Below are 57,671 nucleotides of genomic sequence, written 5' to 3' on the forward strand. Positions count from 1 at the left end.
TGTCGGGGCCTCAGCCCTTCGAGGCATCGTCAATGCCAGAAGTGGGTATAAACCATTTCCACTTCCAGCTTAGCCGTCTCCGATTGCTGGAGGAAAGTAAAAAGATGCCGGTCCTCCTCCGAGGCCCGCTGGTAGTCGGCATTATGACGCGAGAGTAGCACCTGGTCTAGTCCTGCTGGGGCCGGTTCCAGGGTGATGGGCGTTGCAGAGGACACTTCGTTTCCGGATAGTATGCCTTCCGTTAATTCGATGCCCGTGACGGTCAACAATATCGGCGGCACGGGCTGGTGCCGAGAAACCACTTCGAAGATATCCGGCACGAGCGGATAAAAGGCCCAAATTACCCGCCACTCATTTTGCACCCAATGGGTCTGTAACGGCACGGCTTCGGTCAGGACAATGCTTTGCCCCTTTCGCGTTAACCCCAGCAATTTCGTACCCAGCGCTGCACGCTGCTGCCGGAGCTGGGCCAGATAGGCTGCCGAGCGCATCACGACGGCTTCGTCTAAAAAAAGCAGGTTCAGCAGATTTATCAGCGGCTGCACATGATGGCGCAGCATGACTCCGCCGTGGCTGTAATGGGCCGGATGGGCGGCCAGATTACGTAATTCACGTGCATGGTTTAGCGGGTATTCGAACTGCCGGGCTTTGCAAGGCTCCAGCTGGGCCAACTCGTCAATCAGCTTCTGCAGGTGCTTGGCGCGCTGCCGGCCCGCAGAGGTAGTGGTAGTAAGGGCGATACCTACCTGGCCACACCGCAGCTTGACCGCCATTTCTATCAGAAATAGTAGCTTGGTAATGGCCTCATCGTAGAGCGGATAATGGTGCCAGGCTTGGGCCATTAGCTGGCTTGCGGTGGCGTAGGCTCGCACGATATCCTCCGGCACACCGGCGTGAAAGCGCGCTTCGAACACATGCCGCTGTACATAGTCCTCCCGGGTTTTAATGCCGAAAACTTCCCAAATCTCATCCGGCTGATACCAGTCTTTCATCGCGTTAAGCGGGCATTGGGGCGGGCGTTCAGGCGGCTGCCCCAACGCCCGCCCCGGCCTGTTTTAGTGCACGAACTGCTTCCAGTGCTCCTCCGAAACGATGCTGATACCGGTGCCTTTCTCCCGGAGCTGCACGGCCTTCTCAATCTTGCGGCCGTGGCTGGTGTTAATCCAGTCCCGGCTGGCGAATACCCCGATGACGACGTAGTTGGTGGTCTTGGTGGGCGCTGAATCCGTGGGCAGGCCACCCAGGGCGGTAATGGCTTCGAAAACGGCCGTCCGGGCCCCGTAGGCAAACTTGCCGGTCACCACAAACTGCTGGTTCGCGAACAGCAGCGGGTGCGGCTGGGGCATGCACAACGGCAGCGAGGTCGACAGGTTCTCGGCCATTGGCAGTGGCGGCTCCTGGCTAAAGCCGCAGAGCGCCTCCATCACGTCTTTGAGCTCCGCGCGCTCTTCCGCATCGCAGACCCCGTCGGCGAAAATGCGCTCAATGCGCTGCAGCACATCGGTGAAGGGCCACACCGGTTCGGCGGGCGCGTGCTTGCGCACCCATTCGGCGAAGAAAACGGCTTCGTTTTCGTTCACTTCGCCGTCGGCCAGAATGCCGGTGCAGATGCCGACGAGCTGGTCCACGGCCTTGGCCGTGTTGTTGGCCCGATGGAACAGCCGCACGGGCTGGCCGTGGGCATCACTAGGGGTAGGTTGAGGCGCCATACAGAGAAAAAAGGTGGAATAGTGGAGGTGAAAGATAAGCGGTTACGGGCGTTTAAGAAGGCAGTTAGCGCGCACTTTCTTGGGGAATATCTGCTTCCTGCACGGACAGGACCGGTCGCAGCGTTTGCAGAAAGGTGGCCGCGCCCGCGAAGTCAAAGTAGCGCTCCTGCAACACGGCGGCCTGGTGGCGGACCGGCAACGATGCAGCCCACTTGGCAAAGTCCAGCAAGCCGGGGTTTTCGCCAATAGCCGTCAGCAGATGGCCCTCCACGTCCAGCGCATAGAGCTGCAGCTGCGCCAGTAAATCCGGCAACAGGACAGCCGACAGGGTCAGGGTGAAGCTGCTGGTGGGGTCGTCATACTCGTAGGGCACGGTTACATCCAAGCAGTTGAGCAGGAAGGCCAGGCTGCGGTTAATCTTCGTGCTGGTGAAGGTGTAGAGCACGAGTTTCGCTTCTTTGACAAGCACGGGCCGTTCGTGCCGGGCCTCGACCAAGCCAAAGCGGGCAAACTCCTGGCGCAGCTCCCGCAGCTCCTGCTGGCTCGCCGCGTCCAGCTCGGAATGCGGGGAATTGCTGATGAGCAGCTGCAACATTTTCTCCCGCACTTTGACGTCGACCGCGCCGCCGCCGCCCAGGAAGATGGGCCGCTTGCCGTCGTGGGCCGGCACGACTTCGATTTTCTTCGCGGGCTCGTCGACGTACTTGATTTTCCAGATGCGGGCGGCCAGCAGCAGGTTCTCGTTTTCCCGCACCTGGGGCGTGAGCGGAATCTCCCCGATGGTTTTGCCCGCGTGCTGCACCTTGAAGGCGGGCTCGGTTTTGAAGACGCTGTAGAAGTCGCGGGAATTGACCGTGTACTCGCCCTCCACTCCGATAATCAGTTCCGGGCCGATGCGCTCCAGCCAGTTGATGCGCTGCAGCTCGGCCAGAATCTCGGCGATGTCTTCGGCCGGAATGGTAGTGAACGCTGCGTTAGCCCGCAGCCGGGCCACCAGCTCGTTCTCGGGGCAGCCCGACAGCTGCTTGACAATCGAGAGGGCCTGGTGCAGCAGCAAATCGTAGGGCTGGGTGGCCGTGCGCAGGGGCTCCACGAAACCTTCACCGTAGAGTAGCCAGCAGGCCAGCGACTGCAGCAAACTCCAGGGCTTAGTAGCGTAAAGTAGCAGGTGGCTTTGCTCGCCCTCGCGGCGGCCGCTGCGGCCCACGCGCTGGATGAGCGAAGCAATGGAGTGCGCCGCGTCCACTTGTACGACTTTGTCCACCGAGCCGATGTCGATGCCCAGCTCCAGCGTGGAGGTGCACGCAATGCAGAAGGGCTGGCGCTGGTTGTGCTTGGCGAAGTGCTCGACGTATTCGCGCACTTCCTTGTCCACCGAGGAGTGGTGCGAGAAGTATTTGTCGTGGCCGCCCACCCGGTCGGCAATCTGCCGCAGCTTGACGGCGATGACCTCGGCCAAGCCCCGGCTGTTGGGGAAAATGAGCACCTTGCTGGTGCTCGTCTGCTTGTACAGGTCTTTTAACAAAGCCAACGGCAGGTCGCTGCCGTCGTCCTCCGCGCTGAAGTACCGGAACGAAGTCAGCATGTCCTTGCTGGCCCGGTCGAGCAGCACCTTGGTGCGCTCCTCGTGACCAGTAAAGCGCTTGGCTTCCGCGTAGTCACCGATAGTGGCCGACAGGCCGACGATGGCGAAGGACCGGGCTGCCGTGACGGCTTCAAGCCGGGAGAGCAGGGACTTTAAGTGAATGCCCCGGTCGGTGCCCAGAAAGGAGTGGATTTCGTCAATCACCACGTACTGCAGCTGGGCAAACAGGGCGGGCACGCTGTAGGGCGCGTTGACGAACATGGCCTCCAGCGACTCGGGTGTGATGAGCACGATGCCCTCGGGCTGCTGCACGAGCTTCTTCTTCTCGGTCCGGCTCGCCTCGCCGTGCCACTTGGTCACCTTCACGTCCAGGTACTTGCAGAGCTGTTCGACGCGGTGGAACTGGTCGTTGATGAGGGCAATCAGCGGGGATAAATAGAGCACCCGCACGCCGGGCTGCCGGAAGTCTACCTTCGAGAGAATCGGCAGAAACGCGGCCTCCGTCTTGCCGGAGGCCGTGCGCGAGGCCAGGATGTAGTTGTCGTCGGTGGCCAGGATGTGCTGAATAGCGGCGGCCTGGATGGGGCGCAGCGATTCCCAGCGCTGGTCACGCACGTAGCGGCGGATGGGCTCGGCGAGCAGGTCGAAGGACATTAGAGCACCTCGATGCTATCGACCAGGCTATCGACCGCCGACTCATTGGGCCGCTCGTCGCGGATTTCAATGTCACCGAACAGACGCTGCTTGTCCAGGCCCGGGTTCTGGCGCAAAAGGCTCAGGATGTTGAGAAAGTCGCGGATGACCTCGCGCGGGGTGAGAAACTCGCTGGCCCCGGGCTTGTTGAACATCTCCTCCATAAAGGACTGGATGTCAGCGGCCGTCACATCGAGCTGGGTTTTGTAGTTGAAGTCGAAGATTTCCTTGAGTTTCTGCAGCAGCACGAACACCTCGTTGTGCGTCAGCGGCAGCAGGCGTATAACGGGCTGGGCAAAGTCGCGCACACCGGCCGTTTCAAACTTGTTGGTTTCGAGGCGGGACTTCAGCGCCTGGTAGCTGAACAGGCCCCGGCGGTCATTTTCGAGCACTTCGCGGGTGCCGGCAAAGTTGAGGAAGAAATTGCTGACCTTACCTTGGAAGCAGTCGTTGTAGATGGTGAGAATCTTCTCGTAGTTCTTCTCCCGCATCACGGCGGTGGAGATTTTATACAGGTTGATGGCTTCATCCAGGTTAATCATGAACCCGCTGTAGCCCATGCTCACGAACAACCGGCAGAAGTTCTTGAGCATGTCGTAGTAGTTCAGGTCGTTGATGATTTCGCGCACGCCCAGGTCCTGTCGGGCCTCGGTTTTGGTGCGGTACTCGCCTTTGAGCCACTTGAGCGCGTTGCGCCGCAACAGGTCGTTGTCGGTCACGTAGCCCTCGTAATATTTGAGCACGACCATGCCGAAATCGAAGCCCCCCACGTCGGTCAGTTCCTGGATGGTTTGCATGATGGCGGCCTGAATCCGGGGCAGGTGCTGCGGCTCGCGGATGTCGCCCAGCGCCAGGCCCTGCTCCTGCGCCGTTTTGGTGATGACCTGCTCAATCCACTTCTCCAGCAGCGTGGCCAGCGCCCCGCCCTCGGGCTTGGTCTGGATGGCGATGTTGTCCATAATGGACGAGTAGAGGGCTACGCCCTTGCCGTCGTTGGCGTACAGGCGGTTATCGGGCGTGAAGTCGGCGTTGGCCACCACGAACTTCTGCTTCAGGGCCACGGTGTTGAGCAGGTGCAGCATGAACGACTTGCCCGAGCCGAAATCGCCAATCCAGAACTTGACCATGCTGTGGCCATTCTTCACATCGTCGAGGGCCTTCACGAACGCTTCAATCTCGGGCGAGCGGCCCACCGTGATGTGCTGCACGCCTACCTTGGGCACGACACCGCCGAGCAGGGAGTTAATGATGGCCGTGGCCTCTTTGGGCTTGATGTTGTCTAGCATGGGGTCGCCAGTTGCTGGTAGTAGGATGCGTAAATGGTATAGGTGTCGCCGTCTTCTTCAATCAGCACGTCGTCCAGCTGCTCGTAGCATTGCTCGTTAATGCTGTCGATGAGCTGGTTGCGCAGGGCCCCGTGCTGCCGGGCAAACGCTTCCACTTCGGCCTGCGGCAGCATCAGCGCCTGCTCGCCAAAGCGGGCCAGCAGGGCCTGTTGGGTAGCACTCAGCCCCCAGGCAGCGGCAAACGCGCCGCTGGTAGTCGTAGTGGGCACGGCGGGTGCCGGGGCCGGAGCTGCCACGGTTAACTGAATCTCCTCATCCGGCTGGGTTTCCGATACTGCCGGAACTGCCACGGGGTTGGGTACGGGGGCCACAGCCGGCTCCGGCTCGTCCTGGAGGTACTCGTTGAGCAGTTCCACCGTGCCGGCGTGCTGGTGCTGCACTGCGCGGATGGCACCCAGGTCGAGCTCGATTTTGCGCCGCTGCCGCGCGTACACCGCCGGCACCTGGGCCAGGGCCTGCGCCAGGTCCTTGTCCTGCACTAGCTGACTGACCAATGCCTCAAACCGCTGCAGCTGGTCGGGCTGCGGAAACAGGCTTTTCTGGATGGTTTTGGCCAGGGGCTTGCTGTTGATGGTGACCGAGTTCAGGTCGTGGTACACGTACTGCACGTAGAACCGCAGGGCGTGTTCGCGGTCGTACTTGGCCACGAGCTTGGAGGCTTCGAAAAAGATGTTTTCCAGGGCCGGGTTGCGGGCGTTGCGCTGTCCCAATTGGTTTACGCCCGCCACGAAGGCGGCACTTGTGCTGGGACTGAGCGCTTCGGCGAGCTGGTCCAGCTGCTGCTTCCAGCGGGTCACGTTTTGCAGGTTTAGCGCCAGCTCCGTGGCTTCGTCGGGGGCGTGGATGCTGGTAACCAGACCGGGCAACAGGGCATCCAGGGGCGGGCCCAGCTGTTTTTCCAGTTCGGCTGCCAGGGCCGCGTCCATCCCGGAGAATTCTGCCGCCAGCTTGCGCTTGTTGCCGTAGGCCTCGCGCACTACGTTTTCGCAGCGCCGGAAAATAGTCGAATATATCGTGGCCTCGATTTGCTCCTGCAGGTAGCGCTCGTCGTAGTCGTTCCAGCTATGGCCGTAGGGGTTTGGTGCGGCGCGGCGCCCACGCAGCGCCTCCTGCTGGGCCGCGCTCACGACCTGCGCCAGCGAAGCGCCCGTGGATTGCAGGGCCGTTTCCAAAGCAGGCAACACCTGCAGGTAGAGACGCATGGTGGCCAGGCAGCAGCCTTTGATGGCGATGAAGACGTTTTGCGGCGGCCAGAATTTATCCAGCCACTCCACTTGCTGCGCCGTTAAGCCGAGCTTTTTACGGTACTTTGTGCCCAGCCGCGGCATATAGTAGTCGTAGTCGGGCGGCGTGTCGCCGGCGGCGGGCGCTGTGGCCACGGGACGAGCGGGTTCCGGAGTCGTTACCTGAAAGTGCAGGGGCACGTCCGGCCCGGTTATGTCAATAATCATGGCATCCGGCTTAGGCGCAACGACGGTAGGAGGAGCAGCAGTCCGAGCAATCGGGACGTGAACCGGCCGGGCAGCCGCCGGGGCAGAAGCTGGGGTGGACGGCCGAGCCGCTGCTATTGTTGGTTGAGGTGCCGCAGGGGCAGGTGACGGCTTGACTGGCGTTGCCGCCCCGTGCTTTTTGGGGCCGACGAACCAGGTGGTCAGCAGCGCGACCGGCCAGAGGAAGAGCGCAAAAAGCCCCCAGCCAATCATTGAACGCCCCCGCTGGTGAGCGCGAATCAGGCAGATAACGATTGTGCTGAGGAAGAATACGGTAATCGTATTGGAAGACATGGGAAAGGAAACAGTGGGTAGCCTGCTGCAAAAGGAATCCCAAGCTACGCCAGCCTAAGTAATTCTTTCCTATAATCAAGTAGTTTAATAAATGCCGGCCATAGGCAGGCATCACGCAATGGCTGTTGACCATAGCGAGGTGGGCCAGGCCGTAAATGAATGTTGTGGAATTGAATAGCCCTTGTGCACTAACAAGTTTGGGTTGGGGCATACTGCGCGTACCGCGTCGAGCTTATCGGTGTGATTATAGGCCAGTAAGAAGCACTGCAGGGACCTGGTGAAAGAGCTTCAAGGAAGCACAATATGGACCTACTCTCCTACTTCATGCTCGCGCGAACGACTGCTTTTCAATTCATCCTTTAAGTGTCGGGCAGAGAGCGTTAATCTAATTAAATGAACGTATTTTGTGTATTAATCAAATAAAATAAACATTTCAGCCTAGGCAGGGCATCTTAATGGAAAAAAATGTGCGTTGGCCCCTTCTAGTATTTGGTACCTCTGACCCGGCGTTGAACCGGCAGATTCGGGTCGCTCGCCAGCGTGGCGGGTTGCGCGAAATAGCCCCTCGTATCTATTCCTCGGATTTGACTAACGCGCCCGAAGTACTGATTCGTAAGAACTGGCTGCCGGTGGTGCAGCACCTGTTTCCGGGGGCGCTTATCAGCCACCGCTCGCACCTGGAGGGCCAGCCCACGGCCGATGGGCACTTGTTTCTGACCTATAAGTATACCCGCAACGTGGAGTTGCCAGGGCTTGTGGTGCATCTGCTGGAAGGGCCCGACCCGTTGCCCAGCGACGCGCCCTTCGGCGATGGCACGTTGCTGTTTGCTTCGGAAGCCCGGGGCCTGTTGGAAAACCTGCAGCCGGCCCGCGTCCGCAAAGGCGGGGTGAGCAAGGCGCTGCCGTTGGAGCGGGTGGAGGAGCGACTGGAAATGGTGCTGCGCATCCGGGGCGAGGACGGCCTTAATGCCCTGCGCGACCAGGCCCGCGAAGTGGCCGCGGCCCTGGAGTGGCCCACGGAACTGGCGTCGCTGCAACGCATTGCCGGCGCGCTGCTGAGCACGCAGTCCAGCAAAATCCTCACTTCCCCCGTGGCGCGCGCCCGCGCGCTGGGGCTGCCCTTCGATGCCGGTCGGCTAGCCTTGTTCACCACCCTGCTCAGTGCGCTGCACACCGCAGTGCTGCCGCGGCGGCCCGACCCCGCGCCCGTGGCTCCCCCCTTTTATACCATTGCTTTCTTTGAGGCTTACTTCTCCAATTTCATCGAAGGCACCGAATTTCAGGTCGATGAGGCTCACCGCATCGTGGAAACCGGTCAGTTGGTGGGGGGACGCCACGCCGATTCGCACGATGTGCTGAGCACCTACCAGCTCTGCAGCAACGTGGCCGAAATGCGCGTGGTCCCGCAATCGGCCGAAGACTTGCTGGCCATTCTGCAGCGGCGGCATGCCCAGCTCATGCATGCCCGCCCCGACAAGCGACCCGGCCAGTGGAAAGAGTACGCCAACCAGGCCGGCCTGACCAGCTTCGTGGACCCCGGCCTGGTGCGCGGCACCCTGCACGAGGGCTTCAAGCTCTACCGCAGCCTAAGTGAGCCGCTCGCCCGGGCCCTTTTCATGATGTTAATGATTGGCGAGGTTCACCCCTTCGATGACGGCAACGGCCGCCTGGCCCGCCTCATGATGAATGCCGAACTGTTCAGCGCCAGCCAGTGCCGCATCATCGTCACCACCCACGCCCGCGAGGACTATTTGGATGCCCTGCGCCGGCTGAGTCGGCAAAGCGACCCGAGTCTGTACATCCGCATGCTAAGTGGGGCGCAGCAGTTCGTGGCCGACCTGCAGCCAGATTCCTATGAGGCAGTGAAGGTGCAGTTGGAGGCGCAGGATGCTTTTACCGACGTTTCCTCGAAGTTGCGCTGGTAACAATTACGTTCGTTACCGGCGATGGTGTTGTCTGACCGTAACCTCTTGTACTATCACCGCATCCCTAGCCCAAGCCTGGTTCCAGTGTCTGCATCCGAGTTCGAGAGTTCATACATGCAGACTTGGCGCAGATAGCAAATCACCCGGTTAATTCATCATCAGCCGCAATATGCTCGATGGGGAATGCCGCCATTTAGTGGTTGCCCCTCTCCTTCTGTGGCCGCCTAGGTTGGCCTTATTAGCCATTGCTTAATGGGCTACTATCAAGTATCCAAATGTTTAAAGTTAGTGTCTGGATATGCCGAGAATGCTCAGCATTCTAAAAATATCCGATACATAAAGAATGTTGATTGCAGCAAAGTTTTAAGTAACATACTCAACATTTTGAACATTTTGATTGTTGGCTGGGCGCGCAAGTTTTGATATAAATGATTGTCTGAAAGACTACTATATGATGAACCAGAAATAATATTCTCAACATTTTCAAAATGTTGAGAATATACAAATAGCCAGGCAATCTTGGTATTTCCAGTATGTGCAGTATGCCGTTAGCATTATGCTTTGTAATATTGTCGCATCACTGACATTGCTACTTCATGAAAGTCATCACCTTTGCAAACCACAAGGGAGGGGTTGGTAAAACCACTTCCACGCTGACGGTCGGTCAGGAACTGGCCCGTCGCGGGCAGCGGGTACTTTTCCTGGACTGCGACCCGCAGCATAACCTGACCATGAGTTTTGCCGCTAGTGTGGTGGCTCATCTGGGCACCGTCATCCGGGGCGAGCGCACGCTCAAGCAAATTATCGTCGGGGTAGGGGAGGGGATGGGTCTGGCTGGTTCGGCCCGGGAGCTGACGCAGCTCGAGAAGATACTGGGCCAGCAGCCCACCTACCAGTTCTTCCTGCGCGACCAATTGGAGGAAGTAGCGGCCGACTACGACTACGTGCTGATTGATACGCCTCCTGCGCTCACCAGCCTCACCTACGCGGCCCTGGTGGCCAGTGACGCGGTGTTTATCCCTGTGCAGCCCGAGTTCTACGGCTATGAGGGCCTGACCACGCTGCTGGACGCCTGCGCCATCATGGGCAAGAACTTCAACCCCCGCCTGAAGGTAGGAGGGCTGTTCCTGACGAAGTACTCGGCCAGCTACCGCCTCTCGCTGCACCACGACGTGGTGGCCATCATGCGGGACAACGCCGTGACGGGGCCGCTGCTCATGACTACCAGCATCCGGCAAAACGGCAAGCTCTCGGAAGCACAGATTGAAAAGCAGAACCTGTTCACCTACGCGCCCGCCAGCAACGGCGCCGAAGATTACCGCAACCTCACCACTGAAATCCTCGCCCGTCTATGAGCACCGGTCCAAAAAAACGCTTCGGCAGCACGCTAACCCAGCCTGTTGCTCCCACCCCTGACGAGTTGATGTTCGGGACCGTCAGCCCACTGCCAGTACCTGCTGCTGTAGGCTCGATTCCAAGCCCTTCGGCGGTCGTACCCGCCCCGGCCGGTCCTACCGGGCGCTGGGTGCCCTTTGGGTCCTATGTGCGCGACCAAACTTACTTGCTGCTCAAGCAGGCGGAGTACTGGGAGCCCGGGTTTGAAATTCGACAGTTTCTGGAAGACACGCTGCAGGCTGCCCTGGCGCAACTGCCCGCTGCCCAGCGGCCATTGCCAGAACCCGTGCTGGAAAAGTTGCTCAAAACAAACCGCAAGCTGCGGCCAGAGTAGCTTGGTTGCTCGTCTGCCTTACTAGTGCTGCCGCAGTGGGTTAGCTGAAGCTACTATTTGCTGCTCCAGCCTCCTAAGCTGCTCTAGATATTGCATATTTCTCTTATCAGAGAGGTGTAAGTAGAAAGGAAAAGATGAGTTGCAATCTGGTATAAACATTCTAACCCATTGATTGACAGAATATAGTATAAAAAAGTACAACCGCCTATAAATTTTACGGATTTTGTACTTTTTTTTGCTTTTATGAGGGCGGGGTTGCTACAAAAAAGACGCTTAAAAAAAACTCTCTAGCTAGTTATCTTTAAACTCAAATTATAGTATTAGTATTACGCTATCCAGAACCTGCTGATTAACAGTATTTTATGCGCGAAGGTTGCTACAAAAAGGACGCTAGGTTGCTACAAAAAAGACGCTAGGTTGCTACAAAAAAGACGCTGAATGATTTGAGGTTGCTACAAAAAGGACGCTACACACTCAGGTTGCTACAAAAAGGACGCTAGGTTGCTACAAAAAGGACGCTGCCAGACAAAAGGTTGCTACAAAAAGGACGCTGACAAGCCCAGGTTGCTACAAAAAAGACGCTAGGTTGCTACAAAAAGGACGCTGACTGCCCTACGGTACCCCGACTTATCCACCATGAAAACACCTCCCAAACAGAACGCCGACAAGATAGTGGCCCAGCATAACGCACTCGTTAATGCGCGTTTCAGCTTTGTGCCTCTGCAGATGCGCTTGTTTCTGGCGCTGCTTTCTCGCATCAGTCTGGACGATACCGAATTTAAGGAACACATCATTCCGGTCAGCGAACTGCTGTTCGAGCGACACGGCGGCTCGGCTTACCAGCAGATTGACGAGATGTGTGACGACATCACCTCCTTCAAGCTATACATTGAAATACTGGAGGACGGTACCCGCAAACGCCGGCGGCGGCCCAAGTACGATTACATCCCGCTGATGGCCAAAGCGGGCTACGACGGGGACCTGGGCGGGATAGTGGCGGCCTTCAACCCCCTCATCATGCCGTACCTGCTGCAGCTACGCGAGAGCGGCAACTTCACGCTGGCCGACCTGGACGAGTTACGCAAGCTGAAAAGCCCCAGCTCGGTTCGCATTTACTGGCTGCTTAAAGAGTATTCGGACTTTGGGCAGCGGACCGTCACGCCGGAGCAGCTGCGCTTCATGCTCGATATTGCTGAAAACGAATACCCACGCTTCAGCAACTTCAAAGCGCGGGTGCTGGACCGGGCTCAGCTGGAACTAGCGCGCACCGATATGCCATTCACCTACGAATTAGAGCGGCAAAATCAATTGGTGCAACGCATCAAGTTCCTGTTTGGCTATGAGACGGCTAATACGGACACCAATGGAGCCGATGAAGGGCAGGAGACGAAACTTATTGAGAATACTGAACTTTCTCAACATTCTGAAAGTGCTGAGAAAGTTAGTAGTGATGAGCCCACTTGGATTCAGGCCTTACGGCTGATAGGGGTAAGCTTGCGTAGTATTAAGCAGATTACCAAACAGCTGGAGGAGAAGGAGTACCCCCTCGAATACGTTGACTTTGTATTATCCCGCATAGGCAAACAGCATCAACTGGGCAAAGTAAAAAAACCGGCAGGAGCAGTATACAAAGCCTTGGTGGAAAAATACTTACTGGAAGAATACCTAGCCGAGCAAAAAGCGGCAAAGGCCATTCCAGTCAAAAAGCTTGTTGCCACAGCCAAGTTGAAAGCGCCTTTGCACGAAGAAGTGGCATTTCCCCTACGGGAGGTACGGGAAATGTATGAAAATCCTGGACCGTTCCTGAAGCGTCAGCTGCAGGAACCCACTTTTGAACTGCACTTGGAGGCCATTTATCTAAGTCAGGGGTTCGTTCTCGTGCATCGCAATGGCGAAGATTGGCTAATCAAATCGGGTTCGCCTTTAATCTCATAACAGCCCAATCAAAAAGTGCGGCTGCTATATGAGGTTCGTTCGTCGACTCATTGAACCGGCGTTTCATTCTTGCTGCTGAAGAAGCCTAGCTGCCGGTCCTTTCGTATCTGTAGTGCATCGGCCTTCTGCTGCTCTAAAATTTGCTTGGCAGCGCGTACAAAGGCCGCGTTGCAATACTTTTCCCGGCTATCTATGCGGTGGTCTGAGATTTCTTTCAATTGCCATTCCCGAATGAGTTTATTGATTCCGCTGACCTGAAGGATTGTTGCATAAAGGGCAATGTGCTGGTCAGCCACCTTCCAACGGCGTAATTTCTCAACCAGTGCGCCCTTGACTGGGTCAGTAAGCCAGGTTATTGGGATAGTAGTGAGGCGCGGTTGTAATAAATCAAAGCGCAAGCCCACTATTTTCCGGCGGCCCCGCCCCACGCGTGCTGTTTCGTACCGAGGCTCAACCTCAAAGGCGACTTCTGTTTCCGCCAACTCTTGTAGGGCTTCCGCGGTTGTATTGCGGATAAGGTCGTTGACATTAGTGTACTTGAGCCGAGGATGACCGTCCTTATTTTTCTGCACGCGACCCCGCTTATCAGTTAGATACCAGCAATCCAGTAATTGCCGGTACTCCTGCAGGCCAACCTCCCAGAAACCAGTGTCGCGAAATGCGGATAAAATTTCGTGGAGGCGCATTGAATACCAACTTCTAAGCTTAAGATAATTGTCGAGCCGGTAAGTGGTATAGTGCGCAAGCTGAATAAAATAGGGGCTTAACTGCGGATTAAGAAGCACAGTGATGACGCCCCCATGGTAGCCCACAGGGCGCTCCTTGGTCGTGTCAAGCAGGTTGCGGACATGCCATTGCTCATTATCAAGGTTTTTAAATTCCCAGGTGGCGGCTGCCAACTCGCGTAAGGCGCCTTCCATCTCGCGGTAGGCAGTTTCCCGCGTGGTGTTGACGAACTCCGTGATGTCGGCTATGGCCAACTGGTAAAAATCTCGTAGTTGGAAGTCGTCGTCTCGGATTTGGTCGAATACCCGCGCCAGAATGCGCTTCGCCGTGACGCTCAGCTTGCCTTGCCGGGCAAACGTAACGTTCCAGTGCTGCTTAACGAATTCCTTGTGCTCTGGCTCATAAACCAAACCAAGCGGGTATATAGGAGGATGATGTGAACCGAACGACATAGCAAATGAGATACAGATTGACCGCAATCTAACAAAAAAACTAGATGTGTATAACTAACTCGTTTTTTACGGGGGTAAAACTCGTTTTATTCAATTGAGGACTGGGGGTAAAGCTCGTTTTATTCGATTGATGAGTGGGGGTAAAACTCGTTTTATTCAGGTGGGAAAGTGGGGGTAAAGCTCGTTTTTTACGTTTTACTCCTTATAGTATACTATTCTGTTTTTTTACAGAGACTATTTTTAAAAAAATCTACTAGATAGTTTGTCGCAATAAAAAAGCTTTTAGGAAGTGCTTTCGAACTCCTTTTCAGATTAGGGCAATCCAACTGCGCCACCATCCTTGTGCGCATATACGAACACGATGTGCGCCGATACGAACAACAAAACCAATCAGGTAGTGAAAGAATGGATATTAAGTGATTGCACTTTTTGATTAAAAATTTAAACTATAATCGCTCGGTGTGAAGTAGCCATACACACTTTTATCTCGAAATGGCTTCGGTCTGAATTAATAAAACGAGTTTTACCCCCACTGCAAATCTTCATGTCTGCAGGGGTTGTCCACTGTGTAAACGCTTTTGATACCCTCTTGCAACGCTAAACCGCTTTCGGCTTAGTAACAGGGAGCCGGACTGATGGGGGGAACAACTAATCAGGCGAGAGCAACCAACCTCACGGGGACCACAACCAAATTACCGCGCCAGTAGCAAATAGCCTTTGGTGCTACGGGGAAGCATATTGGTCTGGCAAACTTCCACTGCCTGCTTGTCAATCGGAACCATGCTGCTGCGCCCGTGCCGCGCCAAACAGCTTCGTAGCTACCGGCTCGACCACTGCCTAGACAATGTCGGTTTGGGTGATGGACTGGCGGTGGAGCAGCAGGACTTCGCCCCGGGTCAGGGTCGGCACGGCTAACAGCGACAGGGCGGCCACCGGTAACCCGACTTCCAGCCGGGTGGTCAGCTCGTCCAACGCCTCGTCTTCCAGCAGCAGCGCGGGGTGCAGGGCCTGGACAATGGGCACGACCGAGCGCAGGTGAAAGCGGGTCGCATCCACAATGCGGCGAACGTCACCATAGCTCACGGGCACAAAGGGCGAGTTAGTATAGGTTTGCTCCAGGTCTTCCATGGGGACTCCCTCCAGCCACGCGGCCACTATCAGGGCCGCGTGGCCCGGCACAGGTAGGCCGTGGCATCGGGCAGCGAGCCTTGGTAGAGCTGCACAAAGTCCGCCCCCAGCTTCAGGGCCGCGTGGTGGGGCCAGGCCTTTTCCTTGGTGACGTTTTTAAACAGCGGCGTGTAGGTGTCGTCCAACTCCAGTTCCGGCAGGGCCTGCGTAAGGGCCAGCAAGCGGGGCAATGTCGCGGTCGCGGGGTTCAGCCGCCGCCGCAGGTGTAGCAGGGGGGGCACTAGAGCAGGAACATTGCCCCGCTAAGGAATTTCGACCAGTTGCTCTTCCCAGCTACTGGGGTTACGCAGCGGCCGCAACTCGCCGGCGGCAATGCGGTCAGGCAGAGTAAAATCGTAGCGGCCCAGCATGTTGACGTGCTCGTGCAGCAGGGGAGCGAGGCGCGCCACGTCGTCCGCCGGCGGCTCCCCTTTCGTTTGTTGCCACTGTTCCAGCGCCTGTTGCAACGTCCTCAGCATGAAGCTTTTGCCCGAAAGTGCTATTCGACCACTCAAAATCGGTCGCTGACCGTTATTCTTTTCTCGTCGCTGAGTTGCTGCTTGGGGCTGATGCCTGTGCTAATTCCTGCTGATAGGCCCAGTCCTCGGGGGTGAGGATGGCTTTTAGGAACGCATCGTAGCCCAAGTCGCGGCGCTCCAGCGCGTGCCGCCGCAGGGGCAGACTGTTCTTGCTCGCCTCAAATCCCTCGCGCACCATGGCTGCCCGCATCTTCACCGGTAAGCCTTCGAGCCAGTGGTGGAAGTCGTCTTCCGTTACCTCGCCGTCGGCCTGCTGCTGGTACCGGTAGCTGGCATTGCCGAGCCGAAACAGCCGGGCGTGGTAGGCGCGCTGCGCTTCCGGCAGCGCCGCTAGAAATTCCAGCTGCGACTGGTGGTACTTATCCAGGGGATGGCGGGGGCGGAGGAGCTCTTCCATGGGGAAGTCAGTAAATCACTTAAGCTATTCGCCCCTGCCGAGCGTAGGCACTCAACACCTCGGGGGCATCGTATAGGAGGCCGCCGGCGTCTTCGACTTCTTCCATGTCTATTTGGGGACTATCGCTGCGCAGCACTTGCCAGACCTGGGCAAAGGCCACGCGTACGATTGACCACGCGCGCTGTCCATACGGGTCGAACCGCACGGAGCACGTGAAACCCTCCTCTTCGATAACTAAGTTTTGAATAGTATGGGTCTGTAGATGGAGCATACCCAGTAGCACGGGGCCGTCCAGGCTCTCGAAAGAGGTGGTATTCACCAGATAGTGATTGTTGGGGTCTGCCAGGCCCGCCTCCACCGCCGTCAGCACGGCCACCAGCGGGTGTTCTCCAGAGGGGGGAGCCGCCGCATAGGCCTGGTTGATATCGGCCGGGGTGGGGTAGCGCTGATAGACTTGCGCGTTATAATAAATAATGGTGTCGGGGCCGTAGCGAATATCGTCCGCCGTTTGCCCGGCAGACGTAAGTTGTTTGCGGCAGAGCTGATAAAGCTGGTCGAAGGGAACGGTGGCCCGGAAGCGGTCGGCCCATGGGCCCGGGTAATGCCGTTCGCCCCGTTCGGGATAGCGGACCAATTCCGTGTCGAAGGCCACGAAATCTAGTCCCACCTCCACGTTGGCTACCTCGCCCTGCCGCAGGGCAAACACGGCGGGGAAGTGCCGGTAGCGTGGATGATTCGTGCGGTCATAGTAGTGTCCCCCCAGCAGATAGGTAATGCCGGGGTCGGCCAGGTCCGCCACTAATTGCTGCAGCAGTGCGGGCAATTGAGCCGGGTCGGTGGCAGGAGCGGGCGGGTGGGCAATCGGGTTCATAACAGGGGAGCTAGCGTTGGCAAGATAAGGCACTTGTTTTCCCTAACTATCTATCGGCAACCAGCACCCGCTGTCTAGCTCAATTTGCTGGTAGTAAGTAATGCTGACCAAAATTCCTTAGCAGGGTTTTCGGTTCCTGCCCTCGTGAGCCTCCACTAGCTGCGTCTGCATGATGGCAGTTCTGCAGGGGGGCAACCAATCGTGCTGGCCAAGCGGTAGCATCGCGAGTGAAGTGTTGGCCTCGGGCAATAGGCAAACCTTTGCTTTGCAAAGCCTCACGTTCCCCTTAGAATGCCTGCGCCGTGTGTCCGAGGTCAGCAGGCCATGCGCCGCCGCCAGCTCTCCGGTATATCGCCGCCGATTAGCTAGCAGCGTGCCCTGGCATCGATTGGATGGCTTTCGGCGGCCGCCGGAAAAGAACGGGGGAGGGACTAGCCCAGGTACGGTTTCAGGGCCTTCGAGCGCGTGGTGTGCTTGAGGCGGCGAATGGCCTTTTCCTTAATCTGCCGCACCCGCTCGCGGGTCAAACTGAACTGCTCGCCGATTTCCTCCAATGTCCGCGCCGCGTGGCCATTCAGTCCGAAGTGAAGCGTCACGACATCGGCCTCGCGCAGGGTCAGGGTCGAGAGGGCCCGCTGCACCTCCCGACGCAGGGAGTCGTCCAGCAGGCCCGCATCGGGGCTTTCGGCATCCTCGTTGGCCATCACGTCGAGCAGGCGGTTTTCCTCACCCTGCACGAAGGGCGCATCCATCGAGACGTGACGGCCCGATATTTTCATCGTGTCCACCACTTCTGAGGTGCTCAGCTCCAGCAGCTCGGCAATCTCGTCGGCCGAGGGCTCGCGCTCGAACTTCTGCTCCAGCTCCGAGAACGAGCGGCTGATTTTATTCAGCGAGCCCACCCGGTTCAGGGGCAGGCGCACGATGCGGCTCTGCTCGGCCAGCGCTTGCAGGATGCTCTGGCGAATCCACCACACGGCGTAACTGATAAACTTGAAGCCCTTCGTCTCGTCGAAACGCTTGGCCGCTTTAATCAGCCCCAGGTTGCCCTCGTTGATGAGGTCGCCCAGGGTCAGGCCCTGGTTCTGATACTGCTTGGATACCGAGACCACGAAGCGCAGGTTGGCCTTGGTCAGCTTTTCGAGGGCCATCTGGTCGCCCTCGCGGATGCGCTGGGCCAGCTCGACTTCCTCGTCAATGGTTACCAGGCTCACTTTGCCAATCTCCTGCAGGTATTTGTCCAGCGACTGGCTTTCGCGGTTGGTAATCTGTTTGCTGATTTTAAGCTGTCTCATGCGGGAACGCTACTACTTACTGGGTGGGGTGGAGGGGGGGAAACAAGCCCCGGTGCTTTGCTATCCGGGCTGGGCCAACGGGTATCAAGAGGCGGCGCGCCAGAAAGGTTCACGACGAGGCCAATGTGGAGGTGGTCCTGCTAAGCCGGACAGCACTGGACGGGGGTGGGTTTTGAGTTTCGAAGCGGTCAGGCGACTGGTCGCCAAGCACCGAGTAGGCTTTGGGGTGTGGTTGGTCCAGTGCTACTGGTCGCGCTCGCATCGCACAAGCCGGGGCCCGGTCCAGATTCTGCCAACCCGGTAATCCGACGACCACGCGCCGACCCACGTCCGTTGAAACGCACTCAAAACCAAACGCTGCTTGGTGGCATTGCTTTCGTCTGGCAGGAAGAGACCTGGCCCGGGGTGGGCTATTCCCTGAAACATATCTCGGCGGCGGTGTACTGGGAGGCCGTGGACCTGTTCTTAACCAACTGTTCAATACGCTGCAACTACCGCAGCAAGTCGGGAAACCGATGGTGTCCGCTGTGAAAGAAGTTAGGCGGTTGGCACCCGATGAGAGGCAAAGACAAGACGTGTAGAAAAACCAAAAAGTCCTAAAAGCCAGAATTGGTAGCTGTGTGCTGAGCGGCGTTGAAACCAGAAAAAAGAATTGGCGGCCAGGGCAAGGAAGCCAAGAATGGAATGGCCTTCTTTTTTCCCACTGCCTGTTTTTTGGGTGTGTAGGGTGCCGATGAGAATTACTGGACCCGCGAAATTTGGTTGGCCTGCTGGAGGGTGGCTGCCGGGTGTGATGGGACTTATCGGCAGGGAGTGGTGCGGGAGGAAGGCCAGCCGTTTTGAGGAGTAGTGGTGAGGGGAAAGGCAGTAAAAAGGAGCGTGAGCAGAGCGGTTGGCCGAAGGCGTAAGCACCGGAAAAACGAGGAGTCAAAAAATGCAAGCCGCGGAAAAATCAGGGGCAGTCGGAAAATCGGGAGCGGCCAAAAGGGAGGGCTGATGGCAAATACGGCCGGGTGAATTTTGCGCGGTAATCGAAAAAAAGCAGCAAGGAAAAATTTGAGAGCCGGCGGGAAAAAAGGGCTGGCTCAAAGTGGGGCGTCAGCTGAAAAAGAGGGAAGTGAGGAAAAGTCGGACGGGGTGAAAATCGGGAAGCAATGAAAATTGAGGGGTGCGCGAAAAGTGGGTCGATGAAAAAAAAGGGTGGCGCAAAAAGTTGAGGAAGTTGGGATTGTAGCAGCCGTCAGAAAAGGACGGGATGGCAGCTGAGCTGGTGACCAGCAGTAGTTAGGTTCCGGTTGGTAGGTCACGTGTGATGGGCCAGCGGGTGGGAGCAGGAGCAAGGCTGGAGTGTGGGGATGGGAGATTTTGGGAGCGGTTGATTTTGGGGCGGCAGTCGAAAAAGAAGGCGGCAGGAAAGTGGCGGCCAGGATGAAAAGGCAGTCGGGCTGATTGCGGATGGTGAGGGTATAATGAGAGAGCCAAGTGGGGTAGGAGGTGGCGGGAAATTGCGGGGTAGCTCCGTTTTGTAGAGAGGCTGCCCGTGAGGTTGACGAGGAAATCCTCGGCCGGAAAATTTGAAAAGCTAACCAAGAAATGGGATAGTAGGGGATAGGGCCAGCGTCAACATTTCAGCGCAACGCATACAGCGGGGCCGATGAAAAGTGGGTGATTTGGGCGATGGGTGGTAGGGGGCAAAGATGGCAGGAGGGTCGATGAGTAGTCGAAGTAAAATCGGGGTAGGGGGAGAAAAAGAAACGGGCTAGAAAAGGAGCCGAGCAGAAAATGGCCAGTGAAAAAAAGACCCGAAACCACTCCAAAGCAAAAGAGCAGTAACGGGCAAAATTGGGAAGTTGGGCCGGCGTCAGGAAGTTGAAAAACGGAACGCGGGGGAGAAAATGGCTAAGGCGAATTAGTGGCAGTAGTGGCTCAAGTAGGCGGGGGAGAAAATGGAGCGGGCAGCAGAAAAACCGGCCAGGTAATCAGTTGTGGTTGGTCGATGATTGAGCACAGGGGCGAGGTGGATAGAGGTGGTGTAGTGGGGCCTGGAGTCAAATTGGATAGCCTGCTGGTGGGGGGGGTAGGAGTAGAACTGGCCCAGGTAGAGAGAGTCACCAGTGAAGCATAAAGGCACGGAGGAAGCGGGGCGATACAATGGCCGAAATGGTAGTAGCTGGGTAGTTGAACAAGGGGCCGTGGGGAGCTAGTTGGTCGAGTTTCTGCGGGGGGGGGGGGCGGTGTGTCGGCTCAGGTGGAGGTAGTCGGAAAAAACCGGGTGCAGGTGAAACGTTGGGGCGGGGTACATGGGCGGTGGTGGTGCAGCTGGGGAGGGGAGCGAAAAGGAGCGCTGGCAGAAACCGAGGTGGCCAGGGTCACGGCAGAAAGAACAGAAGTAGGGCCAGGTCGAAGAAACGGATGGGCTAGTTGGTAGCGGTAGTGCTCGATGGGTAGTGGTAGCCGGCTAGAGAGGGTAGCGGAAAAAAGCGCCTGGGAGAAGGGCACGGCTTGAGGCTAGTCGGGGGTGCAGGTGGAAGCCGGAGTAGCGTGGTGAGGCTCTGGTGAACGGATAGGGCTAGTCTGCATAGAAGGCAGGCAGTAGTAGGAAGTAGCCCTGGATAGTCGTAGCTTGGGGACGACAAAGGGTTCCGAAAAACCTAATCCTAGCAATAGTTAGCGAGAGGAACGCCTGAAATCAAAGCTACCGCATTGATTGTCAGTGACAAACAGAGTTTGCATGTAACATACTACCGTAAGTTATTGATTAGTAGCTTTATTTCTGTAACAATAGCCTTGATTTATAGGCTTCCATAAATTACCTAAATGAAGTAGTTAGCTCAATTTGTAACTTATCATCTTATCTAATTGAAAGTCAATTCCATTTTTGTTACAAAGTTCCCTAGAATCCCAAATAATTCAAGAAAGCATCATCATGGATAGCCAAGCCCCAAACGAATCAAAAAAGGAAAAAAAAGAGGACAGCCCTATTGTGCGCTTGGATGCCGAAGCGGTCCATATGCTCACGAAGGCAGCGAAAAAAGTCAAGGTAGGCAAGGGGCAATATGCGAGTGCCTGCATCAAGTATTTTGCGGAAACCGGGCTCAACCCGATGAAGGAGCGGCCGCACGGATTGGCCAACGTGTCAAGCAAAGTGGCCCAAGAAACGTTGGCCGTTAAGGAGCTGAACGTGGAGATTGGCAACCGTCTGATTAAGATAATCCGGGCGTGGGAGAGCAACCTTTACACCTTTTTACAGCAGCAGCAACAGGCAACCTACGGCTACATGGAGCTTATCGAAAGCAACATTTTGCAGCACCAGGTCACGGTCGAAACCAACCTGCTTGCGCCAGTGGTCGAGCAGATGTTCAAGGTGTTCATGGAAGCAAACATTACACGTCAGTTGGCGACGATGTCGTATGTGGGGGATACTGGAAAAGTTGATTTAACCAAGCTTCCGGCCGAACGCTACGAGCAGATGAAGAAGGCATTCGATAGTGAGCGGACACAAAGACTGAAGACGAGAATGGTCAAGTTCGCCGAAACCAACGCAGTTCCTACGCCCCAGCCCACCGCCAAACGGGCCGTCACACCGGCGCCGCCCAAGCCGGTTGTCCCGGCCTCACCAGCGCCAGCAGGCCCGGCCAAATCGTAATTCCGTCCTTGGTTCCTAGGGCCGGGGTCGGAGCAAAAGGGTGGAACCCGTCCCTACAACCCTCGGCCCGTTCCACCCTTTTTGCGCTTACAACTGGAGGCAGGGCCGAATGCAGCGGCCCCCCTTTTGGCCTTACAACTGGCGCTATAACCGGCTCATTTTTCTCTCATGCCCTTCCCCATCTGCTGATGTATGCCAAGGTAATCAACCCCGCAACCAACGGCCGCAAAGTCTATAACAACGCGGGCAGTTCCCAGCGGTGCGCGAGCTACTTGGCTAAAGAAGCGAAGGAGGCCGGCGGCGAAGCTACCTTTTTTGGAGCCCCCGGCACCGAGCCCAAGACGGCGGCCGAGGTGGTGGAAACGCTCGACGGCAACGTGAAGGGCCTGGGAAAAGACGACCCCAAGTTTCACTCGCTGGTGCTGAGCCCGAGCACTGACGAGTTGCTGCTGATTGGCAACGACCCCAAGGCGCTGGAGCATTACACCCAGAACGTAATGGACCTTTACGCGAAAAACTTCACCCTTAAAAACGGGAAGGAACTGGGCGAGTCTAACTTGGTTTGGGCCGCGACCATCCACCAGGAACGGAAGAACCGGGGCACCGACGAGGGCGTGCAGGGCGAGAAAAAAGAGGGCTTGCAAACCCATGTCCACGTCATGGTTTCCGCCCGCGACGCCGACCAGAAAATTACGCTCAACCCCCTGGGGCGGGCCGACCGATTTAGCCGGGTGCAGTTCCAGGCCGAAGCCGTCACCCAGATGGAAGTGCAGTTCGGGCGCGTGACCGCCCACGACGTAAGCCGGCCCCAGCCGACGCGGCCGCAACTGGTGGCGCAGAAAAAAGAGGAAATAACGCGCAAGGCCGCAGCCAACCGGCAGGAGAAAAAGCCCCTAACCCCGGAGCAGATGGCCGCCAAGGATGCCCGGCTCGACGGGCAGGTTGCCCGGCTCAATTCCAAGCTCGACCCCAGCCTGCACCTGGATGCCAGCCGGGTGAAAAGCATTGCCAAAGAGCGGCAGTACGACCAGGTGTTCTATTCCACCCTGGGGCAAATCGAACGCAACGCCGAGAAGGGGAAGTACACGCCCGACCCCTATGGCTACCTGACCACGGGCCGGGTGAGCCGGTTGCCCCAGTTGCGAATGGACGGCGGCCTGAGCGCCGTTCCCGAGCCGCAACCTGCCTATTCCAACGCGGATAATAGCCCGCAAATTCGGGGCGGCAGCGCTGCCGCTTTTGCGCTCTCCATCCAGCGGCTGAGCCGGGCAATGGTTCCCCCCACCCGAACGCAGGACGTGCGCAGCGAAGCAGAAAAAAAGCAGGAATCGGAACAGGAGTGGGAATGGTAGAGTACCAGGTCTTCCCCTGTGCAAAGTGCTATTTTGTGGGGATGCTGTTCCGCTTTTAAAAGGCCTGGCTGACCGTGTGGAAAAGCGGGGGACGACGCGGAGCAGCCCGCGCCCGGCCGATGCACCGGGCACCGGGTCAAACGGATGAACGGTGCTTCCTGGGCATGGCGTGGCGGCGCAGCCAAGCCCGTGCTTCCGCGTACCGGTCCTGGTGCTTGCCCGCCTGGTTCAGGACCACGGCGTGGCAGCGCAAGGCTGTAGGAACGTCCGGCTACCGGGCTGCCGGCTGGCCGATGATGGCAGGGACCGTCAGTCTCTCCCCGGTAGGTTCAACGCGCCTTCCCTGCTTCAAGCCGGGTCAGTGGTCGTCCGCTGCGGCTTGTTACTCGTTTCCCGCAGCACGCGTTCGGCGACCGCGTTCCCAATCGCCAACCGCTCAATCAACGCCACCAACTGGGCGTTATGGGCCAGGGGGCCGGCTTCCAGTTCGGGGCGCAGCCCCGTCGCCACTCCCTTCAGGTAGTCAAAGACCTCGGCCAGGTAGCACGCATCGCTACAGTAGATGGGCGGGTCGAGTTCGGGCACCAGCGACGAGTGGGCCAGGTGCTGGGTGAGCCGGGCCAGGTCCACGTAGTCGAGGTCGATGCCCGCGCGGCTTTCCCACAGGTCGGGCTGAAACTGGTGGAAAGCCTCCGACAACGCTGTCACGGACAGGGTGGGAAAGTGGTGGTGGAGGTGCTCCGCCACCCAGAGGACGGCCTGGGCGTGTTGGCCGGGCGTGGCCCAGCGGTAGGGGATGGCGCGGAGGTCCAGGCGGTTAGCAGTCGCGGGTTGCATAAGGACGGAATAAAGGAAGAAGGAGGAGCTGAGCGGAGGTGCCTGGAGGCCGGTGCGGGCGAGTTGGGCGGCCCTGGCAGTAGCGTGTCAAGCGTACAGAATCGGCCCGACGCGGTGCTAGACCAGTCCGATACAAGTAGAGCGGTACACGGATAAAATCAGCCTGGATGACGGCGGGTGGGCAGGAAACAGGCGCGGCTGAGTCGGCCGCCCACTGGGTGTCGCGCGGGCGGATTTTGTGCACAGTCGCCGGTTCTGCCGGGGTGGTTTGCCAACGGGCTACGGGGCATTCTCCGCCGTGCGCCGTGCGACGGAGGACGGGGCTTCGCTCCCCCGGCGCTGACAGGCGCGGCATTTATCGCGGCCAGCAACCTTCTTCCGGCCCGGGTCATGGGCCAAATAGGACGCGACGTCGCCGCACCGGGGCAGGGATTCGCCCGCTTCGTAGTAGTGAGAGGGCACGGCAAACATCGCCGCCGGGCGCCACCCGGCCGACTGGGCCGGCACCGGCGGCAGCAGCCGCTGGTAAGTGCGCCAATCTGCTTTGCCCTGCAGCAGCCCCCGGCGCGGGAGCAGGTACTCGAGGGCGTGCCGGATGCCGTGCCCCACCTGCGTCAGCAGCGCGCGCACGGCGTGGGGCGTGAGCGTCTGGCCCGCGTCCAGCTCCGTCATGACCGGGTGCAGGAGCCGATGCAGGGCGGCGAGGGGCTTTTGGGCCCGGGGCAGCGGGTCGTCCTGGAAGATGTCGCGGAACCCGTAGAGGGGAACCTCCGTGTTGTCGGGCTCCAGCACCCACGCCAGGTTAACGCCCTTGTGCTGATAATGCCGGAGCACGGCCGCCAAGGTCGTCGCCGTGCCACCCCCCTCTTTCTCCAACCGGGCGAGTGCGTCGGCGGATACCCCAGCGGCGTTGGCCACGCTAGCCCGCGTGTAGAAAGCCGGAAGGAGAGACTCCTTGGCTAAAGTCGTGCGAAGTTGGGTGAGGCGCTCGCCCAGAAGTATAGAAGCCATAAAGGGAATAATAAGAGGAGAAAAATCGGCCCACGCAAGGCACTAAATCACCTGAGTCGCTATGCGGCTTTCGGCACGCCACGGGCGCGGTCCAGCGCCTCTACCCGCGCGAGGAGAGCGGCGCGGGCTTGGGCGGGGTCTGCACCGTCGACCTCGCGCGGGGCCCGGACTGTGGCCCAGCCAAACGCGTCGGCCTCGGCGTAGCGCCGGACCACATCTGTGACCAGCTGGTAAACCGCGGGGCCGACCGCCCGCGGGTTGGCTTCGAGCTCGGCCAGGGCGCGGAGGACCTCGTCCGGGCAGTTCATCGGCAGCCGGGTGTAATGGAGCTGGCGCGGCCCGTGACCTGCCCGGGCGTGGACGACGGCCGGCAGGGCGTCCAGGTGGTCCGCGACGCGGGCCAGGGTGTGCGCGTCCAGGGAGACAGTGTCCGCCGTCGCCCACAGGTCGGGTTGCAGGGCTGCCAACGCGGTGGCCCACGTCCCCCGGTGCACGGGGGGGAACTTTCCCCCCAGAGCATCCCGGACCGCGCGCTCGGCTTGGGCGAGCTGTGCGGGTGTGGCTTGCGCGAAGGAGAGGCACTGAGCGGCGGGTGTCAGGCGGGGCGGGGTAGTGGATTGCGGGGCAGTGGATTGCATGGGATGGCGGAGGTGACGGTAAGGGAAGGGACGCAAGGTACAGGAAAAGCCTTGCTTGTAATCACACGTGACTACAAAGCGGCTGTTTTTTGGGGTCAGCTTGCCGTAGTGAAAAACGAGGTGGTTTTGCAGGCCTTTGGGCAGCACCTGCGGCGGTTGCGCGAGGCGCGGGGGTGGAGTCAGCAGGCGCTGGCCGACGTGTGCGACGTGTCCAAACCGACTATCTACCGGCTGGAGACGGCCCGCTACTCCGCCACGCTCGATGTGCTGGCTTCCCTGGCCCAGGGGCTGGAAATCCCGCTCAGCGAACTGATGCAGTTTTCAGTGCCCCCCCGGACGGCCGCGGAATAAGCGCCGGAAGGCAATGATTTGTTACCGGTCCAGCCACGCCGCTGGCCAAGAGAACGAGTTCTTTGGGAGCAGGCGGGTCCCCGCGCCGTTGCCGGCACAGGAGCTTTCGGGGGATTTGAGCCGGCCCAGCAGGTGCTCGATTTCGGCACTGTCCGGCCGGGGAGGAGCGCCCGGAATGCCCGGTACGAGGGGCGGCGCGCTGGCCAGGTTCCAGCACCAGGCCTGCACCACTTGTTCGGCGAGGGGACTGGGGTGGGCCAGGCGGCGCAGCAGCGCGTAGAGCCGAGGGCCACAAGCCGTGGCACCCGCCGCTACTTCGGCGAGCGCCCAAACGGCCAGTTCGCTGCACTGCAGGGTGTACTGGGCCAGGTGCAGGGCCGGCAGCCCGTACAGCGGTGGGTCCAGCACGGGCAGCTCCGGGGCGGCAGCCAGGTGCTGGGCCAGTTGAATCAAGTCCGTTTCGGCCAGGGCCACAGCAGAACCTCTGAGCCACAGGTCGGGTTGGTGGTCGGCCAGCGCAGCGGGCCAGGAACTGACGCGCAGGGTGGGAAAGTGGGCCGCCAGGCGCTGTTGCAGGTAGTCCACAGCCAGGGCCCGTTGGGCCGCGGTGGCTTGGCAATAGGGGAGGCGCACCCGCACGGGCGGGGCGGGCAAGGTGAAACAATGGGGCATAGCAAGGACGTGGACGCGCTAATAGCGACGCCTGTAATGGAAAAATGAGAAGGTGCGTGAGCGTGCAACGCCCAGCGAAGGGGCGTTGCGGATGGAGCCGCCGGGAGCGGGTCGGGGCGCTAGGGAGCGGTCTGCTCGCCGGCGAGCGGTTGGTCGGGGGGAGAATTCTCCTGCCGGGCGCGCAGCATTTCGCTTTCCCACCAATCCTGGCGCAGCTGCCGAGCTTCGGTTTTCAGGACCTGACGGCGTTCGCGCAGGGCCTCGCGGAGCGTGTCGACCACTTGCGCCCCCGCTGCCCGCTCGATGGGCACGGTCAGCGTTTGCGTAGCCGAGTGCAGGGTGAGGGCCACGATGCCTTCCAGCTCCAAGGCAACCAGCTGGTGTTGCTGGGTTCGGGCCAGCTTGCGGGCGCGGCGGACCTGCCGCAGCTGTTTGCTATACCACATACCCGGCTAGTGAAGGGGTGGAGAAGAGGTCGGCTGAGCGCCGGTGAGCAATCGCGGCGCTCAGGCTCCGCAACCAGCGGGTGAGTTGCCGGGCATCCTCGCACTCGTGGATGTCGTGGTTGGCCAATAATTGCTCCTGGGGCGAGAAGAGCGGGTTGCCGAAGAACACGGCGGAAAGGGCATGGCGTAGTTCGCCAAGCACGGGTTGCCCGGTTACATGCGTTTCCATGTAATTTTGGGGTAAGGTTTGCAAGAACCCAACCGTAGTGCCTGCTCTAAACAGGTGCTATATCGGAGGCCATCCCTTGCCGGGGATGGCCTCTTTTGCTTACGTACGGAGTAGGCTGCTCTCGTTGAGCAACACAAATATACATGCGGACTTAGTAAACACAAGTAAATTCTAGTGTTTACTAAGTATTTTTAGGCATATTACATATGTACTACATTTGTAAGATGAGAAGTGAAGAAGCCGAAAAGAAGCCTCGTAAGCCCCAAATCGGGGTTGAGGTGACAGAGGAAGAAAAGGAGATAATCGGCAAAGTCGCCAAGTACAGAGGCATGAAGGCCGCTACTTTACTCCGAGCCTTAGCACTCCAGGAAGCCCGCAATTTGGGCTTCCTAAAGGATTAGAATTTTGGATAAAACTCAGTCAGCCTCATGAGCGTGGTGACCTATAGTTGGTCCAGTTTATCGATTTCCTTCTTCACCTCTGCCATTAATGCCTGCTCAGTGGGTAGGTACAGCTGGTACTTGCTGGCCACAATGGTTTGGTTATCGGCCGGGAGGCTGATTTTCACCACCGCGTCGTTCTTGTCGGCGCAGAGCAGGATGCCGATGGTGGGGTTTTCGTGGGGCAGCTTTTCGAGCCGGTCGTAGTAGTTCACGTACATCTGGAGCTGGCCCAGGTCCTGGTGGGTGAGCTTGTCGGTCTTGATTTCGACCAGCACGAAGCACTGCAGCAGCCGGTTGTAGAACACCAGGTCCACGAAAAAATCGTCGCCGTCGAGGTGCAGCCGCTGCTGCCGTGCCACGAACGAAAAGCCGTTGCCCAACTCCAGCAGGAACTCCTGCAGGTGCGTTATCAGGGCCGTTTCCAGGTCGCGCTCATAGTAAGCGGCTTCGCGCTTCAGGCCCAGAAACTCCAGTACCATGGGGTCTTTGATGATGTCGCGGGCCTCCGTGGGCAGCTTTTCCTGGCGGGCCACGGCCAGCACGGCGGCTACGTCGTTGCTCAACAGCAGGCGCTCGAAGAGCTGGCTGTTCACCTGCCGCTCCAGTTGCCGGGCCGACCAGTTGTTTTTGGCTGCTTCGGCCAGGTAAAACTCGCGCTTGTCGGGATTGTCGAGGCTGATAAGCGTTTTGTAGTGCGTCCAGCTCAATTGCGTCCGCAGTGCGGACGCAATGGGGAAGGTGCGGTAAAACTGGCGGTAGCGTTCCAATTGCCGCCCCGAAAACCCGCTGCCAAATTGCGGCTGTAGCTCCGCTGCCAAGCCTTTGATAAGACCACTGCCATAGGCGGCCCGGTCGGCGCCGTGCTGCTCTTCTTCCACAATGACCTGCCCAATATGCCAATACAGAAGAACTCGCTCGGCATCGATGGCGCGCACTGCACGTTCACGTGCCTGCGTGATAAGGCTGCGCACAGCGGTCACTAATTCAGGTTTTATAAGCATGTGGCAAAGGCCTGGTGGGTGAACGGTTTCCTGACTAGTCAATTAAAAATGGGTAGCAGATAACTTGGGCAGCGGTTTTGCTATCCGGTAGAGCAGCCCATTCCCCAGGTAAAGATGGCCTATTGCGTAACGTTCGGCACTACCTGGAAGCTCTTAAAACCTCATGAAAAGGGCAGTGATGGCCGCAACGCAGTGTATAATTGGGACTGGCAGCACATAGCGCGAAACTACGTGCCACCGCGGCGGTACCATTCGGCCCGCGCCTCGGCCCCGTACCAGACGGCACAGCGTGTAAGTAGCTGCGGATTGCCCGGCTCGGTGAATAATTCGAGCGGTCCCAGACCGAGTAGCGGCAACCCATCTCGGCGCACGTAGCGGTAGCCGTCGGGCACCATGTCGATGGCAATGGCGTCGGCGTAAGCTTGCAGCAGGACGGCTTCTTCTTCGGGCACGTATTCCCCGGCGACGCGCAGGGCCGCCTGTAAAGCCGGAGCCAGCGCCAGCGGGCGGTGCCGTAGGATGGCATCGGCGAGCAACTGTTCTTCTACGGTGGGGTGGGCGACAATCGGGGACATGGTGCGCAGAGGCCTATTTAGCCAACGAGGAGTAAATCCTCCAGCCGGGTGGTATACTGAGGCGTACGCCACTGCGCCTGGCCTTCCCAGGGGGACACGACCTGCCCGGGGGCCAGGGCCGTGGCGGCCAGGCGCACCGTGCCTTTGCCAAAGCGGCGGTTCAGCGCGTCGAGCTCGGCCATGAGGCGGGCGCGCTTTTCCGAAACCGGCGCCACTTCAAATAAACCGAGCTGGGCCTGGCCGGCGGGCTCCAGCCCGTCGAGCACGACCCCGGCGTTGGTGTAGCGATGGCCGGCCTGCCAGAGCTTCTTGAGCGCGGCCCGGGCGTAGCGCACCAGCGCGACGGTGTCGCTGGTGGCCACCGGCAGCGTGAGGGTCGTTGAACACGAGTAGGGCGGGGGCTCCGGCCCGTAGCGGCTCTTGCCCAGGAACACGGTCAGCAGGTGGGCCGCGTCACCCTGGCGGCGCAGCTTCTCGGCGGCCCGCGAAGCAAAGGCGCTCACGGCCCCTGTCACGTCGGGAAACGCGCTCAGGGGCCGGCCAAACGTGCGCGAGCAGCACAGGCTGCGGCGGGCCAGCGTGCCGTCCTCGCTCGGGGCCAGCCCGAGGCAGGGGTAGCCCCGCAGCTCGCGCACCAGCCGGGCCCCGACCACCCCGCCCAGGTGCCGGCGGGCGTAGGCCTCGGTGCAGCCGGCCAGCGCCGCCGCGGTAGTGATGCCCGCCGCGTGCAGCTTGGTGGCGTACTGCCGGCCGATGCCCCAGACGTCTTGCACCGCCACCTGTTCCAGCGCCCAGCGGCGGCGGTCCTCCGAGTCGAGGTGGAGCACCCCGCCCAGGGCCGGCAGTTTCTTGGCCAGCCGGTTGGCCAGCTTGGCCAGCGTCTTGGTGGGGGCAATGCCCACGCAGGTCGGGATGCCGGTGCGGGCCAGCACGTTGGCGCGCACGGTGCGGGCGTAGGCATCCAGACTCTCGACCACGAATGGCACCAGCCCGTGCAGGTCCAGGAAGGCCTCGTCGATGGAGTAGACCTCCACCGCCGGGGCCACCTGGCCCAGGTACCACATCACCCGGCGCGACATGTCGCCGTAGAGGGCGTAGTTGCTGGAGAACACGGTTACATGGTGCTGCTCCAGCAGGGGCTTGACCTGGAAGTACGGGTCGCCCATGCGCAGGCCCAGCGCCTTGGCTTCGGCGCTGCGGGATATCAGACAGCCATCATTATTTGACAAAACGACCACGGGACGACCATCGAGCCGGGGCTGAAAAACCCGCTCGCAGGACACGTAAAAGTTATTGGCATCGACCAGGGCGTACATCGGGTAGGAGAGGAGGAGAAACCGGGAAAAATTAGTCGCGCGTGCGCAGCAGCGCGGCCAGCTTGCCGGGAATCAGCTCATGGAGCACGTGGGTCACGACGCCCCAGATTTTCACGTCGCCGGCGTCGTGGATTTCCCAGGGCTGGTAGGCCGGGTTCTCAGGCTTGAGCCACCAGGTGCCGTGCTCGCAGACCAGGCGCTTGACGGTGCACTCGCCCTCCACCACGGCCACGACGATGTGGTTGTGGTCGGCTTCGAGCTGCTTGTCGACGGCCAGCAGGTCGCCCTCGTGAATCTCGGCGTCCTTCATGCTCTCCCCGCTGACGCGCACCAGGTAGGTGGCGTCTGGGTGGCGCAGCAGCAGGCGGTTGAGGTCAAAGACTTCGTCCGTGTAATCGGAGGCTGGCGAGGGGAAGCCCGCGGAGACCGTGCAGCTGAAGAGCGGCAGGAGAAAGGGGGTTTGGTGGGCGTGAACGGGGATTAACTGGACACTTCGCATAGGGGGCATCAATAGGGCAGTACCACAATAATACGCGCTGCTAATAAAATTAGTATGAAAAATGGCTAAAATAAATAGTTAGCACATTGGCCGTTTGATAAAAGAAGTCCGAAAACGATGCGGGAACGGTCGCGCCGGATTACGTGGTGGACATCACCCAAAGGCAGAGTCGTGCGTATGGCCGTAACTTGATTGTCAATTCTCCCCTTCTATATGATTTCTTCCGTTACCCTTCGCCGCTGGCTGGTCAGTGGCCTGGCGCTCCTGGCCCCGGCCGCCGTTTTGGCGCAAGCGCCCGCCCCCACCTTGCTGGACGATTTTAACCGGCCGGACAGCCCCACGGTGGGCGCGGGCTGGCTGGAAACCGAAACGACGGCCGGCACGGGCGCTTCCATTGTGAGCAACCAACTCAAGCTCAGCAGCGGGGTGCTGGGCAAGGACTACGTGTCGCGCGACGTATCGAGCCGCTACAGCCCGGTGCTGCGCCAGAATGCCGACCAGCTGACCTGGCTCTTTAACATGCAGCAGTCGCGGCCGAACCCGTCGGGGTTCGGGCCCAATAACTACGGGGCGGCCTTCGTGCTGGCCGGTAGCGCGGCGGACTTCACCACCGGCAACGGCTACGCGGTAGTGTATGGCAATTCGGGCGCGCCGGACAGCCTGAAGCTGGTGCGCTACACCGGCGGGCTGGTAGGCCCCACCAACCTGCGCACGCTGGCGGCGGTGAGCGTGCCAGTGGCGGCGGGAGCCACGGCCGGGCCGGCGCACACGGTGCGGGTACTCTACGCTCCGGACGAGGACAACTGGACGCTGGAAGTGAGCGCCAACACGACCAGCTTTGACGACCCGACCACCGCGACGTTTGTGCGCATCGGCGTGCGCAAGGACTCGTCGTTGGCCGCCACGGCGCTGCCGTGGGTGGGCTGCTTCTGGAACCATGCCACGACGGCGGCGGAAAATGCGGTGTTTGACAACCTCTACGTGACGGCGCCGTGCACGCTGGGGCCGGAACCAACGCAGGGCGCGACGGCCGCCGGGGCTTCAAACCTGACCAGCTCGGGGGTGACGCTGAGCTGGACGGCGGGCAACGGCACCGGGCGCCTCGTGGTGGTGCGGCCGGCCAGCGCGGCGGCGACCGCCCCGGCGGATGGCAGCGTGTACAATGGCAACGCCGCCTTTGGCAGCGGGTCGGGCCTGGGGACCGGGGGCTTCGTGGTCTACACCGGGAGCGGCAGCACGGTGAACGTCACCAACCTACTGCCCAACACGGCCTATGCCTACCAGGTGTACGAACTGCTGGGCACGGGTTGCACGACCAACTACCGGCAGGCGACGCCGGCCACGGGTACGTTTACCACCGCGCCCTGCGTGCTGGCGGCTTCGCCCACGGTGGCGACGAGCAATGGCACGGCGACGGCCGCCGGGCGCACGTCGGCCACCTTTGGCTGGACGCCGGGCAACGGGGCCAACACGCTGGTGGTGGTGCAGCCAACCGGACCCGCAGGGACCTTTCCGGCGAATGCGACGGGCTACACGGGCAGTCCGAACTACGGCGGGGGCAGCGGGTTGGGCGGCGGGGCGTTTGTGGTGTACGCCGGCCCGAGCACCACGACCAGCGTGACGGTGACGAACCTGGTGCCCGGGACCCAGTACCGGGTGACAGTGTTCGGCTACAACGGGGCCGGGTGCTCGGCCATTTACATGACCTCCTTCTTTGCCACGGTGGTGTACAACGTGCCGGTGCCGCCGGTGGGCACGCTGCTGCCTTTTCGCGGAAACATTCACGCCCACAGCAGCTACTCGGACGGCAACCAGGACGGGCTGGCCACGACGCCCCTGCAGGATTTTCAGTACGCGGACGCCTCGCTGCACACCGACTTTCTGGGCATCTCGGAGCACAACCACGCCGGGGCGGGCATGAGCCTGCCCAACTACGCGCGCGGCCTGCAGCAGGCCGACCAGGCCACGACGAACAGCTTCGTGGCGCTGTACGGGATGGAGTGGGGCGTGATTTCGGGCGGCGGCCACGTGGTGGTGTACGGCGTGAACCAGTTGCTGGGCTGGGAGCCGGGCAACTACGACGTGCTCACGCCCCGCAACGACTACCAGGCGCTGTTCCGGGAAATCAACCGGCGGCCGGGCGCCTTTGCGACGCTGGCCCACCCCAACCGCACGGATTACGGCAACCTGACCGGCACGGCGTTCAGCCCGCGGGCGGACTCGGCCATCGTGGGCACGGTGCTGCGCTCGGGGCCGGCCACGTCGACCAACACCAGCTACACCAACCCCTCGCGGGGCAGCTACACGCCCTACTTCCAGACGCTATTGGCCAAGGGCTACCACACCGGCATCAGCATCGACCACGACAACCACAACACGACCTTCCTGCGCACGACCCAGGCCCGGCTGGTGGTGCTGGCCCCGGCGCTGACCAAGGCCGACATCATGGACGCGCTGCGGCAGCGGCACTTCTATGCCTCGGACGACTGGAACGCGGAGGTGAGCTTCACCCTCAACAGCCAGCCCATGGGCTCGATTTACGCCGACCAGGCGCCGGCCTCGATGAGCGTGAGCGTGAGCGACGCCGATAACGAGCCGGTCAGCTCGGTGCAGGTGCTGCGCGGGGTGCCGGGCAACGGGGCCAAGCCGGTGGTGGTGGCCACAGCAGCGGCCGGCGCCACGGCGCTGAGCTACGTAGACCCGCAGGGCGTGAACACCACGGCGTATTACTACGCGGTGGTGGCGCAGGCCGACGGGGACAGCATTGTCACTTCCCCTGTGTGGTACACGCGGCGCATCATCACGGCCACAACGCCAGGGGCCGAGGAGGTGGCATTGGCGGTGTTTCCGAACCCCACGGCGGGCACGGCAACACTGTCCTACTACCTACCGGCGGCCAGTACAGTGCGGGCAGATGTAGTGGACGCAATAGGCCGAAAGGTGGTGAGCCTAGCAACTGGCCAGCAGCAGGTGGCTGGGCCACACACGTTGGCAGTGCCAACGCTGGCACCGGGGCTTTATACGGTGCAGCTTACATACAACGCCGGCACCGCTCACTGCAAGCTGATAGTGGAATAACGTTTCTGGTCAAACCTGAACAGCCCCGTCTTCTTTGGTGAAGCCGGGGCTGTGTATGTTACGACCAAGACATGCCGCCCGCTTTTGCGGCTTGCAACGCCATATGAGGTATGAGTGCTGTCCTATATTCGCCCTCCTTCGTAAACCAAGCACACTGGCAGTCTTGTGTATTGCCGTAGGCAGCGTTTAGCACCACTAAAGCCGGCCCGCCGGTTATTAATTGAACTTTGTCTCCTGCTAAGTGTAGGATTGTGCTGGCCATACAAGAACGAGTTGGTAAAGTGAGCCGCCAAGCTACGAAAAAGCCCCGGCTGGTGGTCCGGGGCCTTTTGTTTGGCATAGGGGATATTAGTAAATCAGTGAGAAATTGGGCAAATGGTCCAGATTATCCGTCAAACTACTGTCTGGTTTTGAACGCAAATACTTGCTACTCCCACTACCAACAACGTGGACGATTTCCCCATGGTACCAAGCCTTGTTTGTAGAATTCCATACCAATGTTGTTACGATATTGCTGGCCTGCTCTACAAGCCGAATAGCATCCGCTTTAGACGTTTTGCTCGCCAGCGTGACAGTGTTCTTAGTAGTGTCTGCTACTGTATGAACAGCGTAATGTGTAATTACACCACCTGAGCCTGTCCAAACGCCGGATATTCTGTATGTAGCCATGATTTTGGTTTTTTAAGCAAAAAAGTGAGTTGAAGTGAGTGCGTTGCGCAGAATGAACACCGCGGCTAGTATGTCTCGGTTTCCGACAGGTAGGCCCGCGATAAGTACCCTTCTACTTCGCCCTCGGCCGTCGTCGTGCTCACCTTCACCCACTTCGCGTTGGTGAGTTCCTGCACCGTCACCACATCGTTGCGTTCCAGGACGCGAACAACCGCAGAATCAGCAGATGGCGCTGCCCGCAGGTTAAGCGTCGTAGCGGCCACGTAGTAGTCCCCACTCACTCCGATAGCTACCTTGGAGGGCGTCGGCGCTAACACATGGCCTGAGCCCCCACCTCGATAGGAGCGGCTTGTCTTGGTGGATGCTCGGGAAGGAGAGCGATAAGTACGCCGCGGTGTTGATGGGGCGCACACGCCGCAGGTTCCCCCGCCACCGGCGCAGTGGCCACAGTAGTTGCAATTGGAGCAAGCACGGCAAGAGGCGTCGCCAGAGCATCGGGCCAGTTTGGCTAATGGATTAGCAAGACGGAACGAGGCCTTGCGGGGAGTGGCGTGGCTTGCTTTTCCACCGCCATCGTTCGGTGGTATGGCCCCGGTGAAGAGCAGAGAAAGGAACAGTAGGAGCAGTTTCATTCGGTAGAACCTGTTAAAAGATGAATTAGTCGATAGCCGTCGCGCCAGCAATGCCAATGCTTACGGTGGCCACTTCGTTGGGCGCAGCCGTCTTCAGCTTGTAATGCGTCGTGCCTTGCGGGCGCACGAGCTCGTAGATGGGGTACTGCTGGGTGCCCAATTCGGTCTGGGTTTGGGAGTACCAGGTGACCGATAAGACCGGGTCTTTGAATCGGGCCAGCGTGGCTTGGTTCGTGATGTCGCCTTCGAGCACGAGCTGGTTGATGAAGTTGCGGTGGTGCGTGCCCTGCACTTGCAAGTACTCCTGCGGCGCCGACTGCTCGCGCTGGAGTAATTCGGCGCGTAACTCCGCGGCGGTTTTGGGACGGGCTGCTGGCACTTCAACGGTGTAATCGTTGCCGTGGGAGTTGGCTTGGGAGCAGGATTGAGTTAGCGCGAGAAAGATAAGCGCAGAGATAGGCAGTAGCGGTTTGAGCATTGGATGTCGAATGATTAGTGACTGCGACGCTGAAAGTTGATGATGGCCTCCTTGTCTCGGAGGTGGCCTTCCAATTCTTGAATCCGGACGTGTGCGACCTCAAGAGGTTGGCGGGCATTTTTATGCCCTTTGCGGATGCCGCTGGTGTAGGCAATAATGAGCAGTGCGGCCAATGTTAGCAGCAGGCCGCCAACCATGATTGGGAAGTAGAACATGTCGCGTAAAGTGAATTAGACTGCCTGTGCCTCGCTCAGCAGCGCCATGGTCTTGCGGTACTCCTGCGCTTCGGCTTCGTGCAGAAAGTCTATCTCCCCGTGATTCGCTTTCACGGCTTCCGCAATCTCGGTCAGCGTTACCCGGAAGAATTCCTTCCGCTCGTTGATGCGATTCAACCGCCGGTGATGAAAGAGCCGGTGCAGGGTATTTTCCAGCTTCGGGGCATCGTCGCAGTAGATGACGGCGTGCACATCAAACTGAAACGGAACCGACGCATCACCGAGCTCCTTGACCCGGTCGAGCGGCTCCAAGCGGCGCGTCATGCCGATTTTGTACACGTCTTCGCCGAACGAGCCGATGTTGGAAATGACGTAGACGTGGCCAGAGCGCGTCAATTGCGCCTGCGAGATGGCCCGTTGCTTCACTTGTTGGGCCTGGGTGAGTTGTTGCTGAAGTTGCGCAATCTGCGCCAAGAGCTTCTGCTGCTTTTCGCCGGTCGCCTGCTCCACTTCCAGCTGGGCTTTGCGCAAGGCATCGGCGTAGCGCTTTTCCTCCTTCTCGGCATCGGTGCGGGCTTTCTCCAGTTCGCGCTGCGCAATTTCCTCCTCGCGCATCTGCTCCCGGACTTGCCGCTGCACATCTTTCTCCTCCTGAAGCTTTTCCTGGACCTCGTGAATGAGATACAGCTCCCGCAAGCGCAGGTCTAAATAGCTCTCCGAAAGGCTGCTGTGTTGAGACTTGCTAATCTTGTTGATGGCCTCGTACGACTTGCGAATGCGGGACTCCATCACCCCCACGTTATTGAACTTCACCCGCGCAATGGCGGCATCGCACTCGCCATTAAAGGCCCGTAAGATGAGTTTGAGGTACTGTGCGGTATTCTTGCGTCCCTCCACGACACTGCCGTTGACGGTCCATTCGGTGGAACAGGTAGCCGCCGTGCCCGCCGTGATGAGGTTCTTCTGGGCGATGCGCGTGTGTTCCAGCTTCTGCTGATACTCGACTGAGGTCACGAAGTCGAACTTGGGCTTGTAGAAGCCAAACGACTGCAGATTGGCTTGTTCATCCAACGCCGCAAACTCGGCCTGCAATTCGTTGATGCGTTTTTGTAAGTCACGCTGCTCCTGCTGCTGGATTTCCTGCTGGTCGGCCAGGGTCGAGATGTTTTGCGTCAACCGGTCGCGGGTATCGGCTAACTCTTGGGTGATGCGCGCCCGCTCGGCAGTCGCTTCACTAACGATTCGCTGGCCCTCTGCATCGGCATCGACGACCGGCCGGAACCGTTCCTCCAGCGCGGCGATTTGCGCCCGTGCCGCGTCACGCTCCTGGCGAGCCGCATCGCGGTCAGCGGCGTGCAACTTCCCTTTTTTCCAGATTAGGTAAAGCCCAATGGCTAAGGCCGCGCAAACGAGGCCTAGGAGGAGTGCGGTGTTCATGGCTTCGCCGCTTACCCTTTATTCTTGAGGAGGATGACGCCCAGGATGTTGGTGCTTTCCTGCTCATCCAAACCCAACGCTTGCGCAATCTGCTCGAGGATGACCTGCTCGGCGGCGCCCACAACGCCATCGGAAGCGGCGAAGTCCACGCAGTTTGCAAAGAGGGTTGCGCGCAAGTCAACGGGTACATGAGGTGCTGCCAGGGTCACCGTTTCTTTACGGGCACCCAAGGCCACCACTTTGGGCGCAATGCGGCGATACATATCCAACACGTTAACGCCCCGGAACAATGCCTTCTGTTGGGTTAGCACCACCAAGGCATTAATCTCTTCGTCGTCCACGTTCCCATCGGCCGACATACAGGCATAGAGAACGGCAAAGAAGGCTTCGCGCGGGTCAGTAAAAGGGTTAGTCTGAACAGCATTGCTGCTGAATACTTTGTCAAAGAGGCCCATGGGCTGCGGGGAGATTTTGGTGATGCGAGAAATGAAAGCTGGTATTCAATAGAAAAGAAATACACTTTTTTGCTATATCAGCGAAACCTACACATATTCCATTGTAGTACCAAATTATCCCAAAATAGGACAATATCTCATTATGGGATAATGAGAATTATTTTGCTATTAAGCTCATTGCAACGGCACCGATACGACACGCCGGGAGCCGTCCTCTTAATGGCAACCCCAACGTTGTCGTAGCATGGTAGCCGCCCATGGCCTTTATCGTATTTACTTGATTCCCGCATGTGCACAGCACGACGTGGTTTTGGCGCAGCGCCCGGCAAGGGTAGGTAAGGGCACCGGTGGTGGTAAGTCTGACAGGCTTTGCCGTGTTCTGCGTGTATGCGGGCATTCACGGGGTCAAAGCGACTGACCATTACGCCACGCAAGTTCACAACGCGACTAAGAAAGCCTCGCTTAATCATTCAGCGAAACGGCTCAAATAGAATGAGCGTGTCTAGAAAAGACAAAGCCCTGACCATGGGCCCGGGCTTTGTTGATGCTTCTGGGGTTTCCGCAGCTTGGCCAGCAGCTGGTGAACGCATTCGCGGAAGCAAGGAGCAATTCGGCGACGGCATTCGCAAATGAAGCTATTGTGACGGTTTCGGAAAACCTGTCCGTCGGCAGCGTTCGGACGCCACCGCTGCATCGGTTTCAGGGCCGCACCTTAGCCGTTCGGAATTAGGTAGTTTTTCGTACAGCAGTATCCAAGGAATTGGGAAAACAGGAATAGAGGGGACACAATTTTTTTACGAGGGGGTAAGTGTAGTAAGTCATTGCCTTAAGCCGCATCGAACACCGGGTAAGAATAGGCCAAGCAGGAGGTTGAAAACATGCCTTATCTTTAGCAACCTAACTGTCACCTCTTTTGCTACGTATGAATCCGGCTAGTTTAGAGCCAATTATCAGGGAGTTAATAGCCTCCAAGCGCGAGGGTGACTATTGGGACTTCAAAGTTAAGCCCCACGATAACAAGGCGGATTTGCTGCACGACGTGCTTTGCTTGGCCAACTCCCTACACCAAGGTGACCGGTTTCTTATTTTCGGCGTCGAGGACCATGCGAACGGAGCTACCACTGTGGGGCTGGACCCCACAAAAAGCCGAAAAACTCAGGCGGACTACCTCGATTTTCTGGCAGGCCAACAATTTGCAGGAGGCAATCGACCAGCGTTGAAGTTGGTCCCGCTGGTCTTATATGGCTTGGAAGTAGAGGTGCTAATTATTGCGGATAGGCCTGTTAAACCCTATTGGCTGACCGAAGATTATGTCGAAGGAAAACGTCGCGTGCGCCAGCACATTTACACCCGAGACGGAGACCGGAATACGGCTATGGATAAGTCGGCCGATTTAGTCCTAGTCGAAAAGATGTGGCAGCAGCGGTTTGGCATGGATGTTTTGCCGATGGAGCGAATGCGGCAGCTACTGCACGAGCCTGCAGGTTGGGAAGTCGACTTTGACAGCAAATCCGATGCTTATCATCGGTCTTTCCCTGCCTATCAGGTTAAGCTCTCGGCTACCGAACTCTTTTGGGAGGCTTATAACTACTCTTTTCCAAACAGAAACGCGTTTCTGGGTACCGCTGAATTTTTCTACAACGCGACCAAGCTTTTTGAGCTGGAATATGTAAAGCTGGATGAGATGAGGCTGTTATTGCCGTCCCCAGCCATCAAGCAAGTACTCCTGCTAGGCCGCGAAATGTGGTATCACTATTATAACCGAAGCACGCCCGCCGGAGATTTTCTCGCTTTCCTCACGGCCAAACGGCCGGGGATGGAATCCAGGGGGAGCAAGGCACCCTTCCTGGTGTTCCGCGACCAGGACGAGCAACAGGCGTTTCACAATTATCTGGACGCTCACCAAGAACAGCTAGCCGATGCCTTACCGGGGCTGAGCGCGCAACTGGCAGCGCAGGAGATAGCGCGGGATGGTTATTCTCCGGTAATCGACCTGCTCGAAATTGACCAGATAGGGCAACTCTACTCTGCCTGGCGTTCCTCCACGGACTACTTTAAGCCCGCAATCAGATTGGAAAAATTTGACTGAATCCGACGCACAACCTCTTCAGAAGATAAGCCCCACTGAGCGGCCAAGTAGTGGATTACCATTGCCACGTCGCCCGGCTCTGCAATCCGATTGCTAACCTGAACGAAGGGCCCATCGGTTTCGGTCAATAACTTTTCCTGTGGAATGCTGGCTATTATCTGTCGCCCTTTTTCCGAGCGAATCATTGCTGGATTGACGGAAAAATAGTACCCGTGTGCGCTAATATTTTTCAGGGTGGCTACTGGGCCGGTGTACCAATGGAATATCGCCAACCGGATGCCTGCACTAACGAGCATGGCCAGAACTTCCGACTCGGCCCCCCGGGAGTGGAGGCTCAGCAGCTTTTTCTGGCCCTGAACCTGTTTCAGGACAAAGGCAAAGCTTTGCAGTTGCTGCTGCTTGGTGGCGACTCCGTCCCGGCTGAAATCAAGCCCGACTTCGCCGACGTAGGACGTCAGCGCCAGGTTTTGCTTAAACAACTCATATTCGGCTTGATGCCGTGGCGCATGAAGTGGGTGAAGACCCAATGCTAACCGAATTTTGCGGAAGCCCAGTAAGTGCGGCCTTCCTTGGGCAAAGTGACTCGGCAAATTGGTCATGGCCAGGGTGATGACGCCCGCTTGTTCACATCGACGGGCTACCTGCAGGGGATTGGGGTATAAGTCGATGTGGCAATGTGCGTCAATCATGGGAGGCCGGCTTTCTGGCGCAATTTAGGCTCAGGGCACGTACTTACCCAGGCCGCTAGTTCCTGCCGCGTCTTGCCGACCAAGGTGGCGTACCCAGGCAGCTTCACCAAATCATCAATGCCGTTGACGAGCAACTCGGTTCGAATCTGGCGCGGGGTGAGCGTCGTCGCGAGGAAGGACAAACAGGCATCCAGGTCCTGGCCCCGTTTGGTGGTCAGTCGTTGAAACGTCGCGTCGTATTTCAACTCCTCTAAGTTATTGCCGTAGGTGGTGGGGTCTGGGTGCCCGAGTAGGGACGCCCGGCGGTACACGCATGGCATGCACACCCCACAGTGGGAAGAGCCTAACCGAAACCAGCCCCGGGGGTGGCCCCGCTTGCCACAAGAGTTGGATTCGCCCACAATCGAGAGCAGGAAGGGTAAATCCGCACACCCGGCCACCATTTCCCCCTTGGTCTGAAACTCGTAGGGATTTGCAACAGCCGCTGACAGGCCCAACTGCGCGAGCAGCCGAGCGATGTCCTGAATGACCCGGGGGTGAGTCGTACGGGTGCTGCAGGACGAGCGGCGCGAGGCACTCAGCGGATAATTCAGGGACACACTGCCATTCTCGGGCACCCCAATGGGAACGTTCCCCCCAACAGCGTCACCCATCAGCACCGCTAGGCTGATGAAAAGCAAAGAGCGGCTGCGCAGCGTGTTCTCCTGATGGGCGAGCGTGGCATTTTCCAGGAATACCCCAACCGAATTACTCCACGTAAACTGATTAGGGAATCGGGTGGTCAATTCCTGCGCCAGCTTGTGTTGGTCGCTTTTTGGCCCGTGCATGTTGGGGTCGTAATGCGACACGAGCAGGAGTTTCTTCGCTGGCTGGTTGTGCAGGAAGTCGATGGCCCCAATCAGCGAATCGAGCCCTCCGGAGAACAGGTTAATCTGGTCAATGCCCCCTGGCGTAAAAGCCACGGCACTGGCCGCGGGAAGGACTAGGGGGCTGGCGGTGAACTGGACCTGCCAGTAGTCGCCGGTGAGAAACGAGAGCAGCTTGGCCACGTCAGCCTCTTTGCCTTGCCAAGCAGTGGTCGCCAACACCGGCAGCGAAATGCTCAGCTCCCGGGACCAGCCATCCACGGAGTAAGGGCGCCGTTCAATCAGGCGGTCAATGCCGTAGACACACGAAGCCAGGAACAACAGGTCAAACGCCACGGGAGATGCGTGGGCGCAATATTCCAGTATTTCATCGCACTTGATGACGATGGTCGCCGTTTCCATATTGGCGGCGGCCCGGGGGTTGGGAAAAGCGACGGTTGCCCGTAAGGAGTTATCGGTATCTAGGGCAGCGGGCGCCGTAATGGTAAGGTCAATCTGCATGATTAGAAGAGGGCCAGAATGCTGTCAAAAATGTCTTCGATGATTTGGCTACCCTGTGGGCCGGCCCAGTCGATTTGCGCAATCGGGCGCGCAGCGGCAATGACCTGCACCCGGCCGAGGATGTCCTCTTTGATTTCGTCAAACGTGGCGGCCGCAACGGCGGAGCCTTTCAACTGGGTAATTTTCTCTTGGAACCGCTGGGACAGGTGCTCGAAGATGTAATACCCGAAGTACTGGCAGAGAAGCTTTTCCAGCCCATTGCCGGCGGCCAGGGTCTGCAGCGCGGCTTCGAATTGTTGCGGGGTCTGGCCCGGCTGCTCCAACTGTTCCAGCACTTGTCCGCAGGCGGCAATAGCCGCGGTTTCGTCCATCCCGGTGCTGCCATCCGAACAGAGCAGGATGATGCGGTCAATAATCTCGGCGACCGTGAGCCCGGAAAAGTTGAACGGGGCGGCCGGTGTCGCCAGGGCCCCGCCAAGGCCGCTGGTGCCAACCAACGTGAAAAACCGGGTTAGCTGGCGCGCGACGCGGGTCCCGGCCCGGCCCGTCGCGGCGGAAGTGCCCCGGCTCACGGCCCGCCGCCCGCCGGCGGCTTGAATCAAGTGCCCAACGGCTTGCTTAATTTGATGGTCTTTTCGCTTACTTAACGTTTGCTGCAGCTTGGCATTGGGCTGTGGCTGGTTAGCAAGTTGTCCTTGTTTGTCAACGGTCTTCGCGACTGTCGTGATGTCCAAGCTCAGGTTTCCCCAGTTGGGCTCGCCCGTTACCCCGGGAATAATGCGTTGCGTCGTTCCCATTATTTTGTTGCGCCAGCAATGGCTTTGCCAATTTTAGAGGTTGGGGCGTACACGCGGTACAACTCCAGCAGAGCCGGGACCTTCCCAGCGTTCAGCCTGAGCGTGTTGTGGAGGGAAAAGGGGATATCCTCGTGGCTGGTTTTAAGCAGGGCGCTTTTGTAGGCGGACAGCGCCGCGGGCATCCCCGCGATGATTAAATCAATCAATACCCGGTGGCCTTTCCCGGCTGGACGCTTGATGACCTCCTGAGCCAGCATGTCCAGCAACAGTGCCTGCTCGTGCTCCTTGAGGCTGCTCGTCGCTTGCTGCGCGGAGGTTCGAAGGATGGTCTCCGACGCGTGCTCCATCAACTCGCGGAACAAGGTTTTGATAAGGGGCGGGATGAGTGACGCCCCGCTGATGCTGCCAGACAGCTGGTCGCGGGAAAGCCAGAAATAATCTCGTAAATCCACCTCCGCCAGTTTGGGCTCTACCTTCAACCAGCGCACTACCCGCGTCGAGGTCCATTGGGCGCCGAACTGGCCTTTGATATCTTCTGCTTTGCCCTCCGTGGCCACTCTCTCTAATTCGGTTAGCTCCTTGGATTCGCCATCCTGGGTGGCTTGCCAGTCGTAAACCTGCCGGAATAAATCCGGCTCGATGTATTCGAGCACCATGAGCTTGCCCAGCACATCGAGTCGAAAGGCGGTAAACTTGGCGACATTGGCCAAGCGGGTGCGCAGGGTAAAGGAGTTGAGGAAGCGCTTAATCTGGCGTGGATTCCCCTTCAGCCCCTCGGTAATAACGGGGGCCAGCGAAGTAACCAACGGCGCATTGCGCTTGAGTTCCTCGGCTTCCTTGGTGGTCATCAGGGAATTAATGTCCGCGAAACCAAAAGCGCCGTACCGGTTGGCGGTGCGGAATTTTTCAAATGCGCTCAGCACGTGGCCGTAGGTCGGGACGGCCAGGTGCTTTTCACAAAACAGCAGGGACAAGTACGTTTCCACTTCCGAATCCGACAATCGGGGCAGGTGGTACGGAATCTGAATTAGCTTTTCGAGGTAGTCTTTCACGAACTGGTCGCTGATGCGCTCTGTTCGGGCATCGGCCTGACTGGGCTCGTCGGCGGTAAGGCGGGATTTGTAGCGGTACTCAATCGCGTGCTTGACAATACGCGGGTCCGCTCCTATCACGAAGGCCGTTTTGGGAACGTTCAGGAAGAGCTTGATGGCTTCCAGGTTTTCAATCAGCCGTTCCGGGCTGCAGCGGTCCAGGTCGTCGATGAGGACGACGAGCCGCTTGATTTTGGTCTCGGCCAGCAGTTCTTCAAACTTCTGGCGGAACTCCCGCACCAGCATGGCCTTTTCGTCGGGTGCTTCCTTAACCAACGCGCTGAAGTCTATCTTTTCTTCTTTGTCGTCGTCGTCCTTCTTCTTTTTCTTGCCCCCAAATGCCTGGCCTAGTTTTTCCGCTATTCCGGTAGGCAACGCGCTCGAGACGGCCGCCATCAGCCCCGCCGGTCCCCCCATGTGGGCTAGAATTAACGGCAGGGCCACGTTTTTAAAGCCCAGCCCCATCACGCGCATCCAATTGACCGATTTGAAGAGCTGGGCTACTTTGGCTTTTACCTCCGGACCAAAGCGCTTCTCATCGTTGAAGGCTTTCAGGATGGAATCCAACAGCGCGGCTTTGGCATCGTCGTATCCTTCGAATACCCAGCCGTTGAAGTAGAGGCAAACGGTGTCGTCATCCAGGGCATTGAGCCGGGCTTCCATCATGCGCATGATGCTGGATTTGCCGCTGCCCCAGTCTCCGAACACCCCGATAGTTACGGGTAGAATAGTATCATCCAGCACCAGGGTTTCCAGCAGGTCTGCGTGCACCCGAAAGCCCAGCAGGTCATTTGTCGTTTCACTATCAGACCACATGAAATTTGGTTAAAGCCGTCCAATCTATTACAAGAACCCATCCTCTGTACAATAAATGTATAGAAATTTAATGCTTTGTTTCCATCGCGATTAAAAAATCTCACTAGAACCATCTAAATGTGTCTTTAAGTCCGACCATCGAGCATGGATACTTATGCAACCTAAGTCTCTTAATGGAGGGTACATACTTGCGCCGAGCTTAGTCATCCATGTCGACTGCAGTAGTGCAGGCAGTCCGTGTAGCAAGGTCAAAGCCGAGGTGGATTAAACCTTGCCATTTCACTCTGGATTTTTACTCGCCACGGTGATTTGAACTCGGTTTTAAACTCAATCTTCTTCAGCATACTGTCCATTTTACAGAAACGCCTCTCGTATGAAATCAAACCATTGATTTCATACGAGAGGCGTTCTCTATGCTATCCAAGTTCATTTACCCGCTATAGGTAAACTACGCGGATGGGATTCTATTCCAACTTAACTGACCACAAGTTATTAGAAGCAAACCGGTTAAATTCAGTTGTTGCCGTTTGCTCGTACTGCGTACGTGTGGCCACGGAATGGTACATATCTGACCGATGCACTTTGGTCAGGAACAGCCATTGCCAGAAGCGCTTCATCAGTCCCATTTTAGCTGAAAAGAACAAATCAATGAGCTTTAAGCCAATTACAATGACGATGCCTGCTAGCAGGACACCAGTATGCACCCGGTCTTTTATTAATACCCCGCCCGCCGCGCAGGCCATCCCCAAACTTGCCTCGACCAAGCGCGCAGTACGTAGGCTGTTGCGCAAATGACGGTGAGTGCTCGTCAGAATTGCTGATTGCAGGGTTTCGGTCGCGACGTCGCGTTCGGTAGCGGCCACTTGGCGCTCGTGGGCCGCCGCCGCGAGTTGCTGTTGGTTGTGTAACTCCTGCTCCTGCCGAGCCTGCTCGCTAAGCGCGACCTGCTGAACCCGTTCCTGCTCGGCTTCTTCCGCCTTTTGGTGTGCAAGGTCCAGTTGGGTTTCAAACTCGGTGCGAGCAAATTCGCTGAAAGTAGGCAGCGTCAACTCAGAGTCATAACTGCGAGCGCTCGTATATCGCTTGTCCGAGTATGCCTTGAGTAGGGTGGAAATAGCCTTCGGGTCCTTGGTAAAGCTGCTGACCTGATTGACATAGCGCACTACCTCTACCCCGGTAAATTCTTGTCCAACTACGCTCTTTTTCAGAAATTTGGTAAACGTAATGTAATCCGCCTCTTTGAAGTTGGCCGATAACGAAGCATGGAGCAGAAATGCCTGGGCTGGAAATAGCACTTCGCTAACACCCTGTTCGTTGGCTTCGGCTTTTAAAATCTCGGCCAGCATCCGGTCAGTGCTCAAGTAGAAGCACTTGACGTCCGAAAAACTGGTGTTATTGAAGGCGCGAGCTCCCTTCACATACAAAATATTGTAGGCATCAACCTGTGCCGCGCTGCCAGTATAGCGCAGAACCCGGCGAGCTTTTTTTCCCTCAAACAGGTCCTGGCTCAGTGCCTCTACATCCCGTTTGGTCACTTGCACATCGCGGCTCACCGCCCGAAGCTTATAAAGGTCTTCAAATCGACGAAAATCGGCCATGAGCTTCAGTTCGTACTGCTCGGGAGTGGCTACCACGCCAACTTTTTTGTAGCGATAGTACTGGTTCGCAAACCCTTCCTGAATGGCTACGTCCCCGCCTATGAGGGTGTCTTCCACGAGCTGAGAGGCTTGATTGTTGAAACGTTTCAACATAGCTACAGCCTGTTCCCGTTTGCGCCTCAACTCCTCGTATGTTTGGGCGGTGTAACGAAATTCTACGCCTTGGTGCAGACAGGCCGTCACCAACTCCTCCATGTTAGCCTGCTCTTGCACCCCGTCAATTCCCATGAGGCGAAAAATGACGTTGGTATCGAGCAGGTATACTTTGCCTTTAAATAGGTTGGCGGTAAAATCCTTTACACCCTTACCAGAGGTGACGATTGCAAACTCCAACGCCTTGTAAAAGAGTCGGAAGATAGCGTTGTCTTTGGCCCGGTTTTCATATTCGAGAAATCGGTTGAATACTTTGATGGTTTCAACCGGAAACTTGCCTTTTATTTCTTCGGCCAGCAGCGCCTTTACATTGTTTCCCGCGAGGCCTTGGATGTTTTCATAAATTGACTGGTGAATCATCTCTACCAGAACTTCAGCCAAGTTTTCAGGCAACGTTTCCTGCCGCAGAAAACGGCGGGCGTGATGCTCGATAGAGTTTGCGTCTGAAGTGTGGCACAAGTTATCGTACAAGCCTACTTCCAACGACAACAGCACATCATTCTTTAACGACTCGGTGCGCACATATTCTACCTTGGACAACACATTCTTAAGGTGCTGCCCGGTTGTAGCTATACCTAGTTCACGCACCACGTAGTCCAAGCATTGGCTCAGCAAAGTGCGTTCGTTACTGCGTTGGTAGATGTAGTCACAGACCACGGACACCAACACTTTATTAAATTTTGCCCCATCCATGTCATCAAGCATGCAGCTCAAGCGGAACAGGTTAAATTTAGCCATGTCAGTAGCGACAACTTGGTTGCTTTCAGCTTGTAAACGTTCTATCATTACAAAATAACTATAGGCGATTTGATAATGGCCCCACGCCCGCGTGTTTACCAAACCGGCCCTGAAAATAAACAGCAGCACTGCGCTTTACTCAGACAATCTGACGCAGTGAAAAACGATACATGAGTAGCTGCGGAAAGGAAGGCGCAGCAGTCACTGGAAATTGTAGCAGTTGACAATAAGCAACCTTTATCAGATTCTCAAAAGCTGATTTCGCCGAGAACAAGTTTGCTCCATTAAGTTATCGAGCGAACATGTCTACCTGATAGGGCACGCCGTGTACGGCAAAAAGTTTTGCACGAAACTCATACCAAGTGGAGCAGGTTTGCATGAGAGTAATCGCTTCGTCTCGGTATTGCTCTAGTTCGGCCTGACCATCAGCGTTGAGAAATTAAAAGTGTTTATACAGCCGGCCACCGCCGGTTCTTTTTGGATTGAACATACGCAGGGTTGACAACACCTCCTGCGAAAAGCGATTGTAAATCAGCTCATTAATCCAAATGCCTACTTCATCGGGCTTGATGTAGTACGCTGGGTCCAAATGGTGCCAACCATTCAGACGGTAAATTTCTGAGAAGAAAGGAATTGAACGAGGAAATCGGGGTTCATAAGGTTGGCGTTTCGCGGCAATCAGCGCTTTGAGGGTGCCTAGTGAAGTAGTGCTGCCGCCCAGCAGTTCAATGGCTTCGTGGTCCCGTTGCTTTTTCAGCTCCAGCCGTTGCCGGTTAAGAGTGTCGGTTTGTTGCAGTAGCAAGCCAGAAAGCAACGAGCGCTCCAGCTTCTCCTCATGGCTTATTTCAACGTTGCGGAGGTTCTCAAATAGCAAGCCTGGAGAAGCAAGGTTATCTGTTTCTGCGGGGGCGTTCGTCTTTTTAGCTTTCTTCATGACTGCTATGCGTACACTTTGAATTTAACTTTCTGAATCTTTTCCTCAACCATTTCCGTCCCGTGGCAAGTCATATCAATGAGTCCGACCGCTCGATTCACATCTGGTGAATTTGCCCGCGCCAGTGCCCAAGCCGAGCGACTGTCGGAGTCCCGTGCTGTGAAAACATAGGGGAAGCTCGGGTGGACGTGGTTCTCCGCGGCAAACTCGGCGACGTATTCTGCATCGTTGATGAAACGACGCACTTGGTCTGTTTTCTCTTTTGAAAATAAATAGCCGCGCGCAAAATCATCGGCTTCCTTTTCTCGTTCCCTCACGGATAATTGTTCGTTGGAATCGTCCGTCAGGTGGTATTTATTGGCCTTGATTTCTTCCCAATCGAATAACACGTGGTACAATTCATGAACCAGGGCAAACCATACAGTGGGATAGAAGCCAACGTAGTTGGTGAGCGCAATGCACGGCTTGCCATTGACGCTGAATGTCGCGCCCCGCAATTGAAGGGTTTGCAGCGATTGCTGAAAGATTACGGTAATGCCGACTTTGTACAGTTGCTTCACCACGTCGACCAACCCTAGGTCCACGTTGGTGGTGTACCAGCGCAACTGGGGAACAAGCTTTATGAGCTCGTCACGACTGTACGGATAGGGATTGCCGATTTCCTTGAACGCAACCGTGGCTGCGTTGACCCAATAAGCGCGGGTAAGATTGTTTTCCGTTTTGAAGTTTCCCGAACTAAAGGCAATGTCCACGTTCGGTTTGCGGTACTCGAATATGGATTTCAGGCCCAATCGGGCAGTAAGTCGCTTCTCGATATGCGCAAAATCGGTAATGTTATCGAGTAGGCCAGCTTTTCGCAACACCGCTAGGTCAAAGTTCTCCTTAATAAAACTGATTCTGTCGGGGGTAATGGTGTCGGTAGGAAAGTGCTCTTCTACTGCATCCAAGTACAATTTTACTACCTGTTCCTTCGATAGCTGTAAGAAGCTAGCCAACTTGGCAAGGTTGGTAATGTCCACTAGTTTCTGAGTACCACTCAAGATTCCCTTTAGCGTACGGGGCTGGATATCGATGATTTTGCACGCGTTGGTGAGGGCCATATCCAATTCCAGGAGCTTTTTGTCGAAAAGCGCCTGAAGCGTCTGCTTGTCCGGCTTCATGAGCCCGTTGAGCAGAGCGTCTATGTCGCTGAACTTATCTATCATATGTTAGTCACAACGAATAAATGTACCGTTGCGTTGGCAAATATATGCCATTAAATTGTTTCAGCAAGGATTTTACAAAAAAAATGCACGGTTGCATCAAGTTTTTTTACAGAATACATGGGAGCGGTTCTTTGATATGGTGAACATTGCCTGCTATTTGAAAGGCTACCAGAATTCCTTCTGCCAAGCCATTATCCACACACATGTATTTAGGCCAAAGGAAAAGACGCAAAGCGCTCGCATTGGATGAATGGGTTTGCATTGCTAGGCACGGTAGTTCAATTGGTTGGGCTGTTCCACAAGGGGATATGAACGTCGTTGGTCACTAGCACGGTCAGCGGCATCGCTTGACGGCAGACAAAAGTCCTTTGATGTTCTCCGGCTTTTACTCAGCATTCCTCGCAAGTGGCACCAAGGTAATTCGCGAACTGCTCGTGATAGCACTTCCTGGTTTGCTACACTCCTTATTATATAGGTAGCATGTCATCATATAAAGAGTTTGTCAGGCTTTGGGTGTTCCTAGGACAGCGAACGGTATTTATTGGGCTTTATATATGACCTTTTCAATAAAGTTGAAGTAATTTACTTTTCATTGATTATTTCAATGATTACCCTCGATAAGCCTTACTTATCGAGGGTAATTTCTGCTTATATTTAGGGCTTCCGAATCCGTTTCGCTTTTCCGCCAACCCTCCGTCAGCCCACCCGCTCGTTATGGAAACCCTGCCGCTCGTTCCCCAATCCACTGCCGTTGGCGCGGCCCGCAACATTGGCGAGTACGCCGCGGCCGGCGCCCGGTATGTGCAGACCGGCCAAGAAGGCGCAGCTAATACCCAGCGTGCTTACGCCGGCGATTGGAAACGCTTCACTGCCTGGTGCCGCGAGCACGGCCGAGCCGCGTTGCCGGCCGACGTGCTCACCGTCGCGGCCTTTGTCACTTCACTGGCCGAGTCCGGCAAAAAGGTGGCCACTATCCAGCGCCACTGCGCCTCGCTGAGCAAGGCCCATCAACTGGCCGGCTTGCCCACGCCCACCGACGACCGCCAGCTCAAGACCCTGCTCGAAGGCATCAGCCGCGAGAAAGGCGTCCGGCAAAAGCAGGCCCCGGCCTTCACGCTCGCCTACTTCAAGCGTGTGCTGCAGGGCATCGATACCGAGCGGCTGGACGGGGTGCGCGACCGGGCCCTGCTGCTGCTGGGCCTGGCCGGGGCCTTCCGGCGCGACGAGCTGGCCAGCCTGGACCTGGCCCACCTGCGCTTCGACGACGATGGACTGGTGGTGGAGTTGCCCAAGAGCAAGACCAATCAAAAAGGCGAAGCCGAAGAAAAGGCCATCTTCTTCGCCCCCGACCGGCGCAGCTGCCCGGTGCGGGCCGTTAAGGACTGGCTGGTAGTGTTGGAACAGCACGGGCGCACGAGCGGGCCCCTATTTCTCTCCTTCCATAAGGGCCAGCGCCTGAGCCGGCGCCGGCTGAGCACCTTTAGTTTGAACGAGATTGTACAGCTCCGGCTCGGGGCGCCCTATACGGCCCACTCGCTGCGGGCCTCGTTCGTGACCATCGCCAAACTCAACGGGGCCGACGACGCGGAGGTGATGAACCAGACCAAGCACAAGACTACCGACATGATTCGCCGCTACACCCGCCTCGACAACGTGCGCCAGCACAACGCCGCTCAAAAACTTGGCTTATAGCGCTCGGCAAATGTGCGCCTTATAATAAGGAGTGGTGGGGAGATACTTCTACAGCGGCAAAACCCAGCAGCGCGAGGCTAAGCTTTGTAGGCTTTTCTTGCGGGGGCGGATAGCGAGCTGTGGCGCCGCCATTATGCGGGCGCTGCCTTAGAGTACTGGGCCTTTATGCAGGAATATGCAAAATTCAAACCCGGAAAATACACGAGCACTCCCTGGGACTATACATCTAGCCGGAATGAGGGTTGTATTTACAAACAAAGGTTCAGGCCAAGTGCAAGCCCAATAGGGCTCAGTAGCTCAGCCCCTCGTTGTACTTGAACAGCGGATACGCGGGGCCTTCATCGTAGCCGGGCACGTCTTCTTGCTGGCTTTGCACGGCGGCTTCGGAAATGGGGGTAGTGAAGGGCATTTTACCACTCGGGTTAAACCTTCCGGTTAGCACGTCCAGCAAGGCATCGGGCGTAGTGCCGAAGGTGGCTAGCACGCCCGGAAAATGGCCTTTTGTTCCGGCGTTGTACACCTCATCGATGACCCACGGGCTGGAGTAGTTGAGGACCAGCACGGTGGGCTTTTTCGCGGTCAAGGCGTTGACGTACGCAACCTCTACTGTGTTCTTGGAAAGTGACAGCAAAATGGGCGCACCATCGGAGGCAAATAAGGGCTTGGCCGTGGGCTTGAGCCAAAGCAAGATGACGTCCGCTTCTTCGGGGGTAGCTACAAACTCTACGGGGTATGCATTGGGACTGGGCCGGTACACTTCGCCCGGCCCCGAAGCGGGCGGGCCAAACTTTTTCTGGTAGGTTTCAAAGTACACTTTCGTCCGGGCTTTCAGGGGCAGTATTTTGGCGTCGTTGCGCAGCAGCACGACGGACTTGCGCAGGGCCACCGCGGCCCGTGCTTGAAACCGGAGGTTGTTCACAATTTTTTCGGCCGCGGCCTCGTCCACGTACGGATTTTCAAACAGCCCGAGTGCAAATTTTTCGAGCAGGAGCAGGCGCACCGACTCGTTGATGAGCGGCAGGTCGGCCGGGTTATTTTGCACCGTTTTGAGCAGCTCCGTGGGGTCGGCGGTACCGGAAAACAGGTTCACGCCCGCGTTCAGGGCCTGGTGGTAGCGCTGCGTGATAGACAGGCTTTCAGCGCCCCAGGGCATCATTTCGATGGGTCCGGTATCGGAATTGATGATGCCCGTAAAGCCGAGCTGGGTGCGTAGCAAGTCGTGAATTACCCCTTTGTTATAGCCGTAGGCAATGGGCTCATATTTGGTATCGGCCGGAATGGAGTAGTAAGGCATGATGGCCGAGGCGCCGGCCTTGATGGCCGCCCGAAACGGAATCAAGTTGTTGTCGAACCGGCCGCCGGGAAATACCTCCTTCTTCCCCCAGACAAAATGCGGGTCCTGCCCTCCCAGCCCTGCCCCACCACCCGGGAAATGCTTGATGGTCAGGGCCACCGAGGAGGCGTTTAGTTGCGGGCCCTGAAACCCGAGCAGTAGCGCTGTAATCATCTTGCCGGTCCAGGCGGCATCTTCGCCGAAGGTGCCGTCAATGCGCTGCCAGCGCGGCTCGGTGGCCAGGTCGGCCATGTACATGTAGCCTTTGCGCAGGCCGGTGGCCGCCCATTCCTGCCGGGCAATGTCGGCAAACTCGCGGGTGAGCGTCAGGTCGCGCATGGCCGAGAGACCCAGCTCGCCGGGCCACTGCGAAAAGGCGGTGGTACCCACGCTCGTGCCGGGGGCCGCGGTGGGCGTGATGTGATTGCGGGGGTTGGAAGCCACGATGGCCGGAATACCCAAGCCGTTGCTTTCGCAGAGGGCCTGCAGACGGTTGGCCCATTCGGCTGTAATGCGAGGGCTGGCGTTGGCCCGCAGGATGAAATGGCGCAGATGAAACTGGGTCACGGCCTTGGTAGTGCCAGCGGCAGTCATCATTGGCACGGGCAGGGGGGCATGCGTAAAGATGTTGGTAGTAGCCACCAGGTCTTCCTCGTTAAACCCGCTGCCAATGGGGTCTTTAGATTTGGGTGCCTCAAAAGACCAGTCGTTTTGCAGGCGGGTGCTGCTGATGAGCATGAAACCCACCTTTTCGGCCACAGACATACGGGCCACTAGGTCGGCGGCGCGAGCCGGGGCCGCCAGCCGCCAATCCTCGTAAGCGTCTAGCTTTCCGTTTTTATTCAAGTCCTTGAACTTAAGGCCGGACAGCTCCAGAATTCTGGCGGAGCGAGTACCCAGAACGGGTTGCCTCGCATTGGCTTTTGAGGAGCCTTGCCCTATTTGGAAAGCGGCGAGAAAGGCCAGGGCCACTATGCTCAATAGCGTGGTCAGCAGGTTTTTTGGCTGTGAAGCAACCGAGCGATAAACAGCGCAAAAACGGACGGGGCGAAGGAGTGAAAATTTCATTGGCAGGAGCAGCGAAGAGGTGGGGGCAGCACATCAAGCGCTGCGTACCAAAAATGTGCGGAATGGTTTATTGCTTTAGCAGCACCACCGGCCCCAGCAGCCCCGCTGGCAGCAGCTGGGCATCGGCTTGGTAAAACGGCAGCGAGGTGTAAGTAATCTTGTCGGTGACGCCGGGCTGCGCATCGCCAATCAAGCGGTTGACCCACAGGTTGGTCACTTTGATTTCCACCTGATTGGCGCCGGGTTTGAAGGCCTTGGTTACATCGACCCGGAAGGGCTTTTTCCAGACCACGCCCAGCGACTGGCCATTGACGATGACTTCGGCCAGGTTTTTCACCTCGCCCAGGTCGAGCCATAGCTGGCCGGGGCCGCCAAACCAGCTGGCTGGGGCCGTTACGGTTTTGGTGTAGGTGGCCGTACCGGAGAAATATTTGATGCCCGCAGAGCTGTGTTCGGTGTAGGATGCCAGCTTGGCAAATGACGCGCTGGACGGTGCGCCTCGGTTGGGCTGGAAAGCCACCTGCCAATCTTCGGCGAACGTGGCCAGCTTCTGCTCCGCCGCCACGGGCACCGTGAACGACGGTTTGGCGGTAGCGTTTTGAAACACCACGAACACGGCATCGTTGGGCGCCAGGGGCAGCTTCACCTTGGTCAGGCCGTTGGCCATTGTGTAGGAAGCAGCTTCCACTTTGCCGGTTTCCGGGTGCCAGAGCTGCGGCGCTTTGCCAGCTACCCGGAACATGGCTTCCACGGTTTGGGCGGCCTCGTTGCGGCTGTTTACCCAGTATACCTCGCCGTCGGGCAGGGTGCGGTGCACGTACAGCAGCTTGGTGGTGGGCTGGGGCTTGTTGTAGGCAAAATCGGGCACCACCCGCAGGGCGGCCAGCACCGTTTCCAAGGATTTGCCAGTGCTGACGTTGGGGTTTTTACCGCCCCAAATGTCGCTTACCAACCGCTGAAACTCCTGCGGGTCGTCGCCTAGGCTCGGTGTACTCGTGGGCTTCACCCCAGCCACCGTGGCCCCGGCCCGCACCAGTTCGCGCAGCTTGCGCAGCACGGGCACCGACAGCTGACGAGCGCTGCTGTCCAGGGCCAGCACGCGGTAACTCATGCCGCTGGGCGTCACCAGCTTGCCGTCTTTCACCGATAACAGGTGGACGAGGGCATCGGCATTAAGAAAATCGTAGTTGTAGCCCTCCGGAACGCGGGGCAGCCGTTTGCCAAACAGGTCCGTAATATTCTGGCCTTCGCCGTAGTAGTACAGAACATCGGCCACAAACCGGCCCTGCTGCAACAGGTAAGATGTGCGGGCCAGGTAGGTGGTCCAGGCGCGGGCCTGTTCGGCCCAGGTTTCGTGGCGGTTGAACCACTGCCCGAACGGTCCCAGGCCCAGGCCGGGCAGTCTGTCCTCCACGGGCTGATGTACCATCGAGTGAATCATGATGCGGTTGATGCCGCTGGCAAACTCCAGGTCGGCCGTGGGCTTCAGGTTTTCGGGTGCGTAGGAATACGCCGAGCCGCCCAGTCCCATGGCTGTCATTGACTCGGCGGCGGCCAGGTTCTGGCCGTAGAGGTGCGCCACAGAAGCCGATTCCCGGTCGTCGGCCTGGTAGCCGGTTTGGTCGCCGCCGTTCACCATGGGGCTGGGCGTCCACATGGCCGACATGGGCACGGCCGCCCGACGCTTCACCTCCATGCCGTCGGCAATCAGGGCCCGGCCCACTTCGTGCGATTCGGTATAGCGCTTCAGGCCGCGGGCGGCCAGGATATCGGTCAGGGCGTCGTAGTGGTAGGCGGCTACCAGGTCGCTCAGCGTCAGGCGGTAGTCGAATAGGAATTGTTCGCTGGCCTGAGCCGACTTCACCACGTGGCCGGTGAGCACCGGTAACCAGGGCAACAGTGCGTAGCCCCGCCGCTTCTGAAACTCCTGCGGCAAGTTAGACGTCCAGTTTTGGGCGCCGGCCTCCCAGCTATCCGTCACGAGGTACTGCAAGCCGCCTTTGCTGCCCATCAGGCCGCCGGTAGCGTCCTGGTACATATCGAGGTAGGTGGTGAAGTACTTTTTGACGGCCACCGGGTCGAGCTTGTCTACTTCCAGCCCCGTAGCTTCCGGAGTAGCCGGGTGATTGACGATGCCCGTCAGGGAATAGCCCACGCGCACCACCATCCAGGTGCCGGGCGGGGCCGTCCAGTTCAGAGTGCCCGCCGCGTCCAGCTTGCCGGTCAGGTCGATGATGTCGGCGGGATTAATGACGTTTGGCGCGGCCGGCGTTGGTTCCGGGCGCAGGCCGCTGGCCGGGGCAAAGGCGGCTTTTTCCTCGAACCGATGAACGCGGGCCACCGGGTGCAGCACAATTTCGGCAATTTCGGTGCCGGGCGAGGGCTTGGGCGGGGCAGGTTTAGTACCCATGAATACGGCCGCCATGTCCATAATAGGCGGCGGGGTTTTCACCGTCACCCGGAAGTACCGGGCCGTAGTTTCCGGTATGGCGATGGTTTGCTGCAGTACCGCGCCCCGCGGAATCGGACACACGGGCTTGAAATGCACGCCGTCGTCGCTGGCTTCCAGGGCGCGGGCGTCGGCCGCGTCGCCGCCCATGCCGAAGTTGCCCATGCTGCCGCCGCCCACCATCGTAATGGCCCGAATGGTTTGGGGCCGCGGAAACGCAAACTGCACCCAGGCAAAGCCGTGGGCTACGTCGGGCGGCAGCAGCGCGGTGGTGCCCAGGTCACCATCCGTAAGCTGCGCCAGCTGAAACCGGCCGCCGCTGGCCGTCACGGTGGCACCCAGTTCGCTCAAGGTTTTGTCGGCCTCGGGCAGCTTGTAGGCGACGACGGCCACATCCCGGTAGTAGCTCGGCCCGGGCTCGGCGCTCATACCAAATTCGGGCTGTTTCGGGATGTTCTGAAACGGCCCTGCCACGCCCGAAGGCTTGGGGGCTACCACGTGCGTGGTGCCGCCTTGCACCCGCGTTTCCGTCCACACCACCTTCTTCATGCCATCGGCCGGCTGCACCCAGGGGCCGCCGCTCTCGCTCCAGCCGGGCGAGCCGGCCACGCCCATTTCCAGGTGCAGCGAATCGGTGAGGCGGGTCATGTAGCGGAAGGCTTCTTTCCACGCCGGCGTCATGTAGGCCAGCCGGTTGGGCACCACCTGCGGCGTGGCCAGGTTGGCGTCGAAGTTCTGAAAGCCCCCAATACCAGTGCGCTGCATCCACAGCAAATCCTGGCGGATGCCGGCTTTGGTGATGTTGCCCTGCATCCAGTGCCACCACACGCGGGGCAGGGCCGACTGGGGCGGGGCCTGAAACGCCGCCTGTAAATCGGCTGGTGCCTGGGCCCGGGCGCCGGCGGCCAGCAGCAGGCAAAAAAAGGTGGCAGCAGATTTCAGCATGGGGTTGGGTGTTCAAAAGATTGGAATGCAGCCGGCATAAGCCGACCCGGCGGGTGTTGTAGGGCGTAATCAAAGCAAGCCCAGGCTATTTTTTAGCAGCGAGAGCTACGGCTTGGCCTCGGCTTTGAAGGTGGGCAGCGCCGGCGCGGCGGGCACCCCCATAAAGCCCTCCATTTTGAGCCACTCGCCGAAGCGCTCTATCCAGGCATCAACGGGCAGGTTGAGCTTGCGCATGCCGAAGCCGTGGCCGCCTTTGGCGTACACGTGCAGCTCGGCGGGCTTGCCAGCCGCCAGCCAGTCGCTGTAAACTTTCACGCTCTGCGGCGCGATGCCCAGCTGGTCGTCGCTGGCGGCGGCAGCGAATAAAGGCGGCGCATCGGCGGGCACGGCGGCGGGTATGCCAGCGGCGGGTAGTGCCCCCAGGTAGGCGTATATCGGGGCCAGGAAATTGGGCCGGTTGGCGGCGGTGTAGCTGTAGCCCACGCCCGCCGCCACCGTGCCGCCGGCCGAGAAG

The 57,671-nt window shown here is 58.3% G+C and carries 50 protein-coding genes (1 of these 50 running past the window's edge); 10 read left to right on the forward strand and 40 right to left on the reverse strand.

Features of this window, described 5'->3' with window-relative positions; genetic code table 11:
- Positions 1-29 precede the first annotated feature (29 nt).
- From MTP16_RS23415 to MTP16_RS23435, 5 genes are all read right to left on the reverse strand, one after another.
- Positions 30-992 carry a hypothetical protein gene (locus MTP16_RS23415; protein ID WP_243520309.1) on the reverse strand — a complete coding sequence of 321 codons (963 nt, stop codon included), beginning with the start codon at positions 990-992 and terminating at the stop codon, positions 30-32.
- A 63-nt stretch (positions 993-1,055) separates the two neighbouring features.
- Entirely contained in the window at positions 1,056-1,709 is a 654-nt protein-coding gene (locus tag MTP16_RS23420; RefSeq protein ID WP_243520310.1) for a BRCT domain-containing protein, read from the reverse strand.
- A 64-nt stretch (positions 1,710-1,773) separates the two neighbouring features.
- Positions 1,774-3,948, reverse strand: a complete 2,175-nt coding sequence (locus MTP16_RS23425; RefSeq protein WP_243520312.1) for a DEAD/DEAH box helicase — start codon at positions 3,946-3,948, stop codon at positions 1,774-1,776.
- Positions 3,948-5,273 (reverse strand): ATP-binding protein, encoded by a 1,326-nt coding sequence (locus MTP16_RS23430; protein ID WP_243520314.1) that lies wholly within the window; start codon positions 5,271-5,273, stop codon positions 3,948-3,950. The genes MTP16_RS23425 and MTP16_RS23430 overlap by 1 nt, the downstream gene beginning before the upstream one ends.
- Entirely contained in the window at positions 5,267-6,784 is a 1,518-nt protein-coding gene (locus MTP16_RS23435) for a tellurite resistance TerB C-terminal domain-containing protein (RefSeq protein WP_243520316.1), read from the reverse strand. Before MTP16_RS23435 ends, MTP16_RS23430 begins: the two co-directional genes overlap by 7 nt.
- A 917-nt stretch (positions 6,785-7,701) precedes the next feature.
- On the opposite strand from MTP16_RS23435, the gene MTP16_RS23440 reads away from it, so the two are divergent.
- The 4 genes from MTP16_RS23440 to MTP16_RS23455 all read left to right on the forward strand — a co-directional run bounded on the left by MTP16_RS23440 (position 7,702) and on the right by MTP16_RS23455 (position 12,706).
- Positions 7,702-9,042 carry a Fic family protein gene (locus MTP16_RS23440; RefSeq protein WP_243520318.1) on the forward strand — a complete coding sequence of 447 codons (1,341 nt, stop codon included), beginning with the start codon at positions 7,702-7,704 and terminating at the stop codon, positions 9,040-9,042.
- Positions 9,043-9,638: 596 nt separating this feature from the next.
- Positions 9,639-10,397, forward strand: coding sequence for a ParA family protein (locus tag MTP16_RS23445; protein ID WP_243520320.1), 759 nt, complete (start codon positions 9,639-9,641; stop codon positions 10,395-10,397).
- Complete coding sequence (locus tag MTP16_RS23450; protein WP_243520322.1) at positions 10,394-10,771, forward strand: hypothetical protein; 378 nt, start codon at positions 10,394-10,396, stop codon at positions 10,769-10,771. The genes MTP16_RS23445 and MTP16_RS23450 overlap by 4 nt, the downstream gene beginning before the upstream one ends.
- A gap of 636 nt (positions 10,772-11,407) precedes the next feature.
- On the forward strand, positions 11,408-12,706 hold the full coding sequence (locus MTP16_RS23455; protein WP_243520324.1) for a replication initiation protein: 1,299 nt from the start codon (positions 11,408-11,410) through the stop codon (positions 12,704-12,706).
- Positions 12,707-12,753: 47 nt separating this feature from the next.
- On the opposite strand, the gene MTP16_RS23460 is transcribed toward MTP16_RS23455, so the two are convergent.
- The 8 genes from MTP16_RS23460 to MTP16_RS23495 all read right to left on the reverse strand — a co-directional run bounded on the left by MTP16_RS23460 (position 12,754) and on the right by MTP16_RS23495 (position 19,065).
- A complete protein-coding gene (locus tag MTP16_RS23460; RefSeq protein WP_243520326.1) occupies positions 12,754-13,884 on the reverse strand; it encodes a replication initiation protein in 1,131 nt (376 codons plus the stop codon).
- Positions 13,885-14,721: 837 nt separating this feature from the next.
- Positions 14,722-15,063: a hypothetical protein gene (locus MTP16_RS23465; RefSeq protein ID WP_243520328.1), complete on the reverse strand. Its 342-nt coding sequence runs from the start codon at positions 15,061-15,063 to the stop codon at positions 14,722-14,724.
- A complete protein-coding gene (locus MTP16_RS23470) occupies positions 15,042-15,293 on the reverse strand; it encodes a hypothetical protein (RefSeq protein ID WP_243520330.1) in 252 nt (83 codons plus the stop codon). Before MTP16_RS23470 ends, MTP16_RS23465 begins: the two co-directional genes overlap by 22 nt.
- Positions 15,294-15,314: 21 nt before the next feature.
- The gene (locus MTP16_RS23475; protein ID WP_243520461.1) at positions 15,315-15,530 is read right to left on the reverse strand and encodes a transposase; all 216 of its coding nucleotides are present in this window, start codon (positions 15,528-15,530) and stop codon (positions 15,315-15,317) included.
- A 52-nt stretch (positions 15,531-15,582) separates the two neighbouring features.
- The gene (locus tag MTP16_RS23480; protein WP_243520332.1) at positions 15,583-15,987 is read right to left on the reverse strand and encodes a hypothetical protein; all 405 of its coding nucleotides are present in this window, start codon (positions 15,985-15,987) and stop codon (positions 15,583-15,585) included.
- A gap of 19 nt (positions 15,988-16,006) precedes the next feature.
- Positions 16,007-16,858 carry a hypothetical protein gene (locus MTP16_RS23485; protein WP_243520334.1) on the reverse strand — a complete coding sequence of 284 codons (852 nt, stop codon included), beginning with the start codon at positions 16,856-16,858 and terminating at the stop codon, positions 16,007-16,009.
- Between the two features lie 431 nt (positions 16,859-17,289).
- Entirely contained in the window at positions 17,290-18,153 is an 864-nt protein-coding gene (locus MTP16_RS23490) for a sigma-70 family RNA polymerase sigma factor (protein ID WP_243520336.1), read from the reverse strand.
- Positions 18,154-18,690: 537 nt separating this feature from the next.
- Positions 18,691-19,065, reverse strand: a complete 375-nt coding sequence (locus tag MTP16_RS23495) for a hypothetical protein (protein ID WP_243520338.1) — start codon at positions 19,063-19,065, stop codon at positions 18,691-18,693.
- A 2,014-nt stretch (positions 19,066-21,079) separates the two neighbouring features.
- Between MTP16_RS23495 and MTP16_RS23500 the strand changes: the two genes are divergently transcribed.
- Together MTP16_RS23500 and MTP16_RS23505 are read left to right on the forward strand one after the other, a co-directional pair.
- Entirely contained in the window at positions 21,080-21,799 is a 720-nt protein-coding gene (locus tag MTP16_RS23500; protein ID WP_243520340.1) for a hypothetical protein, read from the forward strand.
- A gap of 188 nt (positions 21,800-21,987) precedes the next feature.
- A complete protein-coding gene (locus MTP16_RS23505) occupies positions 21,988-23,151 on the forward strand; it encodes a DUF5712 family protein (protein ID WP_243520342.1) in 1,164 nt (387 codons plus the stop codon).
- Positions 23,152-23,499: 348 nt separating this feature from the next.
- On the opposite strand, the gene MTP16_RS23510 is transcribed toward MTP16_RS23505, so the two are convergent.
- The 3 genes from MTP16_RS23510 to MTP16_RS23520 form a co-directional block, all read right to left on the reverse strand.
- Complete coding sequence (locus tag MTP16_RS23510; RefSeq protein WP_243520344.1) at positions 23,500-23,988, reverse strand: hypothetical protein; 489 nt, start codon at positions 23,986-23,988, stop codon at positions 23,500-23,502.
- A 279-nt stretch (positions 23,989-24,267) separates the two neighbouring features.
- A complete protein-coding gene (locus tag MTP16_RS23515) occupies positions 24,268-24,999 on the reverse strand; it encodes a hypothetical protein (protein ID WP_243520346.1) in 732 nt (243 codons plus the stop codon).
- Between the two features lie 59 nt (positions 25,000-25,058).
- On the reverse strand, positions 25,059-25,637 hold the full coding sequence (locus MTP16_RS23520) for a hypothetical protein (protein ID WP_243520348.1): 579 nt from the start codon (positions 25,635-25,637) through the stop codon (positions 25,059-25,061).
- A gap of 108 nt (positions 25,638-25,745) precedes the next feature.
- Between MTP16_RS23520 and MTP16_RS23525 the strand changes: the two genes are divergently transcribed.
- Positions 25,746-25,988, forward strand: a complete 243-nt coding sequence (locus MTP16_RS23525; protein WP_243520350.1) for a helix-turn-helix domain-containing protein — start codon at positions 25,746-25,748, stop codon at positions 25,986-25,988.
- Positions 25,989-26,009: 21 nt separating this feature from the next.
- On the opposite strand, the gene MTP16_RS23530 is transcribed toward MTP16_RS23525, so the two are convergent.
- From MTP16_RS23530 to MTP16_RS23560, 7 genes are all read right to left on the reverse strand, one after another.
- The gene (locus MTP16_RS23530; protein ID WP_243520351.1) at positions 26,010-26,660 is read right to left on the reverse strand and encodes a hypothetical protein; all 651 of its coding nucleotides are present in this window, start codon (positions 26,658-26,660) and stop codon (positions 26,010-26,012) included.
- Between the two features lie 119 nt (positions 26,661-26,779).
- Positions 26,780-27,106: a hypothetical protein gene (locus MTP16_RS23535; RefSeq protein ID WP_243520353.1), complete on the reverse strand. Its 327-nt coding sequence runs from the start codon at positions 27,104-27,106 to the stop codon at positions 26,780-26,782.
- On the reverse strand, positions 27,096-27,335 hold the full coding sequence (locus tag MTP16_RS23540; RefSeq protein ID WP_243520355.1) for a hypothetical protein: 240 nt from the start codon (positions 27,333-27,335) through the stop codon (positions 27,096-27,098). Before MTP16_RS23540 ends, MTP16_RS23535 begins: the two co-directional genes overlap by 11 nt.
- A 442-nt stretch (positions 27,336-27,777) precedes the next feature.
- Positions 27,778-28,779, reverse strand: coding sequence for a PDDEXK nuclease domain-containing protein (locus MTP16_RS23545; protein WP_243520357.1), 1,002 nt, complete (start codon positions 28,777-28,779; stop codon positions 27,778-27,780).
- Between the two features lie 227 nt (positions 28,780-29,006).
- Positions 29,007-29,354 carry a hypothetical protein gene (locus MTP16_RS23550; RefSeq protein WP_243520359.1) on the reverse strand — a complete coding sequence of 116 codons (348 nt, stop codon included), beginning with the start codon at positions 29,352-29,354 and terminating at the stop codon, positions 29,007-29,009.
- 17 nt (positions 29,355-29,371) lie between these two features.
- Positions 29,372-30,670 carry a Y-family DNA polymerase gene (locus MTP16_RS23555; protein WP_243520361.1) on the reverse strand — a complete coding sequence of 433 codons (1,299 nt, stop codon included), beginning with the start codon at positions 30,668-30,670 and terminating at the stop codon, positions 29,372-29,374.
- Between the two features lie 31 nt (positions 30,671-30,701).
- On the reverse strand, positions 30,702-31,169 hold the full coding sequence (locus MTP16_RS23560) for a LexA family protein (RefSeq protein ID WP_198070507.1): 468 nt from the start codon (positions 31,167-31,169) through the stop codon (positions 30,702-30,704).
- 213 nt (positions 31,170-31,382) lie between these two features.
- Here MTP16_RS23560 and MTP16_RS23565 point away from each other — a divergent pair, with 213 nt between their 5' ends.
- Positions 31,383-34,247 (forward strand): CehA/McbA family metallohydrolase, encoded by a 2,865-nt coding sequence (locus tag MTP16_RS23565; protein ID WP_243520363.1) that lies wholly within the window; start codon positions 31,383-31,385, stop codon positions 34,245-34,247.
- A 58-nt stretch (positions 34,248-34,305) separates the two neighbouring features.
- Here the strand turns inward: MTP16_RS23565 and MTP16_RS26120 are convergent, their stop codons facing one another.
- The 7 genes from MTP16_RS26120 to MTP16_RS23590 form a co-directional block, all read right to left on the reverse strand.
- Complete coding sequence (locus tag MTP16_RS26120; protein WP_380286581.1) at positions 34,306-34,587, reverse strand: DUF2158 domain-containing protein; 282 nt, start codon at positions 34,585-34,587, stop codon at positions 34,306-34,308.
- A gap of 8 nt (positions 34,588-34,595) precedes the next feature.
- Positions 34,596-34,916, reverse strand: coding sequence for a DUF3892 domain-containing protein (locus MTP16_RS26125; protein ID WP_380286582.1), 321 nt, complete (start codon positions 34,914-34,916; stop codon positions 34,596-34,598).
- 65 nt (positions 34,917-34,981) lie between these two features.
- Positions 34,982-35,197 (reverse strand): SH3 domain-containing protein, encoded by a 216-nt coding sequence (locus MTP16_RS23570; RefSeq protein ID WP_243520365.1) that lies wholly within the window; start codon positions 35,195-35,197, stop codon positions 34,982-34,984.
- Between the two features lie 376 nt (positions 35,198-35,573).
- Positions 35,574-36,026: a hypothetical protein gene (locus MTP16_RS23575; RefSeq protein WP_243520367.1), complete on the reverse strand. Its 453-nt coding sequence runs from the start codon at positions 36,024-36,026 to the stop codon at positions 35,574-35,576.
- A 14-nt stretch (positions 36,027-36,040) separates the two neighbouring features.
- On the reverse strand, positions 36,041-36,241 hold the full coding sequence (locus MTP16_RS23580) for a hypothetical protein (protein ID WP_243520368.1): 201 nt from the start codon (positions 36,239-36,241) through the stop codon (positions 36,041-36,043).
- A gap of 15 nt (positions 36,242-36,256) precedes the next feature.
- On the reverse strand, positions 36,257-37,678 hold the full coding sequence (locus tag MTP16_RS23585; protein ID WP_243520370.1) for a DUF4041 domain-containing protein: 1,422 nt from the start codon (positions 37,676-37,678) through the stop codon (positions 36,257-36,259).
- An 11-nt stretch (positions 37,679-37,689) separates the two neighbouring features.
- Positions 37,690-38,133 (reverse strand): tellurite resistance TerB family protein, encoded by a 444-nt coding sequence (locus MTP16_RS23590; RefSeq protein WP_243520372.1) that lies wholly within the window; start codon positions 38,131-38,133, stop codon positions 37,690-37,692.
- A 922-nt stretch (positions 38,134-39,055) separates the two neighbouring features.
- Between MTP16_RS23590 and MTP16_RS23595 the strand changes: the two genes are divergently transcribed.
- Complete coding sequence (locus tag MTP16_RS23595; RefSeq protein ID WP_243520374.1) at positions 39,056-40,222, forward strand: RNA-binding domain-containing protein; 1,167 nt, start codon at positions 39,056-39,058, stop codon at positions 40,220-40,222.
- Here the strand turns inward: MTP16_RS23595 and qatD are convergent.
- The 7 genes from qatD to MTP16_RS23630 form a co-directional block, all read right to left on the reverse strand.
- Entirely contained in the window at positions 40,183-40,911 is a 729-nt protein-coding gene (qatD, locus tag MTP16_RS23600; RefSeq protein ID WP_243520376.1) for a Qat anti-phage system TatD family nuclease QatD, read from the reverse strand. The two genes, MTP16_RS23595 and qatD, sit on opposite strands and share 40 nt — an antisense overlap.
- Positions 40,908-42,278 (reverse strand): Qat anti-phage system QueC-like protein QatC, encoded by a 1,371-nt coding sequence (gene qatC, locus MTP16_RS23605; protein ID WP_243520379.1) that lies wholly within the window; start codon positions 42,276-42,278, stop codon positions 40,908-40,910. Before qatC ends, qatD begins: the two co-directional genes overlap by 4 nt.
- A gap of 2 nt (positions 42,279-42,280) precedes the next feature.
- On the reverse strand, positions 42,281-43,075 hold the full coding sequence (locus MTP16_RS23610; protein ID WP_243520381.1) for a hypothetical protein: 795 nt from the start codon (positions 43,073-43,075) through the stop codon (positions 42,281-42,283).
- Positions 43,075-44,937, reverse strand: a complete 1,863-nt coding sequence (locus MTP16_RS23615) for a KAP family P-loop NTPase fold protein (protein WP_243520383.1) — start codon at positions 44,935-44,937, stop codon at positions 43,075-43,077. Before MTP16_RS23615 ends, MTP16_RS23610 begins: the two co-directional genes overlap by 1 nt.
- 509 nt (positions 44,938-45,446) lie before the next feature.
- Positions 45,447-47,660 (reverse strand): SPFH domain-containing protein, encoded by a 2,214-nt coding sequence (locus MTP16_RS23620; RefSeq protein WP_243520385.1) that lies wholly within the window; start codon positions 47,658-47,660, stop codon positions 45,447-45,449.
- Between the two features lie 310 nt (positions 47,661-47,970).
- Positions 47,971-48,465: a P63C domain-containing protein gene (locus MTP16_RS23625; protein ID WP_243520386.1), complete on the reverse strand. Its 495-nt coding sequence runs from the start codon at positions 48,463-48,465 to the stop codon at positions 47,971-47,973.
- A 5-nt stretch (positions 48,466-48,470) separates the two neighbouring features.
- A complete protein-coding gene (locus MTP16_RS23630) occupies positions 48,471-49,670 on the reverse strand; it encodes an ImmA/IrrE family metallo-endopeptidase (RefSeq protein ID WP_243520388.1) in 1,200 nt (399 codons plus the stop codon).
- 714 nt (positions 49,671-50,384) lie between these two features.
- Here MTP16_RS23630 and MTP16_RS23635 point away from each other — a divergent pair.
- Positions 50,385-51,362: a site-specific integrase gene (locus tag MTP16_RS23635; RefSeq protein WP_243520390.1), complete on the forward strand. Its 978-nt coding sequence runs from the start codon at positions 50,385-50,387 to the stop codon at positions 51,360-51,362.
- A gap of 289 nt (positions 51,363-51,651) precedes the next feature.
- Here the strand turns inward: MTP16_RS23635 and MTP16_RS23640 are convergent, their stop codons facing one another.
- The 3 genes from MTP16_RS23640 to MTP16_RS23650 all read right to left on the reverse strand — a co-directional run.
- Complete coding sequence (locus tag MTP16_RS23640; RefSeq protein WP_243520453.1) at positions 51,652-53,637, reverse strand: glycoside hydrolase family 3 protein; 1,986 nt, start codon at positions 53,635-53,637, stop codon at positions 51,652-51,654.
- Between the two features lie 193 nt (positions 53,638-53,830).
- Positions 53,831-57,157 carry a glycosyl hydrolase gene (locus MTP16_RS23645; RefSeq protein WP_243520392.1) on the reverse strand — a complete coding sequence of 1,109 codons (3,327 nt, stop codon included), beginning with the start codon at positions 57,155-57,157 and terminating at the stop codon, positions 53,831-53,833.
- 105 nt (positions 57,158-57,262) lie between these two features.
- On the reverse strand, positions 57,263-57,671 hold the final stretch of the coding sequence (locus MTP16_RS23650; RefSeq protein ID WP_243520394.1) for an alpha/beta hydrolase. 524 nt of this gene lie beyond the right edge of the window; 409 of the gene's 933 nt are visible here — the last part of the coding sequence; its start codon lies off the right edge, out of view; the stop codon is at positions 57,263-57,265.

The organism is Hymenobacter monticola (assembly GCF_022811645.1).
In the GTDB taxonomy this organism is placed as follows: Bacteria; Bacteroidota; Bacteroidia; order Cytophagales; family Hymenobacteraceae; genus Hymenobacter; species Hymenobacter monticola.

Bases quoted from the DNA above. Each gene is read 5' to 3' on its own strand.
- MTP16_RS23415 (WP_243520309.1), bottom strand. From the start codon at position 992: ATGAAAGACTGGTATCAGCCGGATGAGATTTGGGAAGTTTTCGGCATT.
- MTP16_RS23420 (WP_243520310.1), bottom strand. From the start codon at position 1,709: ATGGCGCCTCAACCTACCCCTAGTGATGCCCACGGCCAGCCCGTGCGG.
- MTP16_RS23425 (WP_243520312.1), bottom strand. From the start codon at position 3,948: ATGTCCTTCGACCTGCTCGCCGAGCCCATCCGCCGCTACGTGCGTGAC.
- MTP16_RS23430 (WP_243520314.1), bottom strand. From the start codon at position 5,273: ATGCTAGACAACATCAAGCCCAAAGAGGCCACGGCCATCATTAACTCC.
- MTP16_RS23435 (WP_243520316.1), bottom strand. From the start codon at position 6,784: ATGATTATTGACATAACCGGGCCGGACGTGCCCCTGCACTTTCAGGTA.
- MTP16_RS23445 (WP_243520320.1), top strand. From the start codon at position 9,639: ATGAAAGTCATCACCTTTGCAAACCACAAGGGAGGGGTTGGTAAAACC.
- MTP16_RS23450 (WP_243520322.1), top strand. From the start codon at position 10,394: ATGAGCACCGGTCCAAAAAAACGCTTCGGCAGCACGCTAACCCAGCCT.
- MTP16_RS23455 (WP_243520324.1), top strand. From the start codon at position 11,408: ATGAAAACACCTCCCAAACAGAACGCCGACAAGATAGTGGCCCAGCAT.
- MTP16_RS23460 (WP_243520326.1), bottom strand. From the start codon at position 13,884: ATGTCGTTCGGTTCACATCATCCTCCTATATACCCGCTTGGTTTGGTT.
- MTP16_RS23475 (WP_243520461.1), bottom strand. From the start codon at position 15,530: ATGCTGAGGACGTTGCAACAGGCGCTGGAACAGTGGCAACAAACGAAA.
- MTP16_RS23480 (WP_243520332.1), bottom strand. From the start codon at position 15,987: ATGGAAGAGCTCCTCCGCCCCCGCCATCCCCTGGATAAGTACCACCAG.
- MTP16_RS23485 (WP_243520334.1), bottom strand. From the start codon at position 16,858: ATGAACCCGATTGCCCACCCGCCCGCTCCTGCCACCGACCCGGCTCAA.
- MTP16_RS23490 (WP_243520336.1), bottom strand. From the start codon at position 18,153: ATGAGACAGCTTAAAATCAGCAAACAGATTACCAACCGCGAAAGCCAG.
- MTP16_RS23500 (WP_243520340.1), top strand. From the start codon at position 21,080: ATGGATAGCCAAGCCCCAAACGAATCAAAAAAGGAAAAAAAAGAGGAC.
- MTP16_RS23505 (WP_243520342.1), top strand. From the start codon at position 21,988: ATGTATGCCAAGGTAATCAACCCCGCAACCAACGGCCGCAAAGTCTAT.
- MTP16_RS23510 (WP_243520344.1), bottom strand. From the start codon at position 23,988: ATGCAACCCGCGACTGCTAACCGCCTGGACCTCCGCGCCATCCCCTAC.
- MTP16_RS23515 (WP_243520346.1), bottom strand. From the start codon at position 24,999: ATGGCTTCTATACTTCTGGGCGAGCGCCTCACCCAACTTCGCACGACT.
- MTP16_RS23520 (WP_243520348.1), bottom strand. From the start codon at position 25,637: ATGCAATCCACTGCCCCGCAATCCACTACCCCGCCCCGCCTGACACCC.
- MTP16_RS23530 (WP_243520351.1), bottom strand. From the start codon at position 26,660: ATGCCCCATTGTTTCACCTTGCCCGCCCCGCCCGTGCGGGTGCGCCTC.
- MTP16_RS23535 (WP_243520353.1), bottom strand. From the start codon at position 27,106: ATGTGGTATAGCAAACAGCTGCGGCAGGTCCGCCGCGCCCGCAAGCTG.
- MTP16_RS23540 (WP_243520355.1), bottom strand. From the start codon at position 27,335: ATGGAAACGCATGTAACCGGGCAACCCGTGCTTGGCGAACTACGCCAT.
- MTP16_RS23545 (WP_243520357.1), bottom strand. From the start codon at position 28,779: ATGCTTATAAAACCTGAATTAGTGACCGCTGTGCGCAGCCTTATCACG.
- MTP16_RS23550 (WP_243520359.1), bottom strand. From the start codon at position 29,354: ATGTCCCCGATTGTCGCCCACCCCACCGTAGAAGAACAGTTGCTCGCC.
- MTP16_RS23555 (WP_243520361.1), bottom strand. From the start codon at position 30,670: ATGTACGCCCTGGTCGATGCCAATAACTTTTACGTGTCCTGCGAGCGG.
- MTP16_RS23560 (WP_198070507.1), bottom strand. From the start codon at position 31,169: ATGCGAAGTGTCCAGTTAATCCCCGTTCACGCCCACCAAACCCCCTTT.
- MTP16_RS23565 (WP_243520363.1), top strand. From the start codon at position 31,383: ATGATTTCTTCCGTTACCCTTCGCCGCTGGCTGGTCAGTGGCCTGGCG.
- MTP16_RS26120 (WP_380286581.1), bottom strand. From the start codon at position 34,587: ATGCCAAACAAAAGGCCCCGGACCACCAGCCGGGGCTTTTTCGTAGCT.
- MTP16_RS26125 (WP_380286582.1), bottom strand. From the start codon at position 34,916: ATGGCTACATACAGAATATCCGGCGTTTGGACAGGCTCAGGTGGTGTA.
- MTP16_RS23575 (WP_243520367.1), bottom strand. From the start codon at position 36,026: ATGCTCAAACCGCTACTGCCTATCTCTGCGCTTATCTTTCTCGCGCTA.
- MTP16_RS23580 (WP_243520368.1), bottom strand. From the start codon at position 36,241: ATGTTCTACTTCCCAATCATGGTTGGCGGCCTGCTGCTAACATTGGCC.
- MTP16_RS23585 (WP_243520370.1), bottom strand. From the start codon at position 37,678: ATGAACACCGCACTCCTCCTAGGCCTCGTTTGCGCGGCCTTAGCCATT.
- MTP16_RS23590 (WP_243520372.1), bottom strand. From the start codon at position 38,133: ATGGGCCTCTTTGACAAAGTATTCAGCAGCAATGCTGTTCAGACTAAC.
- MTP16_RS23595 (WP_243520374.1), top strand. From the start codon at position 39,056: ATGAATCCGGCTAGTTTAGAGCCAATTATCAGGGAGTTAATAGCCTCC.
- qatD (WP_243520376.1), bottom strand. From the start codon at position 40,911: ATGATTGACGCACATTGCCACATCGACTTATACCCCAATCCCCTGCAG.
- qatC (WP_243520379.1), bottom strand. From the start codon at position 42,278: ATGCAGATTGACCTTACCATTACGGCGCCCGCTGCCCTAGATACCGAT.
- MTP16_RS23610 (WP_243520381.1), bottom strand. From the start codon at position 43,075: ATGGGAACGACGCAACGCATTATTCCCGGGGTAACGGGCGAGCCCAAC.
- MTP16_RS23625 (WP_243520386.1), bottom strand. From the start codon at position 48,465: ATGAAGAAAGCTAAAAAGACGAACGCCCCCGCAGAAACAGATAACCTT.
- MTP16_RS23630 (WP_243520388.1), bottom strand. From the start codon at position 49,670: ATGATAGATAAGTTCAGCGACATAGACGCTCTGCTCAACGGGCTCATG.
- MTP16_RS23635 (WP_243520390.1), top strand. From the start codon at position 50,385: ATGGAAACCCTGCCGCTCGTTCCCCAATCCACTGCCGTTGGCGCGGCC.
- MTP16_RS23645 (WP_243520392.1), bottom strand. From the start codon at position 57,157: ATGCTGAAATCTGCTGCCACCTTTTTTTGCCTGCTGCTGGCCGCCGGC.